At 58.7% G+C, this 56,617-nt stretch carries 56 protein-coding genes and 5 pseudogenes (1 of these 61 cut by a window edge); 36 read left to right on the forward strand and 25 right to left on the reverse strand.

Annotation, left to right across the window (positions count from 1 at the left end; genetic code table 11):
* Positions 1-96: 96 nt before the first annotated feature.
* From EC839_RS18490 to EC839_RS18510, 5 genes and pseudogenes are all read left to right on the forward strand, one after another.
* Positions 97-234, forward strand: a pseudogene (locus EC839_RS18490) (DUF3275 family protein); the annotation flags it as partial.
* A gap of 76 nt (positions 235-310) precedes the next feature.
* Complete coding sequence (locus EC839_RS18495; RefSeq protein ID WP_132832951.1) at positions 311-676, forward strand: hypothetical protein; 366 nt, start codon at positions 311-313, stop codon at positions 674-676.
* 65 nt (positions 677-741) lie between these two features.
* On the forward strand, positions 742-1,320 hold the full coding sequence (locus EC839_RS18500) for a hypothetical protein (RefSeq protein ID WP_058788565.1): 579 nt from the start codon (positions 742-744) through the stop codon (positions 1,318-1,320).
* A 54-nt stretch (positions 1,321-1,374) separates the two neighbouring features.
* Positions 1,375-2,823, forward strand: coding sequence for a DUF6094 domain-containing protein (locus EC839_RS18505; RefSeq protein WP_132832952.1), 1,449 nt, complete (start codon positions 1,375-1,377; stop codon positions 2,821-2,823).
* 104 nt (positions 2,824-2,927) lie between these two features.
* Positions 2,928-5,171, forward strand: coding sequence for a DEAD/DEAH box helicase (locus EC839_RS18510; protein WP_132832953.1), 2,244 nt, complete (start codon positions 2,928-2,930; stop codon positions 5,169-5,171).
* Positions 5,172-5,254: 83 nt separating this feature from the next.
* On the opposite strand, the gene EC839_RS18515 is transcribed toward EC839_RS18510, so the two are convergent.
* Both EC839_RS18515 and EC839_RS24210 read right to left on the reverse strand, forming a co-directional pair.
* On the reverse strand, positions 5,255-6,931 hold the full coding sequence (locus EC839_RS18515) for an anti-phage dCTP deaminase (protein WP_132832954.1): 1,677 nt from the start codon (positions 6,929-6,931) through the stop codon (positions 5,255-5,257).
* 21 nt (positions 6,932-6,952) lie between these two features.
* Complete coding sequence (locus tag EC839_RS24210) at positions 6,953-7,120, reverse strand: hypothetical protein (RefSeq protein ID WP_165904683.1); 168 nt, start codon at positions 7,118-7,120, stop codon at positions 6,953-6,955.
* Between the two features lie 540 nt (positions 7,121-7,660).
* On the opposite strand from EC839_RS24210, the gene EC839_RS18520 reads away from it, so the two are divergent.
* Both EC839_RS18520 and EC839_RS24390 read left to right on the forward strand, forming a co-directional pair.
* Positions 7,661-8,293 carry a recombinase family protein gene (locus EC839_RS18520; RefSeq protein WP_132832955.1) on the forward strand — a complete coding sequence of 211 codons (633 nt, stop codon included), beginning with the start codon at positions 7,661-7,663 and terminating at the stop codon, positions 8,291-8,293.
* A 51-nt stretch (positions 8,294-8,344) separates the two neighbouring features.
* Positions 8,345-8,584: a hypothetical protein gene (locus tag EC839_RS24390; RefSeq protein WP_218568249.1), complete on the forward strand. Its 240-nt coding sequence runs from the start codon at positions 8,345-8,347 to the stop codon at positions 8,582-8,584.
* A 225-nt stretch (positions 8,585-8,809) separates the two neighbouring features.
* On the opposite strand, the gene umuC is transcribed toward EC839_RS24390, so the two are convergent.
* From umuC to EC839_RS18605, 15 genes and pseudogenes are all read right to left on the reverse strand, one after another.
* On the reverse strand, positions 8,810-9,991 hold the full coding sequence (umuC, locus tag EC839_RS18530; RefSeq protein WP_256681082.1) for a translesion error-prone DNA polymerase V subunit UmuC: 1,182 nt from the start codon (positions 9,989-9,991) through the stop codon (positions 8,810-8,812).
* Positions 9,992-10,227: 236 nt separating this feature from the next.
* The gene (locus EC839_RS18535; RefSeq protein WP_003159697.1) at positions 10,228-10,443 is read right to left on the reverse strand and encodes a 4-oxalocrotonate tautomerase family protein; all 216 of its coding nucleotides are present in this window, start codon (positions 10,441-10,443) and stop codon (positions 10,228-10,230) included.
* Positions 10,444-10,492: 49 nt separating this feature from the next.
* A complete protein-coding gene (locus EC839_RS18540; RefSeq protein ID WP_003125305.1) occupies positions 10,493-11,590 on the reverse strand; it encodes an alkene reductase in 1,098 nt (365 codons plus the stop codon).
* Positions 11,591-11,631: 41 nt separating this feature from the next.
* A complete protein-coding gene (locus EC839_RS18545) occupies positions 11,632-12,186 on the reverse strand; it encodes an OsmC family protein (RefSeq protein ID WP_003125306.1) in 555 nt (184 codons plus the stop codon).
* A gap of 67 nt (positions 12,187-12,253) precedes the next feature.
* Complete coding sequence (locus EC839_RS18550) at positions 12,254-12,925, reverse strand: DsbA family oxidoreductase (RefSeq protein ID WP_016561615.1); 672 nt, start codon at positions 12,923-12,925, stop codon at positions 12,254-12,256.
* Between the two features lie 52 nt (positions 12,926-12,977).
* Positions 12,978-13,319, reverse strand: coding sequence for a carboxymuconolactone decarboxylase family protein (locus EC839_RS18555; protein ID WP_003125308.1), 342 nt, complete (start codon positions 13,317-13,319; stop codon positions 12,978-12,980).
* Positions 13,320-13,413: 94 nt separating this feature from the next.
* A complete protein-coding gene (locus EC839_RS18560) occupies positions 13,414-13,974 on the reverse strand; it encodes a TetR/AcrR family transcriptional regulator (protein WP_015060170.1) in 561 nt (186 codons plus the stop codon).
* A 62-nt stretch (positions 13,975-14,036) separates the two neighbouring features.
* Entirely contained in the window at positions 14,037-14,822 is a 786-nt protein-coding gene (locus EC839_RS18565; protein WP_003125309.1) for an SDR family NAD(P)-dependent oxidoreductase, read from the reverse strand.
* A gap of 155 nt (positions 14,823-14,977) precedes the next feature.
* Positions 14,978-15,391: a TetR family transcriptional regulator gene (locus EC839_RS18570; protein ID WP_132832956.1), complete on the reverse strand. Its 414-nt coding sequence runs from the start codon at positions 15,389-15,391 to the stop codon at positions 14,978-14,980.
* Positions 15,384-16,445 (reverse strand): site-specific integrase, encoded by a 1,062-nt coding sequence (locus EC839_RS24625; RefSeq protein WP_256681083.1) that lies wholly within the window; start codon positions 16,443-16,445, stop codon positions 15,384-15,386. Before EC839_RS24625 ends, EC839_RS18570 begins: the two co-directional genes overlap by 8 nt.
* 772 nt (positions 16,446-17,217) lie before the next feature.
* Entirely contained in the window at positions 17,218-18,834 is a 1,617-nt protein-coding gene (locus tag EC839_RS18580) for a hypothetical protein (protein ID WP_110778415.1), read from the reverse strand.
* Between the two features lie 10 nt (positions 18,835-18,844).
* Positions 18,845-20,000 (reverse strand): annotated as a pseudogene (locus tag EC839_RS18585) (tyrosine-type recombinase/integrase).
* 107 nt (positions 20,001-20,107) lie between these two features.
* Positions 20,108-20,221: pseudogene (locus EC839_RS18590) on the reverse strand (hypothetical protein); the annotation flags it as partial.
* Positions 20,214-20,648 (reverse strand): LexA family transcriptional regulator, encoded by a 435-nt coding sequence (locus EC839_RS18595; RefSeq protein WP_042133106.1) that lies wholly within the window; start codon positions 20,646-20,648, stop codon positions 20,214-20,216. The pseudogene EC839_RS18590 and the gene EC839_RS18595, both read right to left, overlap by 8 nt.
* 379 nt (positions 20,649-21,027) lie before the next feature.
* Positions 21,028-21,417, reverse strand: coding sequence for a hypothetical protein (locus EC839_RS18605; RefSeq protein ID WP_132832960.1), 390 nt, complete (start codon positions 21,415-21,417; stop codon positions 21,028-21,030).
* Positions 21,418-21,969: 552 nt separating this feature from the next.
* On the opposite strand from EC839_RS18605, the gene EC839_RS18615 reads away from it, so the two are divergent.
* The 9 genes and pseudogenes from EC839_RS18615 (at position 21,970) to EC839_RS18655 (ending at position 29,797) form a co-directional block, all read left to right on the forward strand.
* A complete protein-coding gene (locus EC839_RS18615) occupies positions 21,970-22,623 on the forward strand; it encodes a methyl-accepting chemotaxis protein (protein ID WP_132832961.1) in 654 nt (217 codons plus the stop codon).
* Positions 22,624-22,635: 12 nt separating this feature from the next.
* On the forward strand, positions 22,636-23,388 hold the full coding sequence (locus EC839_RS18620; protein ID WP_132832962.1) for a TIGR03759 family integrating conjugative element protein: 753 nt from the start codon (positions 22,636-22,638) through the stop codon (positions 23,386-23,388).
* On the forward strand, positions 23,373-23,951 hold the full coding sequence (locus EC839_RS18625) for a transglycosylase SLT domain-containing protein (RefSeq protein ID WP_372237673.1): 579 nt from the start codon (positions 23,373-23,375) through the stop codon (positions 23,949-23,951). The genes EC839_RS18620 and EC839_RS18625 overlap by 16 nt, the downstream gene beginning before the upstream one ends.
* Positions 23,948-24,448, forward strand: a complete 501-nt coding sequence (locus tag EC839_RS18630) for an integrating conjugative element protein (protein WP_132832963.1) — start codon at positions 23,948-23,950, stop codon at positions 24,446-24,448. The genes EC839_RS18625 and EC839_RS18630 overlap by 4 nt, the downstream gene beginning before the upstream one ends.
* Before the next feature lie 72 nt (positions 24,449-24,520).
* Positions 24,521-24,829 carry a hypothetical protein gene (locus EC839_RS18635; protein ID WP_132832964.1) on the forward strand — a complete coding sequence of 103 codons (309 nt, stop codon included), beginning with the start codon at positions 24,521-24,523 and terminating at the stop codon, positions 24,827-24,829.
* 2 nt (positions 24,830-24,831) lie between these two features.
* Positions 24,832-26,997 carry a type IV conjugative transfer system coupling protein TraD gene (traD, locus tag EC839_RS18640; RefSeq protein ID WP_132832965.1) on the forward strand — a complete coding sequence of 722 codons (2,166 nt, stop codon included), beginning with the start codon at positions 24,832-24,834 and terminating at the stop codon, positions 26,995-26,997.
* Between the two features lie 40 nt (positions 26,998-27,037).
* On the forward strand, positions 27,038-27,784 hold the full coding sequence (locus tag EC839_RS18645) for a TIGR03747 family integrating conjugative element membrane protein (protein ID WP_058772447.1): 747 nt from the start codon (positions 27,038-27,040) through the stop codon (positions 27,782-27,784).
* 108 nt (positions 27,785-27,892) lie between these two features.
* Positions 27,893-29,374: pseudogene (locus tag EC839_RS18650) on the forward strand (UvrD-helicase domain-containing protein).
* Between the two features lie 39 nt (positions 29,375-29,413).
* The gene (locus EC839_RS18655) at positions 29,414-29,797 is read left to right on the forward strand and encodes a C2H2-type zinc finger protein (protein WP_132832966.1); all 384 of its coding nucleotides are present in this window, start codon (positions 29,414-29,416) and stop codon (positions 29,795-29,797) included.
* A 41-nt stretch (positions 29,798-29,838) separates the two neighbouring features.
* Here the strand turns inward: EC839_RS18655 and EC839_RS18660 are convergent, their stop codons facing one another.
* On the reverse strand, positions 29,839-30,150 hold the full coding sequence (locus tag EC839_RS18660; protein WP_132832967.1) for a hypothetical protein: 312 nt from the start codon (positions 30,148-30,150) through the stop codon (positions 29,839-29,841).
* Positions 30,151-30,299: 149 nt separating this feature from the next.
* Here EC839_RS18660 and EC839_RS18665 point away from each other — a divergent pair, with 149 nt between their 5' ends.
* The 14 genes and pseudogenes from EC839_RS18665 to EC839_RS24635 form a co-directional block, all read left to right on the forward strand.
* The gene (locus tag EC839_RS18665) at positions 30,300-30,629 is read left to right on the forward strand and encodes a hypothetical protein (protein ID WP_132832968.1); all 330 of its coding nucleotides are present in this window, start codon (positions 30,300-30,302) and stop codon (positions 30,627-30,629) included.
* A gap of 163 nt (positions 30,630-30,792) precedes the next feature.
* Complete coding sequence (locus EC839_RS18670) at positions 30,793-31,089, forward strand: RAQPRD family integrative conjugative element protein (protein ID WP_256681086.1); 297 nt, start codon at positions 30,793-30,795, stop codon at positions 31,087-31,089.
* A gap of 2 nt (positions 31,090-31,091) precedes the next feature.
* A complete protein-coding gene (locus EC839_RS18675) occupies positions 31,092-31,325 on the forward strand; it encodes a TIGR03758 family integrating conjugative element protein (protein ID WP_256681085.1) in 234 nt (77 codons plus the stop codon).
* Positions 31,326-31,343: 18 nt separating this feature from the next.
* A complete protein-coding gene (locus EC839_RS18680) occupies positions 31,344-31,709 on the forward strand; it encodes a TIGR03745 family integrating conjugative element membrane protein (RefSeq protein ID WP_132832971.1) in 366 nt (121 codons plus the stop codon).
* Positions 31,710-31,724: 15 nt separating this feature from the next.
* Complete coding sequence (locus tag EC839_RS18685; protein ID WP_132832972.1) at positions 31,725-32,105, forward strand: TIGR03750 family conjugal transfer protein; 381 nt, start codon at positions 31,725-31,727, stop codon at positions 32,103-32,105.
* Positions 32,102-32,758 (forward strand): PFL_4703 family integrating conjugative element protein, encoded by a 657-nt coding sequence (locus EC839_RS18690; RefSeq protein WP_132832973.1) that lies wholly within the window; start codon positions 32,102-32,104, stop codon positions 32,756-32,758. The genes EC839_RS18685 and EC839_RS18690 overlap by 4 nt, the downstream gene beginning before the upstream one ends.
* Positions 32,755-33,660: a TIGR03749 family integrating conjugative element protein gene (locus tag EC839_RS18695; protein ID WP_132832974.1), complete on the forward strand. Its 906-nt coding sequence runs from the start codon at positions 32,755-32,757 to the stop codon at positions 33,658-33,660. The genes EC839_RS18690 and EC839_RS18695 overlap by 4 nt, the downstream gene beginning before the upstream one ends.
* Positions 33,644-35,164, forward strand: coding sequence for a TIGR03752 family integrating conjugative element protein (locus EC839_RS18700; protein ID WP_132832975.1), 1,521 nt, complete (start codon positions 33,644-33,646; stop codon positions 35,162-35,164). Before EC839_RS18695 ends, EC839_RS18700 begins: the two co-directional genes overlap by 17 nt.
* Positions 35,142-35,588 (forward strand): TIGR03751 family conjugal transfer lipoprotein, encoded by a 447-nt coding sequence (locus tag EC839_RS18705; protein WP_132832976.1) that lies wholly within the window; start codon positions 35,142-35,144, stop codon positions 35,586-35,588. The genes EC839_RS18700 and EC839_RS18705 overlap by 23 nt, the downstream gene beginning before the upstream one ends.
* 131 nt (positions 35,589-35,719) lie before the next feature.
* A complete protein-coding gene (locus EC839_RS18710; protein ID WP_372237674.1) occupies positions 35,720-38,638 on the forward strand; it encodes a conjugative transfer ATPase in 2,919 nt (972 codons plus the stop codon).
* Complete coding sequence (locus tag EC839_RS18715; RefSeq protein WP_132832978.1) at positions 38,635-38,946, forward strand: hypothetical protein; 312 nt, start codon at positions 38,635-38,637, stop codon at positions 38,944-38,946. Before EC839_RS18710 ends, EC839_RS18715 begins: the two co-directional genes overlap by 4 nt.
* Positions 38,943-39,632 (forward strand): thioredoxin domain-containing protein, encoded by a 690-nt coding sequence (locus EC839_RS18720; RefSeq protein WP_132832979.1) that lies wholly within the window; start codon positions 38,943-38,945, stop codon positions 39,630-39,632. Before EC839_RS18715 ends, EC839_RS18720 begins: the two co-directional genes overlap by 4 nt.
* 143 nt (positions 39,633-39,775) lie before the next feature.
* Entirely contained in the window at positions 39,776-40,171 is a 396-nt protein-coding gene (locus EC839_RS18725; protein WP_132832980.1) for a hypothetical protein, read from the forward strand.
* 165 nt (positions 40,172-40,336) lie between these two features.
* A pseudogene (locus EC839_RS24635) lies at positions 40,337-40,579 on the forward strand (hypothetical protein); the annotation flags it as partial.
* 408 nt (positions 40,580-40,987) lie between these two features.
* On the opposite strand, the gene EC839_RS18730 reads toward EC839_RS24635, so the two are convergent.
* Positions 40,988-41,602, reverse strand: a complete 615-nt coding sequence (locus EC839_RS18730; protein ID WP_132832981.1) for a TetR family transcriptional regulator — start codon at positions 41,600-41,602, stop codon at positions 40,988-40,990.
* Between the two features lie 976 nt (positions 41,603-42,578).
* Between EC839_RS18730 and EC839_RS18735 the strand changes: the two genes are divergently transcribed.
* Both EC839_RS18735 and EC839_RS18740 read left to right on the forward strand, forming a co-directional pair.
* Positions 42,579-42,998 carry a hypothetical protein gene (locus tag EC839_RS18735; protein WP_132832982.1) on the forward strand — a complete coding sequence of 140 codons (420 nt, stop codon included), beginning with the start codon at positions 42,579-42,581 and terminating at the stop codon, positions 42,996-42,998.
* A gap of 1,127 nt (positions 42,999-44,125) precedes the next feature.
* On the forward strand, positions 44,126-44,740 hold the full coding sequence (locus tag EC839_RS18740; RefSeq protein ID WP_165904684.1) for a TetR/AcrR family transcriptional regulator: 615 nt from the start codon (positions 44,126-44,128) through the stop codon (positions 44,738-44,740).
* A gap of 962 nt (positions 44,741-45,702) precedes the next feature.
* Here the strand turns inward: EC839_RS18740 and EC839_RS18745 are convergent.
* From EC839_RS18745 to EC839_RS18770, 6 genes are all read right to left on the reverse strand, one after another.
* Positions 45,703-46,716 (reverse strand): DUF481 domain-containing protein, encoded by a 1,014-nt coding sequence (locus tag EC839_RS18745; RefSeq protein ID WP_177416769.1) that lies wholly within the window; start codon positions 46,714-46,716, stop codon positions 45,703-45,705.
* Between the two features lie 636 nt (positions 46,717-47,352).
* The gene (locus EC839_RS18750) at positions 47,353-48,108 is read right to left on the reverse strand and encodes a hypothetical protein (RefSeq protein WP_132832984.1); all 756 of its coding nucleotides are present in this window, start codon (positions 48,106-48,108) and stop codon (positions 47,353-47,355) included.
* A 574-nt stretch (positions 48,109-48,682) separates the two neighbouring features.
* On the reverse strand, positions 48,683-49,288 hold the full coding sequence (locus tag EC839_RS18755) for a membrane integrity-associated transporter subunit PqiC (RefSeq protein WP_132832985.1): 606 nt from the start codon (positions 49,286-49,288) through the stop codon (positions 48,683-48,685).
* Entirely contained in the window at positions 49,285-50,931 is a 1,647-nt protein-coding gene (locus EC839_RS18760) for an intermembrane transport protein PqiB (protein WP_132832986.1), read from the reverse strand. Before EC839_RS18760 ends, EC839_RS18755 begins: the two co-directional genes overlap by 4 nt.
* Complete coding sequence (locus EC839_RS18765) at positions 50,915-51,556, reverse strand: paraquat-inducible protein A (protein ID WP_132832987.1); 642 nt, start codon at positions 51,554-51,556, stop codon at positions 50,915-50,917. Before EC839_RS18765 ends, EC839_RS18760 begins: the two co-directional genes overlap by 17 nt.
* A complete protein-coding gene (locus EC839_RS18770; protein ID WP_132832988.1) occupies positions 51,553-52,194 on the reverse strand; it encodes a paraquat-inducible protein A in 642 nt (213 codons plus the stop codon). Before EC839_RS18770 ends, EC839_RS18765 begins: the two co-directional genes overlap by 4 nt.
* 954 nt (positions 52,195-53,148) lie before the next feature.
* Between EC839_RS18770 and EC839_RS24395 the strand changes: the two genes are divergently transcribed.
* The 4 genes from EC839_RS24395 to EC839_RS18790 form a co-directional block, all read left to right on the forward strand.
* The gene (locus tag EC839_RS24395) at positions 53,149-53,706 is read left to right on the forward strand and encodes a zinc-binding dehydrogenase (protein WP_218568250.1); all 558 of its coding nucleotides are present in this window, start codon (positions 53,149-53,151) and stop codon (positions 53,704-53,706) included.
* Positions 53,707-54,237: 531 nt separating this feature from the next.
* Positions 54,238-54,675 (forward strand): TIGR03757 family integrating conjugative element protein, encoded by a 438-nt coding sequence (locus tag EC839_RS18780; protein ID WP_165904685.1) that lies wholly within the window; start codon positions 54,238-54,240, stop codon positions 54,673-54,675.
* Positions 54,672-55,619, forward strand: a complete 948-nt coding sequence (locus EC839_RS18785; RefSeq protein WP_165904686.1) for a TIGR03756 family integrating conjugative element protein — start codon at positions 54,672-54,674, stop codon at positions 55,617-55,619. Before EC839_RS18780 ends, EC839_RS18785 begins: the two co-directional genes overlap by 4 nt.
* A gap of 17 nt (positions 55,620-55,636) precedes the next feature.
* On the forward strand, positions 55,637-56,617 hold the 5' portion of the coding sequence (locus tag EC839_RS18790; protein ID WP_132832989.1) for an integrating conjugative element protein. The gene runs 393 nt beyond the window's last position; 981 of the gene's 1,374 nt are visible here — the first part of the coding sequence; its start codon is at positions 55,637-55,639; its stop codon lies off the right edge, out of view.

Consider the following 56,617-nt stretch of genomic DNA (forward strand, 5'->3'; position numbering starts at 1 on the left):
CTTGAATTCAGGACTGTATTTCTTGCGCTTCATGAACACTCCTTCAGCTCGGTATGAGCTTACTCGAAAGTGTCCGTGCTAACGGGGTAGAACCCCACCGTCTGGCCACTCGGCGAGACAGTGCGACTGGACTCCACGGTCGACCGGCAACGCCTCCGGCAGCAATGCCAACGGCTGAGCGAGCTGGGCTACGCCATGGACTTCAAGTCGCAGGCCTGGAACCGCGCGGCCTAACCTCACCTTCACAACCACACCCGGCTGGGACCTCTCCCAGCGGGAAGGCCTGGCCATCACCTAAAGGACCTTCCCCATGGGCTGGCTGTTTTCTCACCCCACGCGCGATGCGCTAATCGCCGAACTGATCGCCAACGGCGAAACCGACAACTGCACCCGCACGGTCATCGATCATCATCTGGTCGACAATGTGCTGTGGCAGGTCGTGAAGCTGGTCCCCAAGCGCGATGGCGTCTTTCCCGGCGTCGCGGCGGGCGAAACCTGCACCTTGATCGGTTGCAACCTACTGGACGTTCACGGAGGCCGCTGGGGCCACAAGTCACTGGATGAAAGCTCGGGCCCCTTCTACTGGAGTTGCCCGCTTCACTTTCTGCCCAAGGCCACCCACGGCATCAACCTCGAATGGCGCGAAGGCGTCCGGCGATACCACGCGGCGCGCTGAGCGCTTTCCCTCACCCACCTCGGGGCAACCGCCCCTGGGCGCGTTGCCTCCCTCAGGAGCTGACGATGCCCCTCTACCCTATCGATGAGTGCCCCGATCTGCTGGTGGACGCCTGCGTCTGCGATGAAGAACGGCGACTGATCTTTCTTTCGGCCTGGGGCCGTGACACCGCCGTCCAGGAGTTTCTGGCCAGGCTTACCCTGGGACGCAGCGAAGGCGGCCTCGAGCAATTCCACCTGGTCCAGAGCGGCCGCAGCGTGCCGGTCTTTCCGGACGCCGAGCGACTGGAGAAACGCACGACTCGCCAACTGCGCGGCACCCTGTTTGGCAGCCTGCTTCACGTCTGGCTGTTCGACGGACGCTGCGCGGTACCGGATCGCGCCAATCACCTGGCCTACGCCCTGGTGCGCGACAACATCGACCCCCTGGCCAGCCTCTGGCCGCTGGTGGTCGACACCTGCCCGCTCCCGCTCCTGCCGCACTGGCAGGGACCGGTCATGGAGCTGCTCCTGCAGGAGCAGATGCTCGAGCGCCTGCCCGGCGCCCTGGGCGACCTGGCCGGCTGGAGACTCCGACTCAAGCTCGACGAGCTGCAGTACCACCTTGGCCAGCGCATCCGCGCCGGTCAGCTCACCACCTCCTGATCGGGCCGCTTGCGGCCCCTCCCTCCTCACTTTCCCGACACTGGAGCTCCGACTATGGCCCTGATGTTTCCGCGCCTGGCGCGCAACTTTGCCAAGAACGGCTACTACCCCACCGATGAGGTCACCCTCGAACGTACCCTGCAGGCCCTGAGCCCTGCCTCCACCGGCACCATGCGGATCCTCGATCCATGCGCCGGCGAAGGTGTGGCCCTGGCAGAAGCCGCTCATACCCTCGGGCGTGAGCGCGTCCAGGCTTGCGCTGTGGAGTACGATCGGGAGCGCGCCGAGCACGCCCGCGGCCTGCTTGATCGCGTCCTGCAGGGCGACCTGATGGACACCATCGTCACGCGCCAGGCCTTTGGGCTGCTCTGGCTCAACCCACCCTATGGCGACCTGGTCGCCGACCACAGCGGTGCCACCCAGTATCAGGGCAGCGGCCGCAGGCGACTGGAGAAGCTGTTCTATCAGCGCTCGCTACCGCTGCTGCAGTACGGCGGCACCCTGGTGCTGATCGTGCCGCACTACGTCCTGGACGATGAACTGTGTGGATGGCTCTGCAACCACTTCACCAGCCTGCGGATCCACGCGGCCGCGGATCCGACCTTCAAACAGGTGGTGATCTTCGGTATCCGGATCCGCCGGCAGGACCTGGCAAGGCCCGCTGACGTCAAGGCAACCCGAGAGCGCTTCCGTGCGATCGGTAGCGGCGAGGCCTTGGCCGAACCGCTGCCGGAGGTATGGCTCGGTGAACCCTATGGGGTGCCGGCCGCCGTCACGGAGTTGGAGCACTTCTACCGCGTCACCCTCGAGCCCGAGCAGCTCGCCCTGGAGACAGGTCGACTGGGCGGACTCTGGACTGACTTCACCCTGCACTTTGGCCAGGCTGGCCAAGTACCACGACCACCGGTCAAGGCGCTGTCGCAATGGCACCTGGCCCTGGCCCTCGCCGCGGGAGCGATCTCGGGCGTGGTCACCTCTCCCAATGGGCGCGTCCTGGTTCTCAAGGGCGACACCTACAAGGAGAAGGTCAGCCGCACCGAATTCACCGAGGATGAGGACGGCAACGTCCTAGAGTCGAGGATCCTGACTGACCGCTTCGTGCCCGTGATCCGGGCCTGGGACATGACACCGGGATCTCAGACGCTGGGACAGGTCCTGACCATCACGTCGGCGCCGGCGGCTGAGCCACCCGCACCGGCAGCACCTGAACCGCTCCAGCCACCGGCCGGACGCTTCGACCCTGGTCGAATCGTCATGACGGCAGCCGTGAGCGAGCTGGTGGAGCGCGGCGAGCTCAACCCCGCGACCTACCTGCGGCGTCACCTGCAGGCGGACTGGGGCGAGCTTGACCAAGAGGACAAGCACAGTAACGACCAGGCTCTGCGCCTGGGCAATCGCCTGTTTTCCAACTACGAGACTCCGATGTCCGATGAGCCCCGGCTCTGGATCATCACCGAAGCTGACCGCAGCGTGACCACACTGCTGTTGCCCTCTGACTACTAACCAACACCGCCCGCTGGCGGAACCGTTCTATCACCACAACCCCTTGGGTACGCCGATACCCGTCCGGGGTCGGTCGTGCCCGTTTCTCATCCCAGGAGATCCACATGACCGACCTCAACGCTGGCCAACCGGCTCTGCTCTCCACTGTCAGCCTGACCGACTTCATCGCCGAGTTCGGCGAGGGTCTGCTCGACTCACTCAACCGTTCAAATCCGCCGGTCTATGCCGGCGCCGCTCACACCGGACGCCAGGCCGTGATGGCAGGTCTCAAACGCACACCCTTCCCGGCGCAAGCCGATGTCGTCCAGGCGATCGCTGCGCTGCTGCTCGACCGCGGCGAACAGGCCGGCATCATCAACGCCGAGATGGGGACTGGAAAGACCATGATGGCCATCGCCGTGGCAGCTGTACTTCACGCCGAGGGCTATCGCCGCACCCTGGTCGTCTCGCCGCCCCACCTGGTCTACAAGTGGCGGCGCGAGATCCTTGAAACCGTTCCGGGCGCGCGCGTCTGGGTACTCAACGGGCCGGACACCCTGGTGAAGCTGCTCAAGCTCCGCCAGGCCCTGGGCGAGCCGTACGATGGCCGTCAGGAGTTCTTCATCCTGGGCCGCGTACGGATGCGGATGGGCTTCCACTGGCGGCTGGCGTGCGGTACGCGCCGCGCCGCCGGCGGAAGACGATTGGCCTGCTGTACAGACTGTGGTCGCGTGCTTGAGGACGAGGAAGGCAACTACCTCACCCTGGAGGACTTCCAGCGCGAGGAGCGACGCCGGCAGTGCCCGAAGTGCAAGGCGCCCCTCTGGACGCTGATGCGCCCAGGCAAGGCCGCCGGCGGTGACAGGCGCAGCGTGATCCTCAAGTCGATGTGCCGCATACCGACTATCGGCCCGATTCGGGCTGAGAAGTTGGTGGCGGACTTCGGCGAAGAATTTCTCGCCACGATGCTGGCTGACAACGTCCATGAGTTCATCAACCTGATGGACGCCAAGGGCAACTTCGTCTTCAGCGACCGCCAGGCCAAGCGCATGGAGCGGGCGATGGCCAACCTGGAGTTCGGCTTTGGCGAGGGCGGCTACCAGCCGACCGAGTTCATCAAACGCTACCTGCCAGACGGCTACTTCGACCTGCTGGTGGTGGACGAGGGACACGAGTACAAGAACAGCGGTTCGGCCCAAGGCCAGGCCATGGGGGTGCTGGCAGCGAAAGCGCGCAAGACGCTGCTGCTGACGGGCACACTCATGGGCGGCTATGCCGATGACCTCTTCTACCTCCTGTTCCGGATCCTCTCCCGGCGGATGATCGAGGACGGCTATCGACCGAACGCGCGCGGCAGCATGGCCCCTGCGGCCATGTCGTTCATGCGCGACCATGGCGTGCTCAAGGACATCTACACCGAGCGCGACAGCCAATCGCACAAGACGGCCCGGGGCAAGAAGCTCTCGGTGCGGACGGTGAAGGCCCCTGGGTTCGGTCCCAAGGGCATCCACCGCTTCGTGCTGCCCTTCACCGTGTTCCTCAAGCTCAAGGACATCGGCGGCAATGTGCTGCCGGCGTACCAAGAGGACTTCGTCGACATCCCGATGGAGGCGCACCAGGACGCGGCCTATCGGCAGCTGGCTGGCAAACTTACCGCGGAGTTGCGCCAGGCTCTGGCACGGCGAGACACCACCTTACTCGGGGTGGTGCTCAACGTGCTGCTGGCCTGGCCGGACTGCTGTTTCCGGCCGGAGGTGGTGAAACACCCTCGGACCCGGGACACCTTGGCCAGGATCGACGCGATCTTTGACGAAGACCAGGCCAGCCCCAAGGAGGAGGCGCTGATCGAGCTGTGCCGTCAGGAGAAGGCGCTGGGCCGCAAGGTGCTGGCCTACACCGTCTACAGCGGCACCCGGGACACGACCAGTCGGCTCAAGCGGTTGCTCGAGCAAGCCGGCCTGAAGGTGGCGGTACTGCGTGCTTCGGTGGACACGGCCCGGCGCGAGGATTGGATCCTTGACCAGGTCGACCGCGGCGTCGACGTGCTGGTCACCAACCCGGAGCTGGTGAAGACCGGTCTGGATCTGCTGGACTTTCCGACCATCGTCTTCCTGCAGACGGGTTACAACGTCTACACCCTGCAGCAGGCAGCGCGCCGGTCGTGGCGGATCGGTCAGAAGCAGGCGGTACGGGTGCTGTTCTTCGGCTATGCCGGTAGCTCGCAGATCACCTGCCTACAGCTGATGGCCAAGAAGATCGCAGTGGCTCAGAGCACGTCAGGCGACGTTCCAGAGTCAGGGCTCGATGTGTTGAACCAGGATGGTGATTCGGTCGAGATGGCGTTGGCAAGGCAGTTAGTCATTGGATGACAAAAGCCCCCTCAGCAGAGGGGGCTTTATTTATTTAAAACCTTGTTTGCAAAGACCAATCGGACTATTTGATCCAGGAAAATCTAACCCTGCTCACCACTATCTTCCAGACCTCGAGCTGCAACCTTCAACTCGATAGAAAGATAGGAGTCAAGATATTCACTTGAAATCAACGCCGCATTTTTGCCAACGACCTTTACAGCCCGCCCTTCCTCATCCTTACGCCTATCACCAAAGGCGAACAGATTTGTATAGCGAGTAGGAGATACACCTTCAAAGTTATCAAAAAACACTTTGTCCCTTGAAGCGCCCTCCACAGAAATAGCGTCTGCATGCAATTTCATAGCAAGACTTTTTTCGTAAGGCTCTATATACACTACACGCGATATGCCAGCGGCAATTATGTGTCTTGCGCAGTTATGGCACGGATATGTGGTCGTGTACATTACAGCGCCATGAGTCGTACCCTGCGCTCCTCGCGCGACATTCAGAATGGCTTCCATCTCTGCATGTATCGCCCGGGAATACTCAATAATCGACCCTAGTGATGTGTCATTTAAGATCCTATCAACCAATTTAGCAGCATCTTTAGAGCTAATAGCTAAGCCTGCATCTTCACTTGAGCCATCATCGATCTCATCGGCATCATTAGAAGATTCCGCCGTAATATCTAAAAGATTAATCTGCGCTTCAATACCGTTTGCTTCTCGCCTTTTTACCTTAGTCAAAATCCCTACAATTTCTTTAGCAAGACGCCGTTTATTATCATCGTTATAGCACTTCTTTCCATGCACAATGCATCGCTGATCGCTTTCAGAGTCCTCACTATAAAGTCCTCCTCCCCCTGCAGGCACATCATTCCAGCCGACCGAAACTATATTCCCAGATTGATCAGCTATTGCAGCACCCACTTGACGACTCAAACAAGCTGACTTTAACGATGCAGAGTAAGCAGCATACATTCCAGATTCATCGCGAGTTGGCGTGATGCCATTCTCTCCATGTACAAGTCCAACAAACCTTTTACATGGCTTAGCGATATTTCCTGAGTCTTTAAGACTATGCCTCAGGAAAAAATCGGATCTATGGATTGTTTTTTCAAGATGCTGTCCGTGCTTGACGTTATCTTTCCTATCCCTTTCGATCAAATTTTGAGCTGTGACAGGATCGAGGCCTTCCGCTTGCAGATAATCTAGACGGGCACTTCTAGGGCTAACGATGCCAACCAGGAAAAAGGCATTACGGTAGGTCAACTTGAATAAGTTGACCTCGGCCGGATGCTTAAGTTGATCCACAATAAATACAGTACGCGGGGGAACTTGGTCGCCGCTGGCATTCATCTTAATTTTTCGCTCAGCCGAAATCAACTTAATCGACTGAACTGCCAGAGCATCATCTGAATATTTGTCTCGAATCGCGTTACCAAGATCTTGCAGAGCCTTATATCTAGAAAAGAAATCAAAATTATCGATTTCACTTAACTCTACAGAAGGATCTTGAACCTCACGATTAACAGCAGCGAATTTTTTTATTAAGCCACTAACCTTAATATGTATTATTTCGTATCCATAACTACCGAATTGACTGGCGAGCTCGGCAACTACATCTTGAAGATTGCAACCAACAGCACCACACACCCCGACTACAAGCTCGTTAGTGCGGCGAGACTTTATTTTCTCTGCGAGATTATGATCATCTGCATTACTTACAGACTCAAAACCCCTACCAGCAGGAAAGTTAGCAACGCTCCCTGTACTCATAAAAACTCCAAAATACGAAAATTACCAGTCTAACTTTTTTGCACTGCTGTATATCTGAGAAATGGCCTGTTGATATTCGCGTTCTTTCTTACGCTCGGCAAATTCTTTTGACGACACGACATCCGCTTTTCTTTTGGCCGAGACCTCATTTCTTGCCAACTCTACTTGATTGCGCTCTTCCCTAGTCATGGCGTAATCCCCGATAATAAATCACTATATTCAAACCCAAAAAAACCAAGTAAACAGCACCTGAGCGACCAACTAACCACCACTCTAAGTACTTAAAAATCATATTGTGGGTTTCGGTATCAACTAGCTTCGTCAGTTCGGGTACGCTGGCGTCCGTCGCGCCAGCGTACCCGAACTGACGAAGCTGTCAATACCGCGCCTTATAGCTTCGATGTATTCGGTTGATGTTTTATCCGAAGAGCAGAATATTCCGACAAGCGGCAGCCGAGCCGCTCTTAGTAGAAAAGTCAAGTTAGAGGGTGAAAAAATTGCTGAGAATGTATCTTTAGCAATTTGAATGCCAAAGATATGGATCTAGGTGATTTTTCCAAGACCTCTGCTTCCCGACCAACACCAGAGGTTGGAAAACCTGTTCTTTTAGGGTGTACCTCACGCGCCACACTTATCCGCACGGCCTAGGGCGTGGCGAAAAGTAGTCAGACAGACCCAAACGACTACAGGTATATTTCGATACACCAAACGACTACACCGGAGCCCGCCATGTTCGTTCGCGCCTACCTTCGTGCCTCTACCGACGATCAAGACGCCACCCGCGCCCGGGAGGCCCTGCGCACGTTCGCCGCCGAGCACGGGACGCGGATCGCAGCGACCTATGTGGAAAACGCCTCGGGCACGCTGCTGGATCGGCGCGAACTGCTGCGCCTACTGGCAGATGCCGAGCCTGGGGACGTGCTACTGGTGGAAGCGGTGGACCGGCTGTCTCGTCTCGACCGCGCGACCTGGGACCAATTGCGTGAGCGGATCGCCCAGGCCGGCCTGCAGGTAGTGTCGCTCGATCTACCGCTGACCCACTCACTGCTCCGCCCGGCAGCCGCCGGCGGAGATAGCGCCCAAGAGTGGATGACGCGCGCGGTGTCCCAGATGTTCTTGGAATTCATGGCGGCGTTCGCCCGGAAAGACTATGAGACGCGCAGGGCCAGGGCCGCCCAGGGCATCGCCAAGGCGAAGGCGGCGGGAGTCTACAAAGGGCGGCCGAGGGATGAGCAGTTGCATTCGCGGATCCGCGAATGCCTGGCCAGGGGGATGTCGGTGCGGGGGACGGCCAGGCTTTTGGAGTGCTCGACCAGCACCGTTAATAGGTGCCGGGCAACACAGTTGCATCCTACCGGCTAAGCTTTTGATCAATCGCCGCCGTCGCGCCCCATCGAACGAAAGGAAATCAGGATGCAAGACGAAGCAGTTTCCCCTTTGCAGCACAACATGCAGCGTCTCGTCGATTTGTCACGAACCGAAGGGTATTGCGACATCACCTTTCACAACGGGCCACCCCTGATGGGCGTTCGGCTGAGCCCACAGCTCAACGCTACATTGATGTATGGGGCAGGCGCCAAGAAGATGACCGAGCTTTTCAACCGCGTAGAGACTCGGGGGGTAAGGTTTTCCGGGCATCGGATGTATGGGTAATAGTGGAGTTTCCCGACGGTCTCCCTTCCGACGAAGACCTGGCAGCTGTCGATTTAGCCGACGGCGAAGCGCTGGTTACCGACGACGTCACAATGCGCGACATGGCGCGGCAAATCTATCACTGCAAGACAGACGCAGATGCAGAATCGATGCTTCGCCGAGTGCTTGCCGCCTAGTCGTTTCCGCTCTCATACCGGTGCAAAATGTACACCTTGCCGGTAGCGGTTAGATCGACCAGACCTGATCGATCCTGGTAGTGAAGCCCTGACTCAGCAACTCCCGTCTCATGCTCCACCCCGGAGCTTCGCAAATCCGAGCCGCTCGTAAGGTGCCTCGGCCATACTTACGGTTCACCGCATCCAGTGTGGCCATCAGTTGGTCAGCGATGGCAGGCTGCGCCGGCGTGAAGAGGTCACCGGTGATCTCGCCGCGCTGGCAGATTTCAGCTAGCAGGATCTCCGCCTTGGAATAGGCGTAACCCTCCCGGAAGATCCTGGCCAGGCCGAACTGGGCATACTGGATCAGCACCCGGGTGTCATCAGTGGGATATGGCAGCTGCAGGGTCACGCTGTTGGCATAGAGTGGCTGATCGGGATTGAACATGCCGGTCTGAATGCCGACACGAAGGATCTGACACAGGGACTTCTGGGCCCTGAGTTTTTCTGCCGCGCGAGACGTATAGCTGGCCACTGCCTCGGCCAGTGCCGAGAGTTGATACTGGCGGGTGCCGAACATCCGGCTGCTGCAGATCATCTGCTTTGGCGGCTCGACCTCCTCAAGGTCGAGACACCGCACTCCCCTGAGCTCCCGAGCAGTCTTCTCTAGTACGACGCTGAATTGCTTGCGCAATGACCATGCATCGTACTGAGCGAGGTCCCAAGCCGTCTGGATACCCATGGCTTCGAGCTTCACCTTCAGCCGGCGGCCGACCCCCCAAACCTCGTCGACTGGCAGCTTCCGCAGTACCTTGTCGCGAAGGTCCGGGTCACGGAGATCGACTACTCCTCCGGTACGATCGATCCAGCGCTTGGCAGCATGATTGGCGAGCTTGGCCAGCGTCTTGGTGTTGGCGATCCCAACACCGACCGGGATCCGGGTCCACTGGAAAACCTTGTCTTTGATCGCCCGGCCCACGTCGATCAGCGGCTCTGGTATACCGGTTAAGTCAGCAAAGCACTCGTCGATGCTATAGATCTCGTATGCGGGCACTAGGGTCCCAATCGTGCGCATCACCCGGTCGCTGACGTCACCATAGAGGGCATAGTTGGAGCTGAACGCCTGGACGCCGTGCTGACGCGCGAATTCGCGCAGCTGGAACCACGGCGCCCCCATCTTGATGCCCAGCTGCTTCGCCTCGGCGCTGCGCGCGATGACACATCCGTCGTTGTATCTGAATGATCCTAACAATTAGTAGGTCATAACACACTGATTCATAACGCTTTTTTCCGACTAACAAATTTCGACTTTTTTCGCCTATCAGCACGAAAATTCACCATGTGGCGACAGGCGCTGGAAGCGCCTTGGAACGAATGAGTCAACAAGGAACTGGTTGATCCAGTACGCAAAAAAAAGAGGTATACAAGCCGAAGAAATGAGCTGGCTGGCCCGACCCGCGCAAAGCTCAGGCCGGGCCAGTTTCACCATCAGCTGTTCTGAAGAGCTCGTACCTTCTCGGTGGTGATGGGCTCACCGCCGATTCCCCAGTCGCCGCTCTTCACTTCCTCAAAAACGACCCAGGTCACACCACGCATTTTCTCGCCTTCGACAGAGACCATGGCGTCGGTGATCTTGCTGATGATCTCGGCCTTTTGCTCGGTAGAGAAAACCCCTTCGATACCTTTCACAGTTACCAGTGGCATAGCCAGACACCTTCAGTAGTTGAGTTACGCTGTGGATCAGCCGAAACGGTTATTCCTGGTAAGGCGCATAGTCGGTGTAGCCTTTCGCCCCGATCACGCCGTAGAAGGTGGAGTGATCGCTTGGTGCGAGAGGCCAACCGTTCTGCATCCGCTCGACCAAGTCTGGGTTTGCGATGTACGGGGTGCCGAAGGCGATCAAGTCATGATTGCCGTTCTGCAGCTCGGCCTCTGCCAGCTCCGCGGTGAAGCCACCGGCGCCGATAACCGTGCCTTTGTAGAGCGAGCGGAAGCTCTTGTAGAAGCCTTCCGGGAACGGTACTGCATCCAGTGTTGGCTGGTAGTTGAGATGGACGAAGGCCAACTCGCGCTCATTCAGTGCAGCTGCAACGCTCTTCCAGGTAGCCTCTTCCTCAGGGTAGGGACGCAGGTCGTACAGCCGACCGAATGGCGAGATGCGCACGCCGACACGGAAACTCCCAATGGCGTCTGCAATGGCATCGACGGTCTCCAGCAAGAAGCGCTGACGATTCTCGATCGATCCGCCGTATTCATCTGTACGCGTGTTGATCTGGCTGCTCAGGAACTGATCGAACAGGAAGGCATTCGCGGCCATCAGCTCGACTCCATCGAAGCCGGCTTCGACCGCACGCAGGGCGGAGGCAACGAAGTCGTCGGTGACACGGCGAATCTCATCGACGCTCAGTGCACGGGGGACACTCGGTGCGACCGGGCCAGGGAGACCAGGCTCGACCCAAGCATAAACAGTAGTACCTACTGCTGGCTCGGCACTCGCCGAGACCGGCGCAGAATTTCCTGGCTGCAGCGACACATGGGACATGCGGCCCACGTGCCAGAGCTGCGCGAAGATCTTGCCGCCGTTGGCATGCACTGCATCAGTCACTTCTCGCCAGGCACGGGTTTGCTCGTCCGTGTAGATTCCCGGGGTATACAGGTAGCCACGTCCCTCGTCGGAGATCGGCAGGCCCTCGGTGATGATCAGGCCCGCCGAGGCCCGCTGCGCGTAATACAGCGCGGTCAGTTCGGTCGGAACATTGTTTTCCGTCCGGGTGCGGGTCATCGGTGCCATAACTACCCGGTTGGCCAGCTCCAGACTGTCCAGATTGTATGGAGAAAACAGCTTTTTCATATTCAACCTCTTCAAACGAATACCTGAATCAATCGGCTGGCTTAGCCGACAACGACTTCCAGCTTTGGCACCATGCGAATGGCCTTGGAGAAGTTGGCGAGATTCACGGAAGTCTTGGTGACGATGCGGTGTAGCTCTTCCACCTTCTCGACAGGTGCATCGGTGTGGATGCGCACGACGTAGCTGATTTCGTCGAAACCGGGGTTGACGCTCTCGTCCAGGCCCAGGAAGCCGCGCAGATCCAACTCACCATCGGTCTCGATTTCAAGGTTGTGGATGGTGATGCCCATGACCGAAGCGTTCACCACATAGCCCACGGAGAGACAGGCGTTCAGAGCGGCAATCAGCAGTTCCTGCGGGTTTGGGGCAGAGTTTGCTCCCAGCAGCTCCAGTGGCTCGTCGGCCGCAATCTTGATGTCACGCGGGTAGTCGTTACCACTCAGATGAAAACGGTTCACGGTGGCTACGGTGCGGGTCTGATGCTCCCACTTGGTCTTCACGTTGAAGCGTGCGTGACGCTTGGATGCATCTTCAGCAACGCCCTGTGCGAAGGCTTGCAGAGCAGCGACGTCGATACCGTTGAGAAGCTTGTCCATTTTCAAAACCTCTTAAAGTCGTGGATAAAAAATCAAAAAAACGAAACACCCGAAGGCGATAACCCTGTCAGTGCGAACAGCCAGAAATCGAACAGCTGGTTGCACTGATTGCCTCTTCATCACTCGAAAGCTCTTCAATCGCGGCGCGGAGCACTTTGGTAAACACTGCGGGTTCCTGAGCGCCGGAGATGTAGCGATTACCATTGATGACGAACAACGGAATGCCGGTACCGAGGCTGCTTACTGCTGTTTCATCGCTCAGGATTGCGGCCTCCGCCGAATCAAAGCCGATGAGGTCGGTGGCACCTATTTCAATCGCCAGATCTCGCAGAACTCGTGCGTTGAAGATGTCCTTGCCCTCAGTAGTTCCCGCCAAATAGAGCCGCTCTACATAGCGGACCTGCAACGCCGGATCGGCGATGGCCTTGACGTACTGATGAGCCGCGGACGTGTCCCCGAAGCGCATGACGTCAAATCGATAGTCCAAACCCTCACGTGAAGCAGCTCCGCGAATGGCCCTCATGAACACATCCGCTCGGCCCTGGCTGCCTGTTTTTTGTACGAGCGCCTCTTTAAAAGGGATCGGGCTCATGCCTTTGGCCAAGCGGTATGCGCGTGGCACGATTTCAACTTCGACCTGGTCCCCGAGAGCATCAATTGCCTGCTCCAGGCGCTTCTTTGCTATCCAGCACCAGGGACAGACAAAGTCGGACCAGACCTCGACCGTAATTTTCTTCATGGAACTTCCTCTCATCTGTCTCCGATGCTTATGGATCAGCCGCGGAGGGACCTCAGCTTTGAGGTTTGCTATCCATCGCATCCAAGACGTGAGTGCTGTAAACCACTGCCGCACCGGCGTTCAGGTTCACGGCCACGCCGAGAGCTTCCGCCACTTCCTCGGTGGTAATGCCGAGCTTCCTGGCTTCTGCCGCATGGAACGCAATGCAGCCATCGCAGCGCGTGGTAACGGCAACTGCCAGTGCGATCAGCTCACGGGTCTTCGCATCAAGGCGATTGGTTTTGTTACCTGCATTACCGAGCATTGCCACGCCACGCAGGGTGTCGGGGGAATGTGCGCCGAACTCTTTCAGGCGGGCACTGACGTCGGTGATGGTTTGTTCCCAGTTAGGCATACTAGACATGATTACCACCCTACTAGTTGATAGGTAAGATCGGCCAAAAATAGGGCCGACGCGGGTCGCGTATCGGCCCTGTTGTAGGCAGAGATCAGTACTCTGCGATCATCCGAATGACAGCAATATTCACAGTCTCACCTTCCCTGGTGGCCCAGTTGATGAAGCTCGATCCCTCAAGGATACTGAGCAGCAAGTAAGACTTTTCTCTGGCCCCTCGCCCCCGGGCTAACTCACCAGCGGCAATGCCTTCGTCCATCACTCTGGTCAACCAAGACAACTGCACATCAAAGAACCGTCGTGTCAGGCGTTGAAGCCCGTCGGGCAATGCAGCCATTTCAGCTGCTAGCGCACCACACAATGGCAACAGACCACCCTCGGTGCTGGAGTAGAAGAGCACAAAGAAAGCCTTGAGCCTCTCAACTGCACCTGCCTGATTGATCTCGATTCGCTCGAACTCGGCTTGCACCCGCGAGACGTACTCTTCGACGATCGCGATCCCCAAGTCTTCCTTTGTAGGGAAGTGGTAGTGAATGCTCGCCTTGCGAATACCTACCGCGTCTGCAAGATCTGCATAGCTGAACGCTGCATACCCTTTAGTGCGCATCAGCCCTTCAGCGGCTTGAATTAACGCGTCCCGTGTTGCCAGTGCCATAACTTCTCCTGCCGTAATCGCCCCGACCAGAAAAGAGCGATTCCGGCCACTACGCAGTTATCTTACTTACCTTGCTTACGGCCAGCCATGACCCCACCGTCCACGTCCCAAACAGCACCGGTCACCCAGGACGTCTTGTCGGAGAGCAGGAACACGATGGACTCAGCAACGTCACGCGGAGTGCCGTTACGGCCCAGCGGGTGGAAATTGTTGAAGTCATTCAGCGCACCAGCCAACTGATCGCCGGGGATGAAGCGCTCGAAGATCTTCGTTTCCACAATACCCGGGCTGACCGAGTTGACGCGAATACCGTGCTGGGCCAGCTCTGCTGCCGCGTGTGTGGTCAAGGTGTCCAGGCCAATTTTGGCCATCGAGTAGGCCGAGGCCGGAACACCCTCGACCGCCTGCCTGGCTGCTACCGCGGTGACGTTCACGATCGAACCGGGTTTGCCCTGAGCTACCAGCTCCGCCGCTACTTGACGGGTTAGGAAGAAGATGGCGCGGTTCAGATTCAGGAAGTTGTCGTAATCCTCAAGCGAGTGCTCGATGAATGCTTTCGGGTAGTAGATACCCGCGGAATTGACCATCAGATCAATGTCCTTGTGGCTTGCGGCCAGTTTCTCGATCAGCGCTTGGACGCTGGCGAAATCGGTCAGATCTACAGCATAGGCCACGACCTTGTCTTCGCCGGCAACGGCGGCCAGTTGTTGGCGTGCAGCTTCGGCTTTCTCAGGGCGGTTGCCCACGATCACAACCGAACCGCCTTGCTCGGCGACCATCTGCGCGGTTTCGAGACCAATGCCACTCGTGCCACCCACTACCAGAAGCTTGCGACCTTTGAACTGCATGGTGATGCCCTCTGTTTGTCTACCTACTAGTTGGTAGACTAGATTTCGAACGGAGAGATGTCAAGCTACCGCTGATCGAGTAGTCAGAGAATGTCCGGTACACCCTTGCACGACCAGGCCAAATCAACTCTGGACTGCAGAGTGATGCCCAAGAGCTACTTTGCCCCTGGTTTTGCCGCAAGCTCGATGACCTTGCCTTGAGCAACACCTTTCAGCTGTGCTAGCTCAAGCATGAGGCGTTGATTCACGGAGGCAAGGCGAGCGATCTCCTCCAGAAGTAGGCTGTTCTCTGCGCGGAGGGCTTTGTTGAGATCCTTCTCCTTCATGAGCGCCTGGTGCTTCGAATCACGCTGAGCGCGCGTCGATTTCCCTATGAGGCTGCGGATACGCTCCGCCACGGCCGGGTAGGTGTTATGGATCAGCCCGGGGGTGACGCCTGCCGCTCTGGCGACCGAGGAGATGGAGAGCTTCTCATTGCCGGCGAGCATCCTATCGATGACCTTGTTGAGCGCATCGGCAGTCTTTGGGCGAGAGCGGCCCTTGGACGGCTCGGTCGACTTGCTAGCCATTCACAGCCTCCTCAAGCTCCTGGTCATCCGGCGACAACCCAAGACTATTGATCACGTCGAGGGCGACCTGCAGGTCGCGCTCTGCACGCTGTTTCACTGCCGGCCCTGCGTCCTCAATTTTCATTAGCTCCCGTTGCTGGGAGTAGATGCCTTGCCAAGTGCCTGCAAACGTCTCATCGATCACCGAGTGTTTGCACCCAGGGCACCTGGTGGCCTCGTACAACCCAGCGCCTCCGCAACCACGCTCAGTGGCAATGCACCATCCGTGACCGGTTGCGCGAATGTTCGCATGAGGTGCCGTTTGGGCCAGCAAGGCGGCCCTGTCCTTGACCGGAATCGCACGCAACTCAACGATTTTGCTCCCGGCACCACCTGCCAAAGGCTGGTCATCAAGCCAGGACTCAATGAGGTCGATCTTGAACTCCGTCATCTGCTGCAGGATCTCATCGAACAGCGTCAGATCCTGGAGCGGATTGGAGGCGTAGAGCTGGGTCATGCTCATACTGCTGTGCTTGAGCTGCCACTTGAGGAAGACGAGCGAGGTGCGCCCCATCCGCGACTCAACGAAGCAACGGGCATAGGTTCGCCGGCACTGGTGAGTGCGCAGCGGCCAGTCACTTCCAGCGGCTTTTGCGATGCGCTTGAAGGACTCATTCGAGCCAGCCTGTCCAAGCACTTCAATGTGCGCTAACCTTTCAGATTTTTTGCCTGATCCGTTCAAACAGAGAAACAACCTCTTCGAATCCTTTCGGGCCTTCTCTAACCGGAGCAAATGCTCAGCGGATCTGGACGAGGGTGCCATCTGCTCTAGCTCATAGACCTCAGCCTCAAGCTCTTGCCTCATTGGAGTCGTGCACTTGGCCAAGAGCTCAAGCGCGTCCAAAGTCAGTTCCGGAACGAGGTAATCGACACGACCCTTTCCAGTTTTATGCTCAGTGGTGGTTACCCAGCAGAAGGTTACGCCATCAACGGTCTCTTTCCGCCATGCCCCCGAATCAACCCCAATTACCTCTTCGTTCCGCATGCCGCTAGTAATGGAAGAGACGTACAACACCGCATCCCGACAGCGAATCGTTTTTGGACTGCGGCGGGTGAAGGATTCGACTCCTGACGCTTCAAGATCCGCCTTGGTTTCTCGAATGACTTGCTCGCAATAGTTGAATATTTTGGATTGGTCATCAGGCGGAATGATATCCGTTCTTCCCGTGTTCTTGTTGGCGGCCGAAACACCCCGTGTCTCGCCAACCCCACTTACTCGCTACAGCGAAGAACTCCCCCACGGATATTGCTCAAGGGGATGCATTGTTTCGGCAGAAAAAATCCATAGCAGGTCAACAATCCGCAGCTTCGAGTAGAGAGGGAGAGGCCTCAATGACTCTGACTTGCACTGGTGAATGTAGTTGCTTATGTGTATAGGCCGGACATCGGAAAATCGTTTAACCCCGAGGGTGCTGAGCCAACGAACAAAGGGTATAACACTAGCCCCAACAAGCGTTGTGATTCCGCGAGCGACGGGCGGCTTTGATCCTGGAAGACCTCTTTTGAACCATGCATACGCGACGGACTTGCAATCGTCTATTAACTCAACTGGAAGGCTCGTATCCCAGCTAACGAATTTGCCGCTCTCGCCAACATTGGACTGATCGAAAAACGGTCGCAGATCCCACCGTGGATCTCCAAATCGACTCAGCACGAGAGTCTCGCCACTATCATTGACAATGGCGCTTATGATTATCGAATCGCGTTCAGACTTACCAAGACCCGAGGCAGTGACAGGCTGCGTAAAAAGGACGTCATATGCCTTTAGGGAAGCTTTGGAGTTTCGATTAACCGACAAGTGAATCACCTCGGATCTTTTTCATGAGCTTGATCTTGCTGATCCAGAAGGGATGAGGAGACTCTTCTGCCTTGGCCCTCGCCTCACCAATTAACGCTTGACTGAACTTGCGAGAAGTGAAGCGATCAATAAGTGCAATTATGCTGCTCTGTCGCTGCCGCCAAGCCTCCCATTCATCAGTTAAGAAGTACTCAATCTCAGCATGCAGAAACTGCTGATAGCTGAACAGCCGATACAAGTCTTCCAAAGTTCCCACAATCGCGTAACTAGGGCATGTCAGGCAATGAATGAACTTCGAGCAATGGGTGACCCCGTCTTTGGGGGCCAAGCTTCCGTAGAGACTATCCTTGCAGCCTCCAGGTGGCGTAGGGGTAACGTTGAGGCCTCGCAGCTGATCAGGGAAAGCCTCTCCAACGAAGATGGCCCCCTCGGTTTTGATCTCGTCGTTGATTTTCAGGTAGTGGTTATCAGCGACGCCTGGAGAATGCCCCATCACAGCAGAAACCTCTAAAAGGTCTCCTCCACTTAACTTCCAGAGCCTGCTCTCCATCGTCTTTCGAAGACGCATTAGATTGACGACCAGTGATTCACCTTTATCGTCCTTCAGAGAATGTCGCTCGCAAATACTTTTTGTTGATTGAAAAACAGATCCAGCACTGAGGCTGACGATTATGTGCTCGCGGCCTGGCTGGCCTGAGCGATAAAGCCAAATGTGAGACTTAAGTTCCTCTGGTGCCAGTTCAACCAAAGGAGCTGAAATGGTGAGTGCCTTGTTTACGACAGCCACGCCATCCAGTGGAATAGCGCTGTACTCGTCATGAATCTCAGTTTGTCTAATAGTCTTGCTCTGAGCACCTTTGCCGCGTCTCTTTACAGTGGTGAGTATCCTTAGATTAGGAATGAATGGATGAGGCTGCAGTGCGTCTCTAGTCATTTCCAGCAGCGGCGTGGTGTTAATTCCAGACCTGGCAGCGGTGATCAGGAACAGAACTGTCATAGCTTCTGCAGCATTTCCTACAAAGGTACTCTTGTGAATTGAAATTAGATCAGCCTTTAGCGCAGAAATAAGCCGCTGCATTTCCGCAAGCGTGAGAGGCTTCGTGTCGCCAATGGTCTTCGCATTGTTTGGAAATGGAATGTCAGGAAGCAAATCGTCGCGACTAGCCTCAATGAAGCCATATTCAATTAGACTAATAACCAATGACTTAAACGCGGTGTAACAGTTCTTCGCCGTCGTTCCGTTCGGGTATTTGAGCTTCAGCCACGAGACGAATCTCTCTAGATGCCGTTTTTCCAGGCTATTCGGAACCGAAGGGGGACTGTCTAAAGCGCCGCCTTTCAAGAACGCCAGAAAGTAGCGCAGCCCGTTGCTGGAGTACCCAATTAGAGTGGAAGTGGAGAAATTTCCGGAGTTCAACAGCGCTCTTATGACATGAGTGCACTGAACGGCCCATGCGTCAAACCCTACCCCCATATACTGCGCGTGATCAATCTTCCCAACCTTACGTGGATTTTTTGGCAAAAGGATCACAAGGTCATCTTCAATTGCTTCAAACCCTTTCGTGACCGATTGCATTTCGGCCTTATAGTTCTTCTTGCGAGCCAATGGTATTACCTCAAGCGCTTGGAGTAGTTCCTGTGAGGAACATCATGTCGATCTCGTCTTCATGGGCGAGGACGGACTGGGCCTCGAGGGTTGATTAGGTGCAGGTACACCATCGTTGTCTGGACGTCCGAGTGCCCCATCCTGTCGCGGACATAGAGCAGAGGCTCTCCTTGGAAGTCTCGGCTCTTCCTCAGCGCCCGGAGGGTATAAGTCCCATAGGTGTGGCGGAGCATGTGGGCCCGGACGTAGAAGCCACACTTGCGCTCATATGCCTTCATCACATCAACGATGGAGTCTTTCGAGTACTGCCTCCCTTGCTTGGTAAGCACCAGAGCGGTGGCGCGCTCATTTCCGGCCGCCTTGCGCACCTCACGCACATGAAGTGAGTACGACCACATGTCCTCCATCAGCGACCAGGGCACGTCGATAGTCCGAGGCCTGCTGTACTTGAGATACATGTCTGATGGGTCAAGGGCGACGCTGATCATCTGCCCAGGGCGTAGCCCCTTCTTGAGCCGAGGATTGAAGACGTACTTTTGAGGAAAGGTGCGTGCCTCGCAGGAGCGCAGACCAGTACGAACCATCAGGTGGAGCTGGATCCGGTGGCTTGGATCGGTGTCCATAGCAAGGCAAATCTTCGCCTGGTCTTTGGTCAGGAATTTGGTCAAGCGTCTACGCTCCCGCACCATAACCGAAGGCTTCTTGCTCTCGGTATTTGGCCGCGCTACGTGGCTGAGGAAACCGGCATGCGGTGTCGTCCTGACCCTGCGCTCACCAAACGGCAGTACAGCGATCAGATCGCGCTGCTTGGCCCATTGGTAGAACCTCACCACCAGACTCAGGCGCTTGTTTAAAGTGCTGGGGTCTAGCTCCAGCTCACTGCTCGACCAGTCGCGATACCGTGATAGGACACTCAATCCATCTGCCTGGCTCTCTTCGTTCCACGCGAGATCGTTCGCTTCAAGAAAGGCGAAGTAGTCAAAGAGACGCCGGCCATAGGCCTCCCACGTCAAGGGGCTTAGAGCCTCACCAGACTCAATCAAGGTGTGCCAGAGGAAAGACTGCGCCGGCTCCACTGGCCAACCGTCGGCGCCAATCAATAGCGGAAAGCCTTCAAAGGATCGCCCTGCTACGACAAGGTCTTTTGTTGCGAACACCAGCCTCATTTCACAGCCTTGCACACCAACCCAATGACTCCCTTTCCGAAGCTCTCATAGGCCTCTTCTCGGTGGTGCGGACTGTAGTTCATTTACTAACGGAAGCCACCCATCAGATCGTTGTTGCTGAGGACCACCACCGGCACGCCGTTGAGGTCAGGCCTGAACACTCGCTCACAGCTGCAGTAGAAGCTGTTGCAATCAATGAGCGCATAGACCTGGTCAGGCATGACCGAGGCGCCGCAGGCAATCGGTAGCGATGCCCCAGACCTCGAATTCGTCTTCTTCCCGTACAGGGATCGGTTTGTAGTGGCGATTGGCTGAGTGCAGCTCGTACTGGCCGCTGGCATTTCGCTGCAACGTCTTGATCAACGGCTCGCGGTTCAGCGCCGCGACCACAACATCACCTGGCACCGCTTCACGTGCCCGTGTGATGATCAGCAAGTCATTCGGGAAGATGCCGAGGCCCATCATGCTGTCCCCGGTAGCGCGGACGATATAGGTATGCGGGGCCTTGATGTTCAGCAGGTCATCAAGCGAGATGACCGACTCGAGATGGTCCTGCGCGGGAGATGGGAACCCGCAGGGGACACGGAAGAGGAAGACCGGTAGGGCTGTTTCAGACGGAGCCAGATTGGCGACAAATTCGATAGACATGGCAAAGCGAGCCTCCTTTCGTCAGACTGTGTATTTATACAGTTAGCAAAGGAATCGCTAAGCTGTCCATCTGACGTCACTCGTCGCCGACGACTGGATATATATACATGCCAAAAACAACACAGCGAGACCTGACTTACTGCACGCTAGCCCTGCTGCTTGCAATGCGAATTCACGGGACGGAAAGCGCCGTACGTGACACGGCCAGACGCTGTGTAAAGCTGCTTCCTAAGCGACAGCGTGACCTGATGCTGAACGTTGTTCAGGCTCAGTATCCCTTGGATCTCGTCCGCCATATCGCCCGAAACCTAGATGCATGACATGCCCATTTCGATGACAGGGGATCTCCTAGGCCAAGAGCTCTACCGATCCTGAACAGCTAGGCGCTTTCGAGCAGCTCCAGTAGCTCTTGCGCAGAGTTACACTGGGGCGAAAGCAGAACCTGCCGCACCTTTTCATATGCGCGAGCGGCTTGCTCATAGGGCAGGTGACTCTCGTGATAATGCCAGCCCGCTCCTGCCAGAGCTGCGCACTTCAACTGGCGTGCTGCACCCCATCCCTTCCAGCCTTCCCAACTGGGCTGTGATCTGATGACGCCTACACCCCGTCCAAGCTTTTCTAAGAAGCCGGTGTTGGCTTTCGCTTCAGCCTCAGCTAGCTCTGCGATCGCGCGTTCCACGTGTATATAGCTCGGGAGAGGCCCTTCAATTCGGTACATTTCTGTGGCCGTGATTGGCTCGATGTCGCGAAGCTCGTCTTTAAATCGCATTGCTCAACATCCTGCATAAAGAAGTGAAGGCATCTCGATAGCGACGGGAGACGAATCAGACTCCGTCGAAGCTAGCGATTCCGATCCGGAAAGGCTTCCATTCATTCTCCGGCGTACCAGGAAGGCAGATCGCCACGCTCACCTGCTGTCCAGCCTGTGGCTCCGCCGGCTTCATGGCCACGTGACGGTAGGGCGTATGGTCAGGGACCCACATAGTCGAGCTCTGGCTCCGGTGGTATTCCCAAATGCCGTACCCGTTCGAGGTACTCACCTGGCGCTCCAGATTGATCACGCCACCTTTTTCCAGCCGAATCACTAGCACCTTGGCAGCCCTCTCAGTCAAAGCGCGCATCATAACCTGCCTGCTCTCAGCCCCGGCCAAAGGGCGACCTATAGGCTATTGAACCCCAAAACCTAACCTCCTGAGACCTGGATAAGGTTTCCTACTGACCCCCTTCAGCGCTTCTGCGACCGTGCACGGCATCTTGTGCGAGGTCTCCTATGAAGCGCCCTTCCCTATCGCAAACGCTCGTCGCTACTGGCTTTCCCGCCTTGTCTGGTGCCTGCCTGTATCTCTACGTTGAGCTGTCCCATGTCAATCGCGACCTGAACGCCACAGCTGACCAGAACACGGTCCACGCCATCACCCAACGTCTGGACAAGATGCAGGACCAGATGGATGGCTTCGCTGGTGGCAAGCCGGTCCAGGATGCGGACTTCCGGGCCAGTCAGCAGGCGCTGTCTCAGCGTATCGATACCGCCCAGGCCATGCTGGTGGAGATCCAGCGCGCCAATCAGACCGCGCTGCAGGGCATGGCCCAAGCCGGCGACCTGGTCGTGCTCGAGGCCAAGCTGGAAGGCCTGCAAAACGACCTGGGAGATCTGCGCAAAAAAGCGGTGGAGCCCGCCAAGGCGCCGCCGCCACTGATCGTCCCTAAGCAGCGCAGCACCCCGGCGGTCGCGCGTAAGTCCGAGCCGGCCAAGCCGATCGAGACGCCTCCTCCCTTCACCGTGGTCGGCATCGAGTACCGCGGCGGTGAGCGCTTCCTCTCCGTCGCTCCGCCTGGCAGCACCCAGCTCAGCGAGCTCTACCTGGTGCGCCCAGGAGACAACGTCGGCGGCACCCGCTGGCGGCTTGCCAACCTCGACGACCGCCAGGCGCAGTTCAGCGTCGACGGCGCGACCCGCACCCTTTCCGTCAAGTAGTAGAGGTAACTCATGCGCCCCCAGTCCCCTCTCTTCCCGGCGAGCTTTGCGATCGCCCTTATCCTGCTCTCGCCATCCGCGTCGGCACTCACCGCGGACCTCATCGCCCCCCAAGTCTTCTTGGGCGAAACGGGTAGCGCTGAGCGCCAAAGCTCGGTCCAGCGTAACGACAGCGCCATCGCCCAGGAATGGGGCCTGAGCAGCCAGGAGTTCCAGCGCTACCGGACCCTGATGCAGGGGAGTCGCGGCGTCTACTCGCCCGGTCTGGATCCGCTCACCGCCCTGGGCATCGAGGCTCAATCCGATGCCGAGCGGCGCCGCTATGCCGAGCTGCAGGTCCGCGCCGAGGCGCAGCGGGTGCAGAAGGAGCTAGCCTACGACCAGGCCTACCGTGACGCCTGGAATCGCCTCTACCCGAACCTGCAGCCAGTACAAGCCGGCGGCCAGGCGGCGCCTCAAGCCAGCCCGGCAGTACGCGGCAATGGGCGGCTCGCCGTGTTCGTGACAGATAGCTGCGCCGCCTGCACCGAGCGGGTTAAGGCACTGCAGAGCGCTGGCCAGGCGTTCGACCTCTACCTGATTGGCAGTCAGAACGACGATGCCCGGATCCGCCGCTGGGCCGTGCTCGCCGGCGTCGATCCGGCCAAGGTGCGGGGACGGCAGATCACGCTCAACCACGACGCCGGTCGCTGGGTCCAGCTGGGCCTAGGCGGCGAGCTGCCGGCCGTTGTCCGCGAGGTGAATGGGCAATGGCTACGGCAATGATCAAGGCGCTCAGCGCCGGCGTGATCCTGCAAGCACTTGTGTTCGGCGCCCAGGGGTCCGAGACACCGCCGCCTGCCTATCAGCTGGCTGCCCATCAGGCGGGCATCCCCTCCGAGGTGCTGTACTCAGTGGCTCTGCAGGAGAGCGGCACCCGGCTCCGTGGCAGAGGCGCGCAGCTGGTCCCCTGGCCCTGGACGCTCAATGTCGCCGGCGCGGGCTATCGCTTCGCCACTCGCGCTGATGCCTGCACTGCGCTGCTGGTCGCGTTGAGCACAGCGGGCGCCAAGCGCGTCGACGTCGGTATCGCCCAGGTCAACATGGGCTGGAACGGCCATCGCTTCGGCCGCGGCGTCTCGCCCTGTGAGGCACTCAACCCCTACAAGAACCTGGAGGTCGCCGCGCAGATGCTTGCCGAGCTGCGCGCCCAGGGCGGCGACTGGATCAATGTCGCCGGCCGCTATCACCGTCCCGCTGGCGGCGCCCCCGCTGCCAAGTACCGGGAGCTCTTCGCCAAACACCTGAGCCGGGTCACCGGCGTCACCTTGCTGGCCTCGAACCCATGAAGCAGATCCTCTCGCTCCTCGCCCTGACCGTGACCCTACCGCTGGCTGCTCAGGCTGCCAGCCTCACCGTGATCGAAGACCGCGGCGGCGTCTCTGCCCTGCCCTACTACCAGAGCCTGAACCCGGAGCCGGTGCAGGCACAACGGCAAGCGCCGCTACCACAGCCTGCCCAGGCCTTGGGCTTCCCCGTTCGATCGCAACGGCTCACCCCCGGCACCGTCCAGGGCCGCGCACTCAATGCACCTGGCCTGCAGCCCTTTTTCCTGATCGGCGACGACGAGCTATCTCGCCAGTGGCTGGCCAGCCGTGGCGAGACTCTGCAGCGCCTCGGCGCCGCTGGCCTGGCGGTCAATGTGGCCAGCGCCCAGCGCCTGGCCGCGATCCGCAGCTGGGCCCCCGGGCTGGCCATTAGCCCCGTGGTCGGCGATGACCTGGCCGCCCGCCTCGGGCTCAGCCACTACCCCGTACTCATCACCCCAACCGCTCTTGAGCAATAGGAGATCCCAGTGCCCAGCTCTCAGACTCCACACTCAGCCGCTGCTAGTGCCCTGAAACAGGATTCTCCTGAGGTGAGCCCACCTCAGAACGAAGGCTTCGGTCATCACGTCACCTTCGGCCCAACACGGTCAGGTGCTTCGTTCTATCTGACTATGGTCATTCGTCTACCTGACCACGAAAAAGCACGCGCTGCCCTGGCAGGTGACGTCGAGGTTCTGGTCGATCTTCATGGCGGCGAGATCACCGGACGCTCAATGGATGATGAGATAACCCTCAGCGAACGCTTCGAAGCGGCACTTCCACCCGGTGAAGCCGAGGCGATCCGCAGGGAGCATGCCGCCGGACTGCCCTTGCCAGGCGCTGACGAGCTGGAGCGCTGACCATGGCCCGCAACCATGCCCTGGACACGCTGCTGCGGCCTGCAGTGGAGCTCTATACGGTGCAGGTGTGCCTGGCCATGGCCTTCCTGTGCGTGTTCGCGCCCTGGGCCGTCGCCCTGACGCCGCTGTTCGGCCTGGTCACGGCCGTCGCCTTTCTTGGCTTCGGGATCTACCGCTTGCGCCAGGCGCTGCGCGTGCTGCGCTACCGGCGGAATATTCGACGCCTGTCGTTCTACAGCATGACCAGCAAGGAGATCCCGGTCAGCAATGAGCGGCTATTCGTCGGCAAGGGCTTTCGCTGGGAGCAGAAGCACACCCAGCGCCTGGTCGATACCTACCTGCCGCAGTACGCGCCCTATGTCGAGCCGTCGGAATGGACCAACAAGGCGCGGCGCCTCGAGGCGCGCCTGGAGTTCGCGCCCTTCCCGCTCACCCTGCTGGCCAAGGCCACCGCCTGGGATAACGCGGCGAACCCGTTCCGGCCGCTGCCACCCGTGGGCGGTCTGCCGCGCCTGCATGGCATTGAGCCCGAGGAGCACGACGTCACCCTGCCGCTGGGCGAGCGAGTGGGTCACTCCATCGTCCTGGGCACAACGCGCGTGGGCAAGACGCGCCTGGCCGAGCTCTTCATCACCCAAGACATCCGCCGCAAGCGGCGCGGTCAGCATGAGGTGGTGATCGTCTTCGACCCCAAGGGCGATGCCGACCTCCTCAAGCGCATGTACGTCGAGTGCGAACGCGCCGGCCGGGCCAACGAGTTCTACGTCTTCCACCTGGGCTGGCCGGACCAGTCCGCGCGCTACAACGCGGTGGGCCGCTTTGGTCGGATCTCGGAGGTGGCCACCCGCGTCGCGGGCCAGCTGTCCAGCGAGGGCAACTCGGCAGCGTTCAAGGAATTCGCTTGGCGGTTCGTCAACATCATCGCTCGGGCCCTGGTCGCCCTCGGCCGGCGGCCGGACTACCTGCAGATCCAGCAACACGTGATCAACATCGAAGGGCTGTTCCTGGAATACGCCCAGAAATACTTCGATGAGCACGACCCCAAGGCCTGGGAGAAGATCATCTTCATCGAGAGCAAACTCAACGATAAGAACGTCCCCTTCAACATGAAGGGCCGACCACTGCGGGTCATTGCCATCGACCAGTACCTGAACCAGACCCGCGTGATGGATCCAGTCATGGACGGCCTGCGCAGCGCCGTGCGCTACGACAAGACCTACTTCGACAAGATCGTCGCCTCGCTGCTGCCGCTGCTGGAGAAACTCACCACCGGCCGCATGGCCGAGCTGATTGCTCCGGACTACCACGACGTCAACGACCCCCGGCCGATCTTCGACTGGATGCAGGTGGTGCGCAAACGCGCCGTGGTCTACGTCGGCCTGGACGCCCTTTCCGACACCGAGGTCGCCGCGGCCGTGGGCAACTCCATGTTCTCGGACCTGGTCTCGGTTGCCGGCCACATCTACAAGTACGGCATCGATGATGGCTTGCCCGGGGAGGCCAGCGGCAAGGTGGCCATCAACCTGCACGCCGACGAGTTCAACGAGCTGATCGGCGATGAGTTCATCCCCATGATCAACAAGGGTGGCGGCGCCGGCCTGCAGGTGACGGCCTACACCCAGACCCTGTCCGACATCGAGGCCAAGATCGGCAACCGCGCCAAGGCCGGGCAGATCATCGGTAACTTCAACAACCTCTTCATGCTGCGGGTCCGCGAGACGGCAACGGCTGAGCTGCTGACCAACCAGTTGCCCAAGGTGCAGGTCTTTACCGCCACACCGGCAAGCAGCGCGAGCGACGCCGTCAACGGCAAGACGGCCTTCACTTCCAACACACATGACCAGCTCAGCGCCACCAGCGTGCCCATGCTGGAGCCCGCCCATGTCGTGGGCCTACCCAAGGGCCAGTGCTACGCGCTGATCGAGGGCGGCAACCTGTGGAAGGTGCGGATGCCGCTGCCGGCGGTGGATCCGGATGAAGCGATGCCCAAGGACCTGCAGGAGCTCGCGGAGAAGATGCGCAAGGCCTACCAGGTGGGCCAGGCCACCGGCAGTGAGTGGTGGGAGGCTCCAGGCCAGCGCCGGGTCGCAGACGACCTACCCCTGGACCTGCAGGACGACTTCCGGCAGATGGCCCGAGGCGCCGCCGAGGAAGGAGACGCGGCATGACCGCCATCCATGATCATGACCACCCCAGAGGAGGCCGCTAATGGCCGACGTCGCCCAGCGTGCCCAGCAGCAACAGGTCAAGGAGCAGACCTTCATCGGGTCAGTGCTCAGCTTCCCCTTCCACTTCATCGGCGTGATGTTCCTGTCCCTAGGCGGCGCCATCCTGGTCGACTGGCTCTGCCTGTATTTCCTCTGGCCAGAGGCCGGCTGGCACCACGCCAAGGGCATGCTCGATCACGAACTGGCCTGGCTGTCCCAGGGTTTCCTGTCGAGCGTTGTGGTCCAGGAGCCCGGGCACACTGCGACCTGGCTGGTAGGGCTGCTCTATGACTGGCTGTTCGTGAAGACGGGTTTGGTCCACTGGTTGACCGGGATGCAGCAGCTGGCTGCCGCCGGCCCGCGCGGCGAGCTGGATCTGCGCTACATGGCCGCGCAGGGCATCACCACGGTGCAGACCTACGGCCTGTCCGCCCTTTTCACTGTGTTGGTGTTCTGCGTGCGCCTGGTGATCTTGGTGCTCGCCGTGCCGCTCTTCGCCATGGCCGCCCTGGTCGGCTTCATCGACGGCCTGGTGCGGCGAGACATTCGCAAGTTCAGCGCGGGCCGCGAGTCGAGCTACTTCTACCACAAGGCCCGCAGCACCATGTTGCCGCTGGCCCTGCTGCCCTGGTCGCTCTACCTCGCCTTGCCGTTCAGCGTGAGCCCGCTCCTGGTGCTGCTGCCGTGTGCAGCGCTGCTGGCCTTGTCGGTGAACCTCACGACCGCCTCGTTCAAGAAGTACCTGTAGCCGCCGGCCTGCTCCGCGGCCGCAACCTGGCCACAAGGAGCGCCCTCATGCCCATCAATATGCAGGGGTGGTATTGAATCCCTGTCCCAGCCGATCTGGAGTTACCCCATGCAGTGGACCCCTGAGCAAGCCCCCGCCATCGCGTCAAACGCCCGCAAGCTGCTGATCCAGGCTTTTGCTGGCACCGGCAAGACCACCACCCTGGTGGGCTACGCCAGTGCCCATGCTGACGTGAAGATGCTCTACCTCTGCTACAACAAGTCGGTGGAGATGGCGGCGAAGAATCGCTTTCCGCGCAACGTCACCTGCAAGACCGCCCACGGCCTCGCCTATGCCGTCTATGGCACCCAGTACCAGCACAAGCAGGCCGGCAACCTGCGCATCACCGAGGTCGCCCGGGTGCTGGATACCCAGGACTGGGAGCTGGCCAGGGACGTGGTCAACACCCTCAACACCTTCATGGCCAGTGCCGACATGGCCCTGGACGGTCGCCACTTCGCCCGCTACGAAGGCCGCGGCCTGACGCCGCTGCAGGAGCGACGGATCACTCAGGTGGTGGGCATGGCCATCATCGTCTGGAAGCGCATGATCGACCTGCAGGACGCCAGCGTGCAGATCACCCACGACGGCTACCTCAAGCTCTACCAGATGAGCCGCCCGGACCTGTCCAACCGCTTCGGCGCCATCCTGCTCGATGAGGGCCAGGACGTGAACCCGGTAATCGCCGACCTGGTGCAGCGGCAGCGAACCATCCAGGTCATGGTCGGCGATCGCCACCAGCAGCTCTACCGCTTTCGTGGTGCCCAGGATGCCCTCAGCGCGACCTGGATGGCGGACGCCGAGAAGCACTACCTGACCCAGTCATTCCGCTTCGGCCCGGCCGTCGCCCACGTGGCCAACGTCATCCTGTCGTTCAAGGGCGAAACGGTGAAGCTGCAGGGGCTCGGCCAGCGCACCCTGGTCAAACGCTCGCTGCCGGAGGACCTTGCACACCGGACTTGGCTGCATCGCACCGTCAGCGGCGTGATCGAGAATGCTCTGCGCCTGGAGAAACAGGGTGGCTATAGCATGTTCTGGATCGGCGGGATCGACAGCTACTCGCTGCGCGAGCTCGAGGACCTGTTCCAGTTCAGCCGAGGTCGCAATGACCTGGTGCAGCAGAAGAAGCTCTTGCGCGACTACCGTGACTTCGAGCAGTACCAGGAGATCGCCAAGGCCACCCAGGATCCAGAGATGCAACGCTCGGTGCGGATCATCGAGGCCTACTTCGATCTGCCTAAGCGCATCGAGCAGCTGCGGCGCTGCGCGGTGGCCAGCGAGCTGGACGCTACCGTGACACTGACCACGGCGCACAAGGCGTAGGGTCTGGAATGGGACTTCGTGGGGCTCTACGACGATTTCAGCGCGGATCCGCTCGCACCGGAGACTGACCGGGCCAGCCGCGACGATGAACTGAACCTGCTATACGTGTCAGTGACCCGGGCTATGCAGATCCTGGCGGTGAACTCGCTGGTGATCGACATCATGCAGCGGTACAAGGACCTCAACGGTAGCTATGCTAGAAGTCACCCTGCTGTAAATAGCAACTAGATCGCTTCCAAATACCGAACATGAACGAGGTTACCTGGTATGAGCGCTGTAACCTGTCGAATCTGTGGGATGTTGTATTCCCCTTCCGAACCAGCAGACGTTAGCTATCACAATGAAATACACGATCTGTATGCAGGAGGCGTTCAACCTCAGAAAGTCCGAGACTTCAGCAAGACTTTCGGCTGGGCAGTAGCGCACAACGATGGCGGCCTGGAACGAGCTCATAACGAATTTGACCCAGAGCTAGGAAAACTTGTCGTTGTCTTTTCGTGGTGGAGCCGTGCGTTGTACAACGGTGTGCCCAAGCGAGATTTCAATCAATTCATGGAAGCACATCTGGCCTTTGCAGACGCGCTGGTCTCAGGGGTCAACGAGACAGCCGCTAGAGCCGGCATACAGAAATGGGAGAGATTTGCAGGCTAAGTGATAGTAGGGCCAACAAGCACATCAGAAAGGTCAGTGCCTTAGAAGACGCCTTCAGACCGATGTTGGCTCTGCCTAATACGGTCACCTACCGCGCCAGCGATCTGCCGACGTGGTTTCTGTTTGTGCTTGAGGTACTCGGATCGGCACTGGTCGAACAGCTCGGCCGCAGCTTTCAGCAGAAGCTTGCCTTGCGGCAGAGTGATCCGGTCGAAGTCGAGCATGGCCAGTATGTAGCCTTCGAGCTGCCCGTACAGCTTGCCCAAATGACCCAGGCCCATGATGGCCATGGCATGAGTCAGGTCTCGCCAGCGTCGTTTGGCTACTTCGGGGAGAAACGCAATGTCGGTCATACGACCTCCCGTGATTTTTCTGATGACAGCATAGCCAGGCGGTTTGTTCGACGCCCTGATCGTAACCTCTTGAGACCCAGATACGGTTTCGCCTGGTGAGGCTGCAATGGCCACAGGACGATGGCCACCCCATCGAACTAGAGCCGCCCATGTCCCCTGCCCGCTTCGAATACCACACGGAATTCTGCCCCCTTACCTACCGCGTCCAAGAGCGCGGCTGGCTGATGTTCAAGCACGAACAGCAGACCGGCACCCCTGACGTCGCGGCCTTCCTGGCCGATCCGGAGCGGCAGGCCCGCCTGCAGGCTCTGGGCGCTGACGGTTGGGAATTGGTCAGCGTGCAGCCGGTGCTGGAAGGCCGCGCCCAGATCGGTCAGCAGACTGCCCAGGGCAACCAGGGGTGGGGCTTGGGTTACGCGGTGGCCACCGGCTTTCTGCTGTTTTTCAAGCGCCTCATCACCCCTTCAAAGATTCAGTAACCAAGCGGGTTTGCAACCTATTTGGGTGCAGTAATGGTTTCCCGCTGACCTCCTTGGTGGCCCTCGGCATCCTGTGCGGCATCAACCCGCTGCCTAGGGCCCCGCTGTGAAACTGTCCCCTTCCCCACGCAAGCCTTCCGCCCACTTCGGTCTCGTCAGTGGCCTGGTCGTCGTGCTCGGATTCATGGCGGGTCCCGCACTCGCCGCCGGCACGGCCAGCGAGCAGGCCAACGTCGACGTGATGATCCGCCAGCTCAATGCCGTCGAGGCGGTCGCCAGGCGCAGCGCCGAGTTGCCCAGCGACGGCAGCTCCCGCTACCACTTGGATTACAACCGGCTCGCCGCCGACATCGCCCGGATCCGCCAGGGCCTGCAGGACTACCTAGCCCCAAGCCGTGCTCAGCCGCGCGATGCGGCCGAGCTCTCCGGCCAGTACCAGCGTGAAGGCGCCCAGCCATGAGCATGACCGCCGCGCAGACCGCTGCCTTTCAGGCGGCCAGCGGCCTTACGCCGGCGGCCAGCAACACCTTCTGGCTATCGGTGGCCATGGCCGTCATCACCCTCTGGTTCGCCTGGCTTTCCATCAGCCTCTACAAGGGCTGGGCGAACCAGAACCTCAAAGCCGCCGCCGCCAAGGGCGCCCTCATTCGGGGGCTGCTCCTTTACTGCGTTCTGACCTTTCTCATTTTGCATTAACCCCTCGAGGAGAAATCCATGCTGTCCCTCAAACGTCTGTTCACGTCTGGCACCAGCGCCAGCTTTACTTCTGCGGTAGTCAGCCTGGCCTTGCTGCCGGGCGTCAGCCAAGCCGCCCTACCCAGCGCTCAAGCGCCCTCGCGCGGCGAAGGTTCCACCTGGCTCGAAACCCTCAAGAACTACGGCTACGACGGCTTCATGCTGATCGCACTGGCCCTGTGCGCCTTCTGCCTCATTGTCGTGGCGTCTCACGGTATTGGTGTCTATCACGAGATCCACACGGGCAAGAAAACCTGGAAAGACCTCGGTGCGACCGTTGTCGTCGGCGTGATCCTCATCGGCCTGGTGATCTTCATCGTCACCAAAGCCAGCGGCATCATGTAAGGCAGGACGGCGCAGATGGACATCACCCAGGACCTGCATGAGGACGGCACGCTTCGCTTCTTGCCGAATCGCCTCAATACCCAACCCGTCGTCGTGGGCGGCCTGACCACCGACGAGATGTTCGCCACCATCATCGTCTGCGCCTCTTTCGGCTTTGTGGTCGGCATTCCCTTGGCATTTTTCACTACTCCGGCAATGCCGATCTTTGCTGCGCTGGCCTGTGGTTCTCTAGGCCTTGTGCTCGCCGGCCGGATCCTGCGCCGCTGGAAGCGTGGCCGTCCGGAAACCTGGCTCTGGCGCCAAGCCGAGTGGCGCCTCGCAAATTGGGGGCTGGCGGGTCGCCGCCTGGTCATTCGTAGCGGTGCCTGGACCTGCAAGCGGATGGTGGGGCTATGAGCCGCGCGTGGAAGCTGTCCGAGTCGCAGCGCGCCCATATCACCACCCTGCGTCTTGCCCTGGGCCTGGTCAGCGGCATCGCGATCTGGAACGGCTACGGCTGGTACAGCGCGCCTAAGGACCTGACCGTGCACGTGCCGCCGGACCTGCGCTCTGGGAGCACACGCCCCTGGTGGGAAATCCCTCCCGAGTCGGTCTATTCCTACGCCTTCTACATCTTCCAGCAGATGAACAGCTGGCCAGCTGATGGCGAGAAGAACTACAGCGACAACATCACGCGGTTGACCCCTTTCATCACCCCTTCGTGCAAGGCCTATCTGGAGGGGGACGAAGCACTCAAACGCAACAGCGGCGAGCTGCGCAAACGCGTACGCAACGTCGCCGAGATTCCCGGATCAGGCTACGGCGACGACCCCACTCGCCGCGTCCAGGTGCTCGGCAATAGCGAGTGGACGGTCATGCTCGATGTCGTTGCGAACGAGTACCTGGGCGGCGAGAAGGTCAAGACGGCGCTCACGCGCTACCCGCTACACATCGTCAGGTCCGACGTCGATCCCGAGAAGAACCCCTGGGGCATGAAGTGGGACTGCTACAGCGGTCAGCCACAGCGGATCGAGGCCGGCATCGAAGTCAAAGCTCGAGGTACACCATGAGATCCCGCCACTCCCTCGCCCTGGTGCTGGGCGGCCTGCTGCTCAGCAGCCTTGCCCAGGCCATCGAGATCCGCAAGTGGGAACGTGTCCCCTTGGCCATTCCGCTCGTGGTTGGCCAGGAGCGAATCCTATTCGTTGATGCCAACGTGCGCGTCGGCGTCCCACCCGCCATCGCTGACAAGCTCAGGGTGCAGAGCACTGGCGGTGCGATCTATCTACGCGCTAAAGACCCGATCGAGCCCAGCCGGCTGCAGCTGCAGAATGCGGCCACCGGCGAGATCATGCTGGTCGACATCGCCGCAACGCCGGCACAGGAAGGCCAGGCTGCGCTTGAGCCCATCAAGATCGTTCCGGGCGACACCACGCCCACTCGCTACGGTCAGCCCGCGGCGACTGCTCCTAAATCGCCATCGAACGCCAGCCGCCAAGCTGATGAGGAAGAGGACGAGCCAGCGCCGCCCAAGCGCGAAACACCTATCCCCGTCGTGCTCACCCGCTACGCCGCCCAGATGCTCTATGCGCCGCTGCGCACTGTAGAGCCGGTCGACGGTGTGGCTCAGCTCAGGATCGACAAACGCCTGGACCTGTCGACGCTGCTACCGGCGCTACCGGTTGAGGCTAGCCAACTAGGCGCCTGGCGCCTGGACGATCACTGGGTGACCGCCGTGAAGCTGCGCAACCAGACTGGCCAGCGCCTGGCCCTGGATCCGCGCGAGCTCATGGGCGACTTCGCCACCGCGACCTTCCAGCACCCCTACCTCGGCGCCCGGGGTGATGCCAGTGACACCACGGTGCTCTACCTGGTCACCCGGGATCATGGCCTTGGCCAGTCGCTGCTGCCCAGTCTGGGCGCCGCAGATCCTCGCGTCAGTGCGGAGGCCCGACATGCAGCTCAGAAGTAATCCGCTCCTCAAGTATGCGCTGCTGGGTGTTCTGGTCCTGGTGGTTTATGTCGGCGTGACCCTATTTGGTAAGGGCAAACCGCAAACGCCCGAACAGCCACAGTCCGCCCAGCTCACACCTGAGCAGGCTAAGGCGCTGGGGATCGAGGGCGATACGGCCAACGATACCCTGCGCACCATCGTCGTCGAAAGTCGCCAGCTGAAAGAGCAGATGAGCAAGGTCCTGAGGGACAACGAAGAAGCCAAGCGGGAGAACGATGGTCTCAAGGCCCAGCTGAACAACATCAACACCACGGTCGACAGCCGCGTCCAGGCGGGCATCAACCAGAGCCTCGAGAACCAGCAGAAGCAGACGCAGGGTCTGTTCGATGGCCTGCAGAAGCAGCTCAACACCCTGTCGCAGATGGGTAATCAAGTAGGCGGCAACGGGGGCTCGGGCACGGACATGCCCATCGGGCTCGGCATTGCTCCCGGAGAAGGCAATCAGTTCAAGAAAGGTAGCGGTAGTTCGGACCTGGTCTGGATCGAGCCGCAGGATGGCACCGCAGTAGATGCCGCTGGCAAGCCCATTGCTGCCGGCAGCAGCCAGGCCGCCAGCGGTTTCGCCTTCCCGACCGCCTTCGGCGCCGCAGGCCAGAAGACCCTGGACGCTGCCTCAGGCGGTGCTCAGCGCGCAGCCGATGGCATGGCTGGCGATGAGCAGGCGCGCAAGAAGGTCCGCAAGGTCTACACCCTGCCGCAGAACTCGACGCTGATGGGTTCGGTGTCCATGACTGCCCTGGTGGGCCGCGTGCCGGTTGACGGCACGGTCAACGACCCCTACCCCTTCAAGATCCTGATCGGCCCCGACAACCTGACCGCCAACGGCATCGACCTGCCCGACGTCGCCGGCGCCGTGGTAAGCGGAACCGCCTCGGGCGACTGGACGCTGTCTTGCGTGCGCGGCCAGATCCGCAGCATGACCTTCGTCTTCACCGACGGCACCGTGCGTACCCTGCCGGCGCCGCAGGAAAACGCTGGTCAGCAGAACAACGGCCAGAACAACCAGAACGCCTCAACCAACGGTCAGCCTGCTGCTGTCCAGGGTGGCATGGGCTGGATCAGCGACCCCTACGGTATCCCCTGCATCGCTGGCGAGCGCCGCAGCAACGCCGCCCAATACATCGGCTCCCAGGCCCTCATCACCGCCGCCGGCGCCGGCGCCGCCTCACTCATCAAGAACGACGGCACGACTTCAAGCTACGTCCAGACCCCGAACGGCACCATCGGGACGAGTGGCATGTCCGGCAACGAAGCCATGGGCAAGATCATCGGCCAGGGCGTCAACGACATCTCCACCTGGGTGAACAAGCTCTACGGCCAGGCCTTTGCCGCCGTCTACGTGCAGCCCGGGGCGAAGGTGGCCATCCACCTCGACCAGGAGCTGGCCATCGACTACGAACTCAAGGGCCGCAAGGTCGACTATCGGACAGGAGCTCGCCATGCCTCGGCTGCCCTCGATTAATCGCACACGACTTCAGATAGCGGCTGTACTGGCCTTGTCCCTGCTGGCCAGCGGCTGTGCGGTCGACAAGGAGAAGATGCTTCCCCATGGCGACCAGACCATGATGGACGTCTGGAACGCCGGTACCACCGGCTCCGCCGGCAGCAGCCAGGGTCGCCAACTCGTCGATGCCCGGGCAGAGCTGCGCCGTCCTGTGGACACGGCCCAGGCTCGGCCGCTGGCTGACAACGCCGGCTATTCGCGCACCGCGCAGAACGAGATCTACAGCCAGTTCAAGCGCCTGCCCAATCCGGACCTGGTCATGTACGTCTTCCCGCACCTGGCCGGCTCCGACCCGGCCCCCATCCCCGGCTACACCACCGTTTTCCCGCTCTACCAGCGTGTGCAGTACGCCATGCCCGGTGAGCGGGTGGAGAACTACTGATGGGCATTTTCGAACGTCTGCGTGGTCGCAAGGCGGCTAACACTGTTGCAGCCGAACCCAGAGTGGAATCGGATCAGATGGATGATCCGGGTTCAGAGCTGCATGTGCCAGAACCTGAGTCGGTCCTTTCGATGCCCGCTACAGAGGGTCCTCACCCTGAATCCATCCGTGCCACCCGCGCCCTCGAGGTCGACGAGGAAGCCGCCTACCAGCGCTACCTGGATCGCCTGAGAGCTCACGGTATTCCGGAGCCAGGTGCCTGGATGACCGGCAAGGAAAAACCGGCGACCGTGGCAGATGTGGCCAGGCTCTACGACGTCAATCCCAGCTTCACCAACCTGCTGCCTTGGGTCGAATACCTGCCCGAGCACCAGGCCATGCTGCTGGAAGACGGCAAGTCGCTGGCCGCCTTTTTCGACCTGGTGCCGATCGGCACCGAGGGCCGCGAAGCCAATTGGCTTCGCCAGGCCCGCGATGCCCTGGAGAACGCCCTGCAGGACGCCTTCGATGAGCTGGAGCAGAGTCCCTGGGTCATCCAGTTCTATGCCTTCGACGAGATCCAGTTCGATGGCTATCTCACCGGGCTGGCAAACTACATCCAGCCGCGCGCCCGCGGCTCCGAATTCACTCAGCTCTATCAGAGCCTGATGAAGCACCACCTGCATGCCATCGCCAAGCCTGGCGGTCTATTCAACGACACGGCCGTATCCCACCTGCCCTGGCGTGGTCAGCATCGGCGGGTGCGGATGGTCGTTTCCCGCCGCAGCATCGGCGACGGTCTGGTCAGGGGGCAGGCACCTGCCGCCTACCTTGCGAACATCTGCAGCCGGCTGACCGGCGCCCTGCGCAACGCCGGCGTGACGGCTCATCGCATGGACGAGCGCGCCATTCGCCACTGGCTCCTGCAGTGGTTCAATCCGTGCCCGGATCATCTGGGCACCTCGACCAAGGACCAGCAGCGATTCTTCGAGGTGGTCAACAGCGCCGTCGACCAGGACGAGTTGCTGGCCGAAGGCACCATTCCCTTCCTGGCCAGCGGGACCGACTTCTCCCAGTGCCTGATGTACCGCGAGCCTCGCTCGGATGCCCAGAAGGGCCTGTGGTTCTTCGATGGCCAGCCCCATCGTGTCGTGATGCTGGATCGGCTGCGTAAAGCGCCGATGACCGGCCACATGACCGGCGAGCGTACCTTTGGCGAAGCCTTGCACGCCCTGTTCGATAAAATACCCGAGGACACGGTGCTGGCTATCACTCTGGTGGCCACGCCCCAGGACACGCTGGAAGCCCACCTCAACAACCTGCACAAGAAGGCCGTCGGCGACAACCAGGCCTCTGCCCTCACCCGTGAGGCCATCAAGGACGCCCGCCAGCTGATCGGGCGTAAGCACAAGCTCTACCAGGGCAGCGTGGCCTTCTATGTTCGGGGCAAAGACGAGCAGGAGCTGGAGCAGCGCTGCAACGAGCTCACCAGCATCCTGACCGGCGCTGGTATCGAGCCTGTGCGGCCGGAGGATGAGGTGGCTGCACTCAATAGCTACCTGCGCTGGCTGCCCGGCAACTTCGATCCCAACCAGCCGCGGGCGCTGCAGTGGTACACCCAGCTCATGCTGGTTCAGCATGTTGCCAACCTGGTGCCCATCTGGGGCCGCTCAACCGGAACAGGACATCCGGGCATCACTCAATTCAACCGCGGTGGCAGTCCGCTGACCTTCGATCCACTCAGTAAGCTTGATCGGCAGATGAATGCGCATGGCTTCGTCTTCGGTCCTACCGGTGCTGGCAAATCGGCGACGCTTAACAACCTCTTGATTCAGTGGCTGGCCATCTACCGGCCGCGCATCTTCGTGGCCGAAGCCGGTAACAGCTTCGGGTTGTTGGCGGACTTTGCCCAACGCCTCGGCTTGACCGTCCACAAGGTCCGCCTGGTTCCAGGCGCTGGCGTCAGCCTGGCGCCGTTCGCCGACGCCATCCGCCTGGCCGAGGATCCGGCTCACGTCGCCGTGCTCGATGCCGAGGACCTCGACGCCTCAGACAAGGCCAGCAGCCCGAGGCCCGATCTGGAGGACGATCAACGCGACGTGCTCGGCGAGATGGAGATCGTGGCTCGCCTGATGATCACCGGCGGCGAAGAAAAAGAAGACGCACGCATGACACGCGCCGACCGTGCGGCCATCCGGCACGCCATCATCAATGCCGCCAAGGCCTGCTCCAAGGCAGAGAGGACAGTGCTCACCCAAGATGTGCGCGACGCACTGAGCGAGGCCGCGCACGACGAGAATATCCCTGAGAAAAGACGCGAGCGCCTGCAGGAGATGGCCGAAGCTATGGAGATGTTCTGCATGGGCGCCGATGGCGAGATGTTCAACCGCCCCGGCACGCCCTGGCCGGAGGCTGACCTGACCGTGGTGGACTTTGCCACCTATGCACGCGAGGGCTACCAGGCGCAGCTCGGCATCGCCTACATCTCGCTACTGAACTCGATCAACAACATCGCCGAACGTGACCAGTACAAGGGCCGGCCGTTGATCAAGCTGACCGACGAAGGCCACATCATCACCAAGCACCCGCTGCTGCTGCCCTACGCGATGAAGATCACCAAGATGTGGCGGAAGCTCGGCGCATGGTTCTGGCTGGCGACCCAGAACATCGATGACATCCCGGTTTCCGGCGCGCCGATGCTCAACATGATCGAGTGGTGGATCTGCCTGAACATGCCGCCAGATGAAGTCGAGAAGATCTCTAAATTCCGCAATCTGAGTACCGCGCAGAAGGAACTGATGCTGTCGGCACGCAAGCAGAGCGGCGCCTATACAGAAGGCGTGGTGCTCTCCAAGTCGTTGGAGACACTGTTCCGTGCGGTACCGCCTAGTCTCTATCTGGCGCTGGCTATGACGGAGCCTGAGGAGAAAGCGGAGCGCGCCCAACTGATGGAAGAGCTCGGCACCGACGAACTGGGCGCCGCGCTGGCCGTCGCCGCCCGTTTGGACCGGCTACGAGGGATCGAACCCTACCCCTTCAAGCTGCCTCCGGCTCGAGGCCCCCGGAGATGAGAGTGATGGACCAATTTACCCAAGACCTCATCGACAGCCTGACCGGCTTGCTTCGGCAGCCACATCTGCCGGAGACGCTCACGGCCCTGCAGATCTGCGCGCCGGTCTTGATCAGCAACCTGCAGGCAGTGAAATCACGCGCGGTAGATCGCCGTGAGATCGAGGTCCAGCTCGACACGGCGCTCAAGGACTGGCTGGCCAAGCATCCGCAACCGGATGACGCCCAGCAGGCGCTGCTCGAGGTCCTGCATAGGGATGTGCTGGGCCGGCAGCACGATCAGCCCGCCGCCAAAGAGGCCTCGGCATGATTAGAGGCTCCCTTTCCCACCGACCAGAGACGAAGGGGTACCTGCTACTCGCCGTGGTGCTGTTTCTTCTCTCGCACTATTTCGGATGGTTCGCGGCCGTGGACCCGCCTGTCTCACCCGAGCCCTCGATATTCGCCTACGGCAATTCCAAGGCGCGCTTCACCCTGGTCGAATACGGCGATCTGGAGTGCCCCTATTGCAAGGATATCTATCCGCAGGTCAAGCAGCTGATAGACCGGCACGGAGTGGTGAACTGGCAGTGGCATCACCTGCCGCTGCCCATGCACGGCGAAGCAGCGCAGCAGGAAGCACGTCTGGTCACCTGCGCCGGCTGGCTGGGCGGCATTCCAATGTTCTGGCAGGCGGTCGAAGCCGTCTATCAGCACAGCCGTGGGAACGGTGCCGGTCTGGCAGTCCCGATTGAGCAACTCGGCCTGCAACCAGCCGTATCGCTGCAGAACCTGCAGGCGTGCATCCAGGACAATACGACAGTGCGGCGGGTAGTCGCTGAGCAGACCGCAACCGCAGCGCAGAAGCGGATCGATGCCACCCCGACCTTCGAACTCCGGGACAATCGGTCTGGCCGTACAATCCGGCTTCCGTCGCTGCTGGACGACGCCGGCATGCTATCGGCCATGGACTGGCTGGCGAGTCAGGGAGGTGCGGATGCACAGCGGCGCCAATGACATCCCCCCTTGGCTTGCCAGCCTTTCCGATCGGACGCTGCGGCGGCTTAACAGCCGCCTTACCCATCTGCTGCGGATGATCGATGCCGAGATGCAACGCCGAGATACCCCGCATCACCGTTCTCCCCTGCCAGGCAACTCCGATGAGCAATCCCGCTGATACCTCTCTCCCCCGTGTGACCAGTGAATTACCTAAGCCCAGGATCGTGTTTGAAAGCGGCAGCGCACTTCCGCCGATCAAGCTGGCACGAGTCACCCAGGTATCCAGTCACCAGTGGCTGTTCCGAGTGGGCGCCTATGAGCATCAGGAGTCATACGGCAGTGAACGCGAAGCCATGGAATCGGCCGAGCGATTGCTCTTCACCCTTTTTCGTGACATCGCGGATGAACAGATACTGGCTGCCCTTCGCCGAGGTGATACTGCCCTCGCGGTGCGGTATGCCGAACGCCGAGGCTATTGGCAGGGACGTCGGGAAGAGAAACATCTGCACCAGGTAGCCGTAGGCAATGCATTGGCAGCGCTGAGACACCTCACCTGAAGCAGGTGCCAGCTTTCGAAATCGTTGTGAAATTCTGGAATTACCGATACCGGAAATAGCCAATCACAGTAATCGACCTGAAGCAGCTGCACGCTATCGACCAGAAGCAGACGTCGACAAGCGACCGCTACCGACCCAAAGCTGCCGTTGCCGTAGGGCAGTTAGCGGACTGGCACCGCCAGCGGCATGACGTTCGTAACGCTGGAGAATAAGTTCGGAATGGTCAATGTGGTGGTATGGCGAACTCTAGCGGAGCGCCAGCGACGCGAGCTAGTAGCGTCACACCTGCTACCAGTAGACGGGACTGTAGAGACACCCGATGGAGTGCTACACGTTGTGGCCGGCAGTTGAAGGATATCAGCGAGCTACTCACGGGATTTGGATATTCGAAGCCGGGACTTTCACTAGGCGAGCTATCTGCAGGCGCTAAGATGGCATTCAGTACGTTCTGAGTGATAGCAACGGTATAGGTATCCGCCAACGTGAGGTCTCGTGCACATTCGCAGGTAGCCGCAATCAACGCCCGGACTTTGGAAGTGAACCACGATCCAGCCCCCGGGCTGCGTTGGTCAATGCTCGCCCCTCCTGTTACCGGTACCGTGGGTGGAAAGGTAGTGGAGCTCAGGGAGAAGAGATGCAGGGAATGTTGCGAATTGGCGTGTACAGGAGCGGTAGATTTTCGTGGTGCATCCTCTGCTTCCGCTCGCGTGCAGCGTTATACGGATAGCAGATCTTAGACCACCATGGGGCGCTATACCGGCAAAAGACGTTGGCGCGCCCATTACAGCTGTAGTGATATCGCGCGCTTATCCGCCTTCAGGGCCAGTCTTTGAACAGCGACCTGAAGTAGAAGGTGAAGATCAACCGAACGTCCAGCAGCGGCGTGAATAGGTCTTGGTCCCGGAGGATGGCGGCTAAAGTGCCGCAAAACAGGCTATGCAGCTGCAGGCTGGCCACCCTAGCCGTGACCCCCATCTGCAAGCGCTGTTGTTGTCCTTCGAAAAGGCTTTCGACGAGGGCGACGAATTCACGGGTTAAGGCCTTCTCGCGCTGCTCCACTTCATGTAATTCCAGAGTGAACTCAGAACGATGTATGAGGATGGTCATGACCCTGCGCTCTCGTCCGGGCTGGACAAATCTTTCCATGCACCCGACGCACAGGTCGTACAGCCTGACCAAGCAATCGCCCTCACTATCGGCACCCAATTGCTGCGTGACTTCGTCAAGCGGGCTGCGAATGCGATTAAGCATCCCTTGAACCAGGTCTGCCTTGTCCCTGAAATGCCAATACACAGCTCCCCGAGTTACCCCACATTCGCGGGCGATCATTTCGAGGCTAGTGCGCGAAACACCTTTGGCGAGAAATAGCTCTTCGGCGACATTTAGAATGGTCTGTCTGGTCTGCTCGGCAAATTCCTTTGTACGGCGCATGGTTGTCCCGCTTCAAATGGGCCAGAGTCGCCAGCATCCTGTTAAGCCTGGCCGTTACAAACATTCGTGAATGTACGCTGCTACGTCGAGGCTTTAACTTTAGCCACTGCTAGCAAATTGCAGGTATCCAGGCGGCAGTCATAGGGCTTCAAGGCAGGTGCCTGGGGCGTGAACGGTCACGATTTCATCAGCAGTGGTTACATTTGGTGACGGCATCTGCGGCATCATTCCATTAAAAACAGAATCAGAACGACCATTCTAGTATCCAAATGATGGACTTTCAACGCTTCAGCACTAGGAACCTTGGTCGCCGTACCGAGTTGAGTCCATGTTATTCGACGACGGCAACGCGCTCGATGTAGGGGGCCTGCTAGTCTCAATGGCACCTAGTCTTTAGCCGCTACGCTGGTTCGTGGTGTGACGCTCCTTGCCCTCCGATTAGTCCCTGTCTGCCTGGGATGACTTGAATGAATTGCTACGACCTGCTTGTCAGTCACGCACCCCGCCAGTGACACATCCCCCGAATAGGATGACGCAGGCCGGAACACCTTGAACGCTCGCCGAACTGAACACCGCAAGAGCGTCTCGCCATGCTTGGTTCGGCGGCCAATCTGGAGCATAGGCCCATCATCCGGCTGGCCTATGCCACGGTAGCGTTACTGGTAAGGACGACAGGAGCGCTGGGTAATGCGCTGGTCAGTGCCAACCTGCCGAATATTCAGTGCCATTTGGGGCTTACACCCGCTTACGCTGCCTAGCTACCGGCTGCCCAGGTGATGGTAAATGTCTCCGTCAATCTTATTATGTTCAAGGTGCGTCAGCAGTACGGATTGCGCCGATTCGCAAAGTTAGGACTCGCCGTTTACCTTCTAGCAATGATTGCGCACGCATTCGTCGTCACGTTCGCCATGGCGTCACTGTTTGCGCACTCTCCGGGCTTGCAGGTGTGGTCTGCAGTACCCTAGGAATTTTCTATATGCTGCAAGCCTTTCTAAAGGCGAGCCTGATTAAAGGGCTCATCCTGGGCTTGGGTATTACTCAGTTGGCAACGCCAATCGCCTGGCAACTATCCTCGGCGCTACTAGATCTCGGTCAGTCGCACTGCCTATACATTTTCGCCGCCGGGCTGGCTATGTATACGCCAGCGGCTGTAGCAGTACTCGGACTACCAGTCAGCGAGCGAATCAAAGTGCTCGAACCCCTCGACTTTCTCACCTTCGCCATCGTCGCTCTCGGCTTGGCCGCAATAGGGGCGGTGTTAGCGTCAGGAGGAGTTCTGTGGCGGTTTGACCAGCCATGGATCGGTCGGGCACTAGCAGCGGCAGTCGTGCTATTGATCACTGCTTGGGGAATCGAACACATTCGCCAGCGCCACTCATCCAGAAACGTTGGCTAGGTACTGCCGATATCATCCGCTTTACGCTCGGCGCTTTCTTGCTGCGCCTTCTGACTGCTGAGCAAGCCTTCGTTGCCATCGGTCTGCAGCAGACGCTAGGCATGGCCGCAGATCCGCTGCAACCCCTCTATAGTATCTTGCTCATCGGGACTAATTTCAGCGCCTTGACTGAACGCTCAAAAACCTTGGCTCCGCTGATTTAACTTTCTGTAGCGCTTATAAGTATCAGCGCTTGGCCAGATAAGGACTGTAATAGCCTGACCCGTCCCTGACCTGTATCTGAGCCGGATTCTTCTATCCACGGCCAGAGGGCCGTTCATTGGACCTTAGTGGATGGGAGGGTATCGGCCCAACGCGGGCGAGGAGGCCAAACTATCTAGTGAGCTTTGTCGTGTTATTCCTATGGTGCAGAACCTCGGAGGTCTCAGCAGATCGGCCCTATATATGGTACACAGCGGATCTACCGAGAACATGATCAATCGGCTTTGGTCAATGCCGAAATCGATCCGACCAATCCAGTGACAACAGTGAGGGACAACTGTCAGCTTCCTATCGCTTCGTTATCCGCCCACTCACCGCTCAAACCAATAATGACCGGAAGCGCACAAAGTGCTCCGCTATTCCTTGAGTCTTACGGACCTCATGGCGCGTCCGTAAGCCCGTCGGACCAAAATGGTTCTCGGCCTATCAAAGGCACGCAATCCCCGTCCATAATTAGACTCTGCCATAAGATCGAGGCTTAGTCCGGGGCCGCTTAACAGGAGAAAGAACATGTCAAAATGTCATCAGAACTGACACCATCTGACATTGCGAAACGTCTTTTATATGAAAGAACCGAAGATCGTAGGTATAAGCATAGCCACTATACCATGCAATAGCACGCCCCTATCAAATCACTTACGCCTTAATCTTAAAACTTAAGTTATCAGTCGGCATTCTTTACTCACAAACTAGGATCAATAAGATGCACAGCCAACGGCATTCTTAAAAAAATCGCTCAACCATATTACGAGTAGCTAAAGACAACCAGCAATGCCACGAGGCAGCATATATCGTTAAGGTCGTTTGCAATTTTTTGATCCATGAATGATAATGCTTCACATAGCAATAAGTCTATCGAGAAAAGCATGAAAAGCCCACGTATTCCGCAGCAAGCAAGAGGTCATATCAGGTACCAAAAGATCCTCACCGCTGCGGTAGTACTTATGGAAAAACTAAAATCGTCAAATTTTACAATGCAAGATTTAGCGTCCGAAGCAGACACATCTATTGGTTCTCTATACCATTTCTTTAAATATAAAAAAGATTTGCTTAGCGAGTTAACGTCAAAACACACCCGCTTTATTATTGATTTTTATTTAGAGCGAGATAAAATACCAGATGTTTTTTGGAAGGATTGCGCACCAAATGAAGTAATAGAAGAAGCAATCATGCCCGCTCTTCGTTACATATCGTGCAACCCTGATCTTCTGGTGCTGATTCGCGAAAATCAGTTTGACTCGGCCTCGGAAAAGAATATTCACTCACAGGTTTTAAAATTTTTCAAAAAAATAATAGGTATTCGCCAGCCAAAATTTTCAGATAAAGAAATAGAGGTTTACGCGCAGATGCTTATAGCCTTGCCGGCAGGACCGTTATGTGTTGATCAAAAAGAACTCGCATTCAGCGATACAATGCTTTTGCGGGAAATACCTAGAGCACTTTCGAGCTATCTTCATTATCTTGAGTCAGATAGACGTTAACCGTGCTGCTCTAAATACTAAAAACTGAGGCACGTGTGCTAACAACATGTAGATACGATCTTCAAACAATCAATCCTGTGGATTGATCGGAGATAGTTATAATTTTCTATAGCTAAATGATCTATCTGACCATAATAGCAGAGAGTCTCACAGCTCATTACTGAAGCTAAGAGAAAGACGAAAATGATAAGGCCCAGTCCTATCATGATCGTTACGGCTTCCGGCGGGACTTCGTCTTTTAGAGTATGTAGCAGATATCGTAATGGCGGAATTGATCTTTTGTTTTCCATCGTACACCCCATTCATTTTCGCGTTAGAACTGGCTCCTTACCCATGAAGTGCGGATGGCCGTATGCATACGACACTCTCCAGTAAATTGGCAAAAGCTAAGGGTGTGGCGTTTTCTACATTTCACGTATGCTTTTAAAACGGAGAGCCAGGTAAAAAGTCTGCATCCGGATATAGGTTTGAATCGAGGATTCGAAGGCACTATCTCTATTCTGCCTGATTAAGCTTAAATGGCGTTCGGTCCTACTCGCTGGTTTGGGTTTGGAAAAGCAGACTTACGTCACGCTAGCACCCAAAAGAATCATTTTCAATGAAGCGCCGAAAGCATTTAGCGAACGGCTCCGTCCTAAATTCAGCTCCAAAACGTCGTCACCTATGAAACAAGTTTGGCGCGTGGATCTAATAAACACAGTAGGTGTATTTCAAATCAGTATCAAACATATGGAAACCGTGATTATAATGGTGAGTGAGAGAACACTGATAACAACCAAAACCATAGAAATCACAGTGTCCGTCGGATTCTCGCACTCTCCGTCCCTGTCACCACCCTTATTGTGGGGCATCATTCAAATCTCCGGTAAATTTTCGCTTCACATAGCAACCAGCTATAATTGAGACATGCTCTCTACCCACTGCTGATAGCGAATCCCTCACAACTTGTTAAATGTGGATCTCTACCATGAGACGCCAAATCCAAAAGTATATTTAGTTTCGTCAAAATTACCCTCTGCACCACTGATTAGCTGCTTGGACGCCTTGACATTTACCGATGCCCAGTTCGTGATCTTATATCGTAGCCCTGCTTCTGCATCTAAGCCAAATACGGCGGTGTTGTCTAAAGGACGTGCAAACTCTCCCGCCGCGAACATCTGGACAGTCTGGCCATAAAAATATCGACTGTAATCCCACTTAAAGGATGCCGAATAAAAGTTAGTCTCGCTTCCGCTCCTGAACTCATAATCTGCACGGTTCAGCAGAGCTGCAAGCGAAAAGGCCCCTAGCTCACTATCCCAAAACTGGAAGCCAGGCCCTGTACCTAAGGTTCGTTGGCGAGAAATATCTTGGATATTATCATCCGTGTATTCCAAGCGACCTTGCCAAAAGAATTTTTCGTTGAAGAAACGGTCCGCCGCGTACTGGATAGACCAATTGTCTGTAGCAACAGCATCTTCAGTCTTCTCTTTGTTATAAGTTCCCTGAATATTGTGGCGCCACAGATTATGGCGAGCCTGCATCTTTAAATCTACATTGTAGTCAGCTGTATTTGATTTACTACTCTTGTAATCTAAAGCAGCATCAATGTTTCCCTTCCAGGAAAAATCTCTCAAAAATGGACGTGGTGAAATTATCCGATTAACACTTATTAAATTAACGATTTGAATACCTTCAGCCTCTGTTTCTATTTTAACTTTTCCTTTCTCGGCTGGCCTGATACGTTCCACTTCGAGGTCAGCGCCATACGCTCCTTTCTCAACCAACATCTTTCGGTCTGTTTGAAGCGTGGCCACCTTGTCCCAGTCAATTAAGACGGAACCGCCATAGTCTGTTTCTAGCAATAGTTTGTTTATATCTAATAGCTTTATAGTGCCGCTGAGCCGATCTCCGTTTTTTAGCCAAACGGTATCTGAAAAAGCAAATCCCGGCCTACTCATAAAAACGCAAAAGTTAACAACCAAAACAAGTGACATCCGACTACTTTTTAAAGAGATATTCATTGTACGTAAATTTTCGCGAGAATAGCGGAAGCCAAATATCAAAAGAACACCTTCAGTATTACGCCTTACCAGAGTCCGAATAAGGCAGTAAATCAACGATGGCCGCTGAGTGAACTGGATACGGATTCATAACTATATTTCAAGCTTGCATAAACAAGTTGCTATCGCCATATAAAAGCAATCTTAATATTTACCCCATCTATTAGTTGGCTATTTTACTAATTCCCCACAGCACATAAGACTTTGTACTCTACTGCGCAGTAAATATCGGCCGATATGCTTATAGATACCAAGCTTGTATTATATATGCTAGGCATAGTGCCTTTACTGTCAAAGCTAATTTTAAGGGACGGCCCGCTGGGTATATAATTAAAATACAAAGCACTTTTACAAGCGCGACAACCGGCACTTCCTGAGGAAACAGTTTGATTAGGTCGATGCAATTGCTTCGCTAACACAACACCTACCTGTTTTGAAAAGCAGTATCGCGCATATGCGGTATCGTGTTGGCTAACCTCTAGAGTTCTCAAATCGATTTGACGTCTAGCAGTGTAGCTAAAGTGCTGGAAGCGGCTATGCTCATCTATTACATAGCCGCATCACTAACTATTAGAACGCCAATCCTAACTTTAGACCATATTCATCCCGCTTGAGCTTGGTATCTGAAGACAGCTCGCTATCACTGTCCAGCTTATATTCGGTGTAGGTGTAGTACGCACCAGCATAAACTGGCAACTGCCCGTTTTGGTTCATTAGAAAACCAATTTCAGCGTAAGGGTTCGTGCGATCCTTCAGATCCACATCGTCGCTATCGAAATCATCAGCCTTCAGTTTAGCGCTACCATTGATCGTGTGCCTCGCACCAAGCTCGATCCGCATAGTGGCGTCATTAAACTTATGGTTGTATCCGACGGCTGCCTTGGCAAACGGAGCTTTATTAGTAAGCTTAATATTCAGGTCGTCGGCTTGGGGTTCATATCGATTCCAAATATAGCCACCGCCGATAGTTGCATCCACGTAATTGATCGAATCCATAGCGAAGCGATAGCCGATATCCAAATCAGCTTGAGCTTCTTTTACCTCGTTATCGTCTTTTTCTCCATACTTAGCCGAAAGTGCTGCTTGATATATCAGTCCCCCAGCACCCGTCACCTTGTTTCCGAATTCGGCGAACAAGCCGCCTTCGCCGAGGTAAGACTTATCGTCCTCGTTTAAACCTCTACCGTCAAAGCGATACTCGTTATAGCTACCGGTGCCACCGATAGTAAATATTGGCTTGGTACTATTTTCGGCGAGGGCTTGAGTGGTGAAAGCCACCGTGAAGCAAGTCAAACCAGAAACCAACAATTTTGAATGTATCTTCATCGTGCTCTTCCTTCTCTTCTGTTAGTTATTGACAAAGCATATTTAGTCGTTTGTAAAGGTTTTGTCTTAGCTGTGTAACGACGCCCCTGAACTCACCTGCATTTTTTAAAAAACGCGACCCATAATCTCGATACCAATCGAGCAAGGAACTAACGCCAATAGTAGAATTAGAATATTGATTCTAGTCAAGACCAGCATGTGCTTTTTCTTATGCTCTTTGTGACCATTCATCGTTATTTTGGCGAGGAAGGAGCAGCAGGCCCGCTTGAGAATTTCTTGAGGCTAGAAGCGATGGCTGACGGATCGGTGTCGCTACTACAAATGCCTCACGGTTGAAATTTATGTTTTATGGTAGCTTTCAGGCGGCGCAAAGCGGTAGACGTCAATAGAGCCCAGGTAGTCAGCTTGTCCACGTAGCGGGGAGCTCTGGCCTCTTTTACTGCGTAGCTTGCGCAATCGTATGAGGCTGATAGGGGCCGGCTACAAGCCTACCCGGCCGTTGCTAGAAGCAACGTATCGCGTTGTCATGGATGTCGACGCATAGCAAAGCGGCGGCGGTACACAGCTGATAGAGTTATGGCTCCCCTACCAGGCACTTCGTAACGCTCTCGTTTACGAAGGCGCGCGCCACCGGTTCGATGCGCCTGGCCAGGGTCGCCAGGGCCTGGCGATGCGCCGCCACGACCTCGGCATAGGAGCCGCCGGCGGGCTGGCTGATCCGGCTGCCACAGGTGAGCACCCGCTCGCCGCCCGGTTCGGCCAGGCGCAGGGTCCAGAGCGAGTCCTGCTGGACGCTGCGCCCGGGCTGCGAATCGAAGCGCTGCAGATCCACCTTGATGCGCAGCACCGGGGCGCCACTGCCGCGCGGGGCATCGCCCAGGTCCAGGGTGCCGAGGTCGCGGGACAGGTCGGCGGACAGGGCGCTGCGCACCTCGTCGGCCAGGGGCGCGATCCAGCGTTCGTTTTCCAGCAGGGCGATGCCGTCGCCCTGGCGCACCACCAGCTGCGGCTGATCCACCTGGGGCGGCACCGAGACGCCTTGCAGGGCGAAGCGGAAGTCCGCCGCGCGCGCCTGGCTGGCGGGCTCCGCGGCGCTGGTCAGGGTGTGGTAGTTGAGCGGCGCCTTGGACGAACAGGCGGCCAGCAGCAGAGGCAAAGCCAGACAGGTCAGGCGCTTCATTGCAGTTTTCCTTTGGCGGGATCGCGGGAGCCCGGTTCGAACTTGGGCGGCGGATCGGTCACCAGACCGCGGATCAGGGATTCCGGATGGCGGCCGAGGTAGTCGCCGAACACGCGCAGGGAGCGTGCCATGCGCTGCATCTCTTCCAGGGTCTGGGTCAGATTCTGCTGCACCGGGGAATCCGCGCCCAGGCTCTGGCTGGCGCTGCCGGTAAGTTGCTGCACGCCCATCAGGGTGGTGGTCAGCTGCGGCAGGACCCCGGCGTTGAGCTGTTTGAGGGTGCCGCTGAGCTGCGCCAGGCTGGTGTCGAGATTCTTGCCGATGGAATCGAAGGGGATCTTGTCGATCTTGTTGACGATGCCGGCCATCTGCTCCTGCAGGCGATCGAAGCTGCCGGTGACGGTAGGGATCGACAACGGCTTGGCCTGGGGATCGAAGGCCACCTTGGGCGCATTGGGCACGAAGTCGACGGAAATGTAGAGCTGGCCGGTCAGCAGGTTGCCGGTGCGGGCCTGGGCGCGCAGACCCCGGGCCACCCAGCCGGCGAACAGCTTGCCGTCGCGGTCCTTGGTCTCGATGCGCTTGCCGACGTCGCCCAGCCGCTGGGGATAGATGACCGCGCCGACGATCAGCGAGAAGCGATCCTGGGCGTCCTCGTAGTCAGGGGTCAGGGACACCACCCGGCCGACGTTCATGCCCAGGAATTCCACCGGTGCGCCGGTCGCAAGCCCGCGCAGCGACTGCTGGAATCTCATCCGCACATAGAAGGGCTCGCCATCCGGCGGCGCCAGGGCGCTGGTCTGGTCGTCGAACAGGGTGAAACTCTGGTCTTCGTCGGCCTCCTGCGGATCCTTCGGCCATTCGGGGGTGACGAAGGCGATGCCTCCGGCGGCAACCGTGGCCAGCGACTGGGTTTTGAGGGTGAGACCACTCGCGCTTAGGGCTACATCGACGCCGCTGGCGTTCCAGAAACGGGTATTGGTGGTAACGAAGCGGTCGTAGGGCGAATCGATGAAGACCTGAGCGCTGACGTCCTTGCCATCCGGATTGAGGTGGAAGGACACCACCCGGCCGACCTGGATGCGCCGGTAATAGACTGGTGAGCCTACATCCAGTGAGCCTAGATCATCGGCAGTTATAATGAACCTCTTGCCCGAAGTGCCGTGGATCAGTGCCGGTGGTTGCTCCAGGCCCTGAAAGTCGCGCTTAGGATCGGTAGAGTCACCGATGTCAGCGCCGATAAAGGCACCCGACAGCAGGGTATCGACCCCCGAAACGCCGTTGACGCCGAAGCGCGGACGCACCACCCAGAAGCGCGCGCCCTTGGTAGCGAAGCCCTCGGCAGACTTCTCCAGCTCGATAGTGGCGGTCACTCGATCACGATCCGAGGCCAGCTGGATGTCGCTGACGGTGCCGATGACCACGTTCTTGTACTTGACCTGGGTCTTGCCGGCTTCCAGGCTTTCGGCGGTGAGAAAGGTCGCCGTGATGGTAGGCCCGCGCGAGGCCCAGCTGTGGATCACCATGGACAGCCCGATCAGGGCCGCCACGATAGGCACCAGCCAGATCAGCGATACGCTCCAGCGACTGCGGCGTACCTCGGGGGTAGGCGCCAGGGCGTCGGGTTCATGCCTGTCCGTCATCGTTCACCTCTGCATCCCAGATCAAGCGGGGATCGAAACTCATCGCGGCGAGCATCGTCAGCACCACCACAAAACCAAAGAACACAATACCCAGGCGCGGCGCCGCCGAACTCAGGGCACCGAAGTGCACCAGCGCTGAGACCAGGGCCACCACGATCACGTCGAGCATCGACCAGTAGCCGATCAGCTCAACGAAGCGATAGAGCCGGGCGCGCTGAGCCATCGCCCAGTCACTGCGGCGTTGGCAAGTCACCAGCAGGGTGCCGAGCACCAGAAACTTGATGGAAGGCACCGCCACGCTGGCGATGAAGATGACCAGGGCGACGCCCCAGGAGCCGCCCTCCCAGAATTCAACCACCCCTTCAAGAATGGTACTTTCCGCGCCTTTTCCAAGCACACCGGTGAACATCACCGGTAAAACGTTGGCCGGAATATAGAGAATTAAGGCAGCTATCAGGTAAGCCCAAGTCTTGGCATAGGCGTTGGGCTTACGTCCGTGCAGCGCCGAGCCGCAGCGGGGGCAACCGGCCTCGTGATGGCGTGGCGCCGGGCAAAGTCTTCCACAGACATGGCACAGGCAGAGGCGAAGTTTATCGGCACGCGGGGGGAGGCGGAGTGCGCTCATGAATCGCGCTCCCCGACGGCGTCCCACAGCGGATGCAGGTCGCGCTTAGCGATGATCAGCAGGACCACCATCAGCCCCACCATTCCGAACAGTCCAGCCCCTATCACCACATGCACCAAGCCAATCAGCTTGATCATCGCAACCAGAGTGCCAAGCACGAAAACCTCGATCATGCTCCAGGGCCGCAGGTAATGCAGGGTGACCATGGCCTTAGCGAAACCGGGTGCACGATGGCCGGCTTGGGCGAAGCTGAGTACCCATAGAAGCAAAACAATCTGCAGCAACGGCACTACAAACAAGGTCATGGCCACTACTAGCCCCATGATCTCAGAGAAGCCGCCCCTCATAGCCATTACAGAACCCAACAGGGTTGACTCGCTGTGCAGACCACTCAGTTTCAGTTGCAGGATGGGGCTCACGTTGGCGATCACGAACAGCACCGCGGCGGCGATCGCCAGGGCCAGTAGCCCTTGGATATCCAGGCGGCTGGCGCGATAGAGCAAGGCGCCGCAGCGCAGGCAATGCGCCCGCTCGCCCGAGACAAGGGGTCCTAAGCGATGAACCGAATCACAATGCTCGCAGATCACCAGGCGGTTACCAGCGGCAACCGATGTACGAGGTAGGGATTGGTCGGACATGTTTCTACCCAGTCGCACTCTCGAACGAGCAATGCGCGTTGATTTTGTTACACCCTTGGGGCCCTTGCGTTAAACCAAGGCGCTCACCAAACGCCAAAGCGCCGGCATCTTACATACATTTTCACACGTATGTATATTTTTGATGGCAATATGACGATAGGAGCAACAAAACTGTGTGCTTCGTCATGCCGGCATTGGAACCGCTTAGAGTCATTCAGGAGCAGCGACAACTGCTACCGATCCAATCGCCTCCAACGGTCTGTACCCGCGCATTCTTTTCCTTCTCCGTGCGAGAAGACGTGCTATGTAGCTGGAGGTGCCCAAGCATCAGGCTATGGTCTGAGATTGCTACGCGGGGCAGCTCTAAACAAACTCTCTGAGGGTAGCCTCGCCTACCATCGGGCTGCCATACGTAGGCTGGTTGACCAGCAGCTTTACTCTTGCGAAGGCTTCCTCAGAACTTCGCCTGACCGCCTCGGCCTACACAGGCAACCTGCGCAACGCCATTAGATTAGCCTGCGGCAACCACGCTGGCATCGTCACCGTTAACCGCCTCCGCGACGGCGCTACCTCTATCGCATTTGGTGGCTACATGGTCGGATGGAGCGGGCGAGGTCGTCACGATCGGTGAAGCCGTGACGCGCACGAAGGTGGGCGATCGCGTCAGTGCCTCATGCCACCCGCACTGGATCGACGGCCCCCCCGCGTCCGGAGTGTCAGCTCCACAGCCTCGGCATCACCACCGATGGTTGGCTGGCCGAGCAGATCATAGTCCACGAGAACGCTATCGTTCACATGCCGGACTACATGTCCTACGCCGAAGCAGCATCTCTATCGTGCGCTGCTGTTACTGCCTGGACCGGGCTCAACCTGTCGTCACCCCTATAAGCGGGTGAGACGGTGCTGGTTCAGGGCACAGGGGGCGTTGCGCTCTTCTCGCTCCAAGGGGCGACGATGTTCGGCGCGAAAGTCCTCGCGATCACATCGTCCGATGAGAAGGCGGAACGTCTCGAGGCGCTGGGAGCCGCGGCGGTGGTCAACTACCGGACCCATCCCGACTGGGATAAGGAAATCCTCGCCCTCACCGACGGCCGAGGGGTCGACAAGACCATCGACATCGCAGGCGATAAGACGATCGCGAAGTCGGCGGCGGCAACCCGCAAGGGCGGCGACATCACGCTGGTCGGCTTCACCAGCGGCTTCGGCGGCGGCCTTCCGCCGATCGATATTCTCTCGCGCAGCCTTCACGTGGCGGGAACAGCGATTGGACCGAGGGCGAACTTCGAAGCACTGCTGCGGGCCATGGCTCTGCACGAGATGCATCCGGTCCTCGATCAGACCTTCCCGTTCGCGGACTACCAGGCAGCTTATCAGCGGCTCAAGAGCGGCAACCACGTCGGCAAGGTCGCGATCGAGGTCGCGAACTGCGATCGCCATGTGAATAGATATGGCCCTGGCGACGAACAATCCGGGCTAATTTACTTTAGATCCCGCGAAACCAATCCGCCGTGAATTTCTATTTACATCCACGAAAGCGTTTTATAACCGTGTGATAACTTCATTCGGTAGCCCGCATAGCTACCTAGCGAATGCTCTTGCCCGCCCGTTGCTCCACGGAGCGGGATTTTTTTTAGCCTTAGACGCCGGTGATAAGCACACCTCTCGCACGTACTGCTGCAGCGCAGCTATCTGGCTTCGGGCAGCGGTGGGCAGCTTACCAACGTTCGTCGCTGGCATTTGAATGGCTGTGAAGGATCGCTAGCGGTCGCTTTTCGACGTCCGCTTTTGGCCAACTGCCGCCCCACGCGAAGGTCTGCAATGGGTCGATAGCAGCCCTCAAGCTTTACCGACGCCATTAAAGCCATCCCGAACTGTTCACGGAAAATCCCGCGGACAGTTGCATTTGCTTCGGAAACCCACAGCAGGCTCCCTCCATCCGGATGTAGGTATCTCAACCTCCAGCGGCGTAGATATGGTTTCCCGCTGACCCAGCCCACATGATCGCGTTTCCTGTACCAGCCACTTCTCTGCCTGGTACCGCGCATGTCCATTTCCCCCCCTACCTTCTCAGCAGGCTTGAAAGCCCGCCTGCTGGGCTTTGTCCTGGCCACCGCCTGCGTCCCCTTCGCCACAGCGGATGTGCTGGCCATCTCCGACGCTGCTCATCCCCTTATCAACAGCGCCGGCGCCCGGGTTGTGCTCTTGGATGCCCCGGAACGTCTTGAGCAGCAGCTCTCCGAAGGCCTGCCGGCGGATCCGCGCCGAGCCGTAGCCATCATGCAGCAGCGGATGCGTTCGGCCTCCGCGCAGCAGCTGGGGCGGGAGCTTGCCAGGGCGCACCAGGACGTGGCCGATGCCTGGAGCCTGGGTGTGGCCAAGCTGCCGGCAGTCGTGGTGGATCGCCAGTATGTGGTCTATGGCCAGCCCGACGTGGCGGCCGCCGTGGCCAGCATCGAGCGCTACCGGAGTACCGGACGATGAGTCGGCAGCTGCAACGTCTTAGGCGCCTTACCCTGGCGATCCCGCTGGCCACCAGCCTGCAAGCCACCGCAGCGGTCACCACCGCCACCATTGTGTCGTCCTCGCTCTCGCCCGACTGCCTCGAATACAAGGTGGTCGGCATCTGCTACTGGCTGTTCTGCACCCCCTACGGCTGCAAGGTGAAGACCTCGGCTAAGGTACGGCACTTCGTGCCCGATGCCGTGGTGTCCAGCTACGCCAATACCGGCGAGAACCCGTGGACTGAGATGGCCTCTTTCAGCCCCGTCAGCAGTGTCGCCGCCGGCGGCAATGACCCGGGCGACAGCGCGACCCAGGCCAACACCACGATCAGCGCGCGCTTCAAGAACACCGATGTCATCGGCCACCCGGGCGGCTACGCCTTCAGCCAGTTTGCCAGCGGCTCAGGCTACGTCTGCAAGGGCGCAGCCACCGCCTATATGCCCTACCTGCTGAGCAACTACGACTACCTGGCTTGGCGGTACGGCATCCCTGAGGCCGTCTATCCGGAGGCCCTTACCCCGGGTAAGCGTGAAGTGGGCAGCACCCTGTCGGGGAACCTCTGGGGCAACGTCTATCCGCGCAGCGGCTTCCTGCATCAGCCCGACGACTACAAGGCCGCGGCGGTCCTGGCCCAGCGCGCCGGCGACGTGGTTACGCGCTCTGGCCAGATTCACGTCTACCAGTCGCTGCTGGCTCAGCCAGAAGACGGCTACTGGCCCGCTGGCGAACTGCTCGAGGGCGATGCCACCACCGGCAAGTGGCAGGAGCTCACGCCCACGCTGAGCCAGAGCTGCGCTGCCTTTCCCAACCCGGGCCCTCACGTCCAAGACGCCGTGGGCGCCTATGCCTGGGCGCTGTGGCGCCCCTACAGCTGCTGCAAGCGTGAAGGCCAAGTCTTCCTGGGCAGCACCGACTTTCAATGATCAGGGAGCCGTCGATCATGAGCACCACTCGCCTCACCCTGCTGGCCAGCACTTGCCTGACCGGCCTTCTCCTCGGCAGCGCTGTCCAGGCGGCTGAGCCCTACCGTGTGCAGTCCCAGGGCAGCGTCATCGGTGACGACGTGCTCTACAGCATCGGCGGCGGCAATGCCGTGTCGATGGGCAGCGTCGGCAACATGGACAGCATCCAGATTGGCGGTGGCTGGAACACCAACCTGATCTGCGGAAACATGAGCCTCACCAATACCCTGCAGAACCAGCTCAACGGGGCCACTCAGGGCTTCCAGACCATCATGAGCTCGGTGCTGCAGAATGCCACCGGCGCAGTTGCCTCCCTACCCGGCCTGATCCTGCAGCGCGCCAACCCAGGCCTGTACAACCTCATCACCAACGGCATTGGCCAGGCGCGCCTGGACTTCGATCGCTCGAAGGGCACCTGCCGCGCGATCGCCGACAAGATGCTCGATGTCGCCGGCGGCCAGGTCGGCTGGAACAAGCTCGCTGAGGGGGAGGCAATGAAGTCGGCCGCTGCCGGCACCACCGATGCCGTCGCCGCGATCAACCAGGTCGAGCAGAAGAGCGGGAATGAGGGCGTAACCTGGGTCGGCGGAAGCAAGGCTGGTGGCAGTGGCCAGCAGCCCATCAAGGTGGTCAGCGACGTTACCAAGGCCGGTTACAACTTGCTGAGCGGCCGCGCGCCCACCGCCACCGGCTCGATCCCGGCCAGCAGCTGCAACGGTGGCCTCGTTTGCAGCACCTGGTCGTCGCCGCAGGAGGCTGCGACCTTCGCCACCCGGGTGCTGGGCGAGCAACAGCAGCAGACCTGCGACAACTGCCAGAAGACCGTGACCCAGGCCGGGGTGGGGCTAACCCCACTTATTCAGGAGACCTACGACACCAAGCTCAAGGCGGTGAATGCGCTGATCGCCGGCACCCAGCCGATGACGGCCGAGAACCTGGCCGCGGCCGGCAGCAACTCC

It is taken from the genome of Pseudomonas sp. JUb52 (assembly GCF_004341115.1).
In the GTDB taxonomy this organism is placed as follows: domain Bacteria; phylum Pseudomonadota; class Gammaproteobacteria; order Pseudomonadales; family Pseudomonadaceae; genus Chryseomonas; species Chryseomonas oryzihabitans.

Coding starts and splice junctions, on each gene's coding strand:
- EC839_RS18725 (WP_132832980.1), top strand. CDS start 39,776: ATGAGCAATCCCGCTGATACCTCTCTCCCCCGTGTGACCAGTGAATTA.
- EC839_RS18715 (WP_132832978.1), top strand. CDS start 38,635: ATGAGAGTGATGGACCAATTTACCCAAGACCTCATCGACAGCCTGACC.
- EC839_RS18605 (WP_132832960.1), bottom strand. CDS start 21,417: ATGCGATTTAAAGACGAGCTTCGCGACATCGAGCCAATCACGGCCACA.
- EC839_RS18695 (WP_132832974.1), top strand. CDS start 32,755: ATGAGATCCCGCCACTCCCTCGCCCTGGTGCTGGGCGGCCTGCTGCTC.
- EC839_RS18620 (WP_132832962.1), top strand. CDS start 22,636: ATGCGCCCCCAGTCCCCTCTCTTCCCGGCGAGCTTTGCGATCGCCCTT.
- EC839_RS18520 (WP_132832955.1), top strand. CDS start 7,661: ATGTTCGTTCGCGCCTACCTTCGTGCCTCTACCGACGATCAAGACGCC.
- EC839_RS18755 (WP_132832985.1), bottom strand. CDS start 49,288: ATGAAGCGCCTGACCTGTCTGGCTTTGCCTCTGCTGCTGGCCGCCTGT.
- EC839_RS18720 (WP_132832979.1), top strand. CDS start 38,943: ATGATTAGAGGCTCCCTTTCCCACCGACCAGAGACGAAGGGGTACCTG.
- EC839_RS18710 (WP_372237674.1), top strand. CDS start 35,720: ATGCCCGCTACAGAGGGTCCTCACCCTGAATCCATCCGTGCCACCCGC.
- EC839_RS18730 (WP_132832981.1), bottom strand. CDS start 41,602: ATGCGCCGTACAAAGGAATTTGCCGAGCAGACCAGACAGACCATTCTA.
- EC839_RS18750 (WP_132832984.1), bottom strand. CDS start 48,108: ATGAAGATACATTCAAAATTGTTGGTTTCTGGTTTGACTTGCTTCACG.
- EC839_RS18700 (WP_132832975.1), top strand. CDS start 33,644: ATGCAGCTCAGAAGTAATCCGCTCCTCAAGTATGCGCTGCTGGGTGTT.
- EC839_RS18625 (WP_372237673.1), top strand. CDS start 23,373: ATGGCTACGGCAATGATCAAGGCGCTCAGCGCCGGCGTGATCCTGCAA.
- EC839_RS18675 (WP_256681085.1), top strand. CDS start 31,092: ATGACCGCCGCGCAGACCGCTGCCTTTCAGGCGGCCAGCGGCCTTACG.
- EC839_RS18545 (WP_003125306.1), bottom strand. CDS start 12,186: ATGGACAAGCTTCTCAACGGTATCGACGTCGCTGCTCTGCAAGCCTTC.
- EC839_RS18565 (WP_003125309.1), bottom strand. CDS start 14,822: ATGCAGTTCAAAGGTCGCAAGCTTCTGGTAGTGGGTGGCACGAGTGGC.
- EC839_RS18550 (WP_016561615.1), bottom strand. CDS start 12,925: ATGAAGAAAATTACGGTCGAGGTCTGGTCCGACTTTGTCTGTCCCTGG.
- EC839_RS18660 (WP_132832967.1), bottom strand. CDS start 30,150: ATGACCGACATTGCGTTTCTCCCCGAAGTAGCCAAACGACGCTGGCGA.
- EC839_RS18570 (WP_132832956.1), bottom strand. CDS start 15,391: ATGGCTAGCAAGTCGACCGAGCCGTCCAAGGGCCGCTCTCGCCCAAAG.
- EC839_RS24210 (WP_165904683.1), bottom strand. CDS start 7,120: ATGACTAGGGAAGAGCGCAATCAAGTAGAGTTGGCAAGAAATGAGGTC.
- EC839_RS18785 (WP_165904686.1), top strand. CDS start 54,672: ATGAGTCGGCAGCTGCAACGTCTTAGGCGCCTTACCCTGGCGATCCCG.
- EC839_RS18735 (WP_132832982.1), top strand. CDS start 42,579: ATGCTGCAAGCCTTTCTAAAGGCGAGCCTGATTAAAGGGCTCATCCTG.
- traD (WP_132832965.1), top strand. CDS start 24,832: ATGGCCCGCAACCATGCCCTGGACACGCTGCTGCGGCCTGCAGTGGAG.
- EC839_RS18515 (WP_132832954.1), bottom strand. CDS start 6,931: ATGAGTACAGGGAGCGTTGCTAACTTTCCTGCTGGTAGGGGTTTTGAG.
- EC839_RS18655 (WP_132832966.1), top strand. CDS start 29,414: ATGAGCGCTGTAACCTGTCGAATCTGTGGGATGTTGTATTCCCCTTCC.
- EC839_RS18510 (WP_132832953.1), top strand. CDS start 2,928: ATGACCGACCTCAACGCTGGCCAACCGGCTCTGCTCTCCACTGTCAGC.
- EC839_RS18680 (WP_132832971.1), top strand. CDS start 31,344: ATGCTGTCCCTCAAACGTCTGTTCACGTCTGGCACCAGCGCCAGCTTT.
- EC839_RS18555 (WP_003125308.1), bottom strand. CDS start 13,319: ATGCCTAACTGGGAACAAACCATCACCGACGTCAGTGCCCGCCTGAAA.
- EC839_RS18705 (WP_132832976.1), top strand. CDS start 35,142: ATGCCTCGGCTGCCCTCGATTAATCGCACACGACTTCAGATAGCGGCT.
- EC839_RS18780 (WP_165904685.1), top strand. CDS start 54,238: ATGTCCATTTCCCCCCCTACCTTCTCAGCAGGCTTGAAAGCCCGCCTG.
- EC839_RS18500 (WP_058788565.1), top strand. CDS start 742: ATGCCCCTCTACCCTATCGATGAGTGCCCCGATCTGCTGGTGGACGCC.
- EC839_RS18690 (WP_132832973.1), top strand. CDS start 32,102: ATGAGCCGCGCGTGGAAGCTGTCCGAGTCGCAGCGCGCCCATATCACC.
- EC839_RS18535 (WP_003159697.1), bottom strand. CDS start 10,443: ATGCCACTGGTAACTGTGAAAGGTATCGAAGGGGTTTTCTCTACCGAG.
- EC839_RS18665 (WP_132832968.1), top strand. CDS start 30,300: ATGTCCCCTGCCCGCTTCGAATACCACACGGAATTCTGCCCCCTTACC.
- EC839_RS18645 (WP_058772447.1), top strand. CDS start 27,038: ATGGCCGACGTCGCCCAGCGTGCCCAGCAGCAACAGGTCAAGGAGCAG.
- EC839_RS18560 (WP_015060170.1), bottom strand. CDS start 13,974: ATGGCACTGGCAACACGGGACGCGTTAATTCAAGCCGCTGAAGGGCTG.
- EC839_RS24395 (WP_218568250.1), top strand. CDS start 53,149: ATGTTCGGCGCGAAAGTCCTCGCGATCACATCGTCCGATGAGAAGGCG.
- EC839_RS18760 (WP_132832986.1), bottom strand. CDS start 50,931: ATGACGGACAGGCATGAACCCGACGCCCTGGCGCCTACCCCCGAGGTA.
- EC839_RS18505 (WP_132832952.1), top strand. CDS start 1,375: ATGGCCCTGATGTTTCCGCGCCTGGCGCGCAACTTTGCCAAGAACGGC.
- EC839_RS18495 (WP_132832951.1), top strand. CDS start 311: ATGGGCTGGCTGTTTTCTCACCCCACGCGCGATGCGCTAATCGCCGAA.
- EC839_RS18765 (WP_132832987.1), bottom strand. CDS start 51,556: ATGAGCGCACTCCGCCTCCCCCCGCGTGCCGATAAACTTCGCCTCTGC.
- EC839_RS18595 (WP_042133106.1), bottom strand. CDS start 20,648: ATGTCTATCGAATTTGTCGCCAATCTGGCTCCGTCTGAAACAGCCCTA.
- EC839_RS18770 (WP_132832988.1), bottom strand. CDS start 52,194: ATGTCCGACCAATCCCTACCTCGTACATCGGTTGCCGCTGGTAACCGC.
- EC839_RS18685 (WP_132832972.1), top strand. CDS start 31,725: ATGGACATCACCCAGGACCTGCATGAGGACGGCACGCTTCGCTTCTTG.
- EC839_RS24390 (WP_218568249.1), top strand. CDS start 8,345: ATGCAAGACGAAGCAGTTTCCCCTTTGCAGCACAACATGCAGCGTCTC.
- EC839_RS18540 (WP_003125305.1), bottom strand. CDS start 11,590: ATGAAAAAGCTGTTTTCTCCATACAATCTGGACAGTCTGGAGCTGGCC.
- EC839_RS18745 (WP_177416769.1), bottom strand. CDS start 46,716: ATGTCACTTGTTTTGGTTGTTAACTTTTGCGTTTTTATGAGTAGGCCG.
- EC839_RS18740 (WP_165904684.1), top strand. CDS start 44,126: ATGAAAAGCCCACGTATTCCGCAGCAAGCAAGAGGTCATATCAGGTAC.
- EC839_RS18630 (WP_132832963.1), top strand. CDS start 23,948: ATGAAGCAGATCCTCTCGCTCCTCGCCCTGACCGTGACCCTACCGCTG.